The sequence below is a fragment of the Klebsiella sp. HMSC16C06 genome (assembly GCF_001808325.1).
GTDB classification, from domain to species: Bacteria; Pseudomonadota; Gammaproteobacteria; order Enterobacterales; family Enterobacteriaceae; genus Klebsiella; species Klebsiella variicola.
Genome location: NZ_KV792995.1, coordinates 1 through 55,967, shown reverse-complemented (window position 1 = coordinate 55,967; position 55,967 = coordinate 1). Strand labels below are relative to the sequence as shown.

General features: G+C 57.6%; 57 protein-coding genes, 1 pseudogene and 1 other annotated feature (1 of these 59 running past the window's edge). Of the genes and pseudogenes, 35 read left to right on the top strand and 23 right to left on the bottom strand.

Annotation, left to right across the window (positions count from 1 at the left end; all coding sequences use genetic code 11):
* From pstA to HMPREF3142_RS09675, 6 genes are all read left to right on the top strand, one after another.
* A protein-coding gene (pstA, locus tag HMPREF3142_RS09700) for a phosphate ABC transporter permease PstA (RefSeq protein ID WP_008806730.1) crosses the window boundary here: on the top strand, positions 1–406 show its end. 485 nt of this gene lie to the left of the window's left edge; only the last 406 of its 891 coding nucleotides appear in the window; its start codon lies off the left edge, out of view; it ends in the stop codon at positions 404–406.
* A gap of 47 nt (positions 407–453) precedes the next feature.
* Positions 454–1,227, top strand: a complete 774-nt coding sequence (gene pstB / locus HMPREF3142_RS09695) for a phosphate ABC transporter ATP-binding protein PstB (protein WP_004145006.1) — start codon at positions 454–456, stop codon at positions 1,225–1,227.
* 50 nt (positions 1,228–1,277) lie between these two features.
* The gene (gene phoU, locus HMPREF3142_RS09690; RefSeq protein ID WP_004145007.1) at positions 1,278–2,003 is read left to right on the top strand and encodes a phosphate signaling complex protein PhoU; all 726 of its coding nucleotides are present in this window, start codon (positions 1,278–1,280) and stop codon (positions 2,001–2,003) included.
* Positions 2,004–2,485: 482 nt separating this feature from the next.
* Entirely contained in the window at positions 2,486–4,120 is a 1,635-nt protein-coding gene (locus HMPREF3142_RS09685) for a carbohydrate porin (RefSeq protein WP_008806731.1), read from the top strand.
* 38 nt (positions 4,121–4,158) lie between these two features.
* Complete coding sequence (locus HMPREF3142_RS09680) at positions 4,159–5,325, top strand: alpha/beta hydrolase-fold protein (protein ID WP_012969244.1); 1,167 nt, start codon at positions 4,159–4,161, stop codon at positions 5,323–5,325.
* 50 nt (positions 5,326–5,375) lie between these two features.
* The gene (locus tag HMPREF3142_RS09675) at positions 5,376–6,095 is read left to right on the top strand and encodes a glucosamine-6-phosphate deaminase (protein ID WP_008806733.1); all 720 of its coding nucleotides are present in this window, start codon (positions 5,376–5,378) and stop codon (positions 6,093–6,095) included.
* Positions 6,096–6,174: 79 nt separating this feature from the next.
* On the opposite strand, the gene yieH is transcribed toward HMPREF3142_RS09675, so the two are convergent.
* Positions 6,175–6,840: a 6-phosphogluconate phosphatase gene (yieH, locus tag HMPREF3142_RS09670; RefSeq protein WP_008806734.1), complete on the bottom strand. Its 666-nt coding sequence runs from the start codon at positions 6,838–6,840 to the stop codon at positions 6,175–6,177.
* Between the two features lie 170 nt (positions 6,841–7,010).
* On the opposite strand from yieH, the gene HMPREF3142_RS09665 reads away from it, so the two are divergent.
* Positions 7,011–8,348 carry an NCS2 family permease gene (locus HMPREF3142_RS09665; RefSeq protein ID WP_008806735.1) on the top strand — a complete coding sequence of 446 codons (1,338 nt, stop codon included), beginning with the start codon at positions 7,011–7,013 and terminating at the stop codon, positions 8,346–8,348.
* Between the two features lie 45 nt (positions 8,349–8,393).
* On the opposite strand, the gene HMPREF3142_RS09660 is transcribed toward HMPREF3142_RS09665, so the two are convergent.
* The 10 genes from HMPREF3142_RS09660 to rpmH form a co-directional block, all read right to left on the bottom strand.
* A complete protein-coding gene (locus tag HMPREF3142_RS09660) occupies positions 8,394–8,960 on the bottom strand; it encodes an NADPH-dependent FMN reductase (protein WP_008806736.1) in 567 nt (188 codons plus the stop codon).
* A 36-nt stretch (positions 8,961–8,996) separates the two neighbouring features.
* Positions 8,997–9,566: a 4'-phosphopantetheinyl transferase family protein gene (locus tag HMPREF3142_RS28995; protein ID WP_162493349.1), complete on the bottom strand. Its 570-nt coding sequence runs from the start codon at positions 9,564–9,566 to the stop codon at positions 8,997–8,999.
* A 309-nt stretch (positions 9,567–9,875) separates the two neighbouring features.
* Positions 9,876–10,835, bottom strand: coding sequence for an HTH-type transcriptional regulator YidZ (gene yidZ, locus HMPREF3142_RS09650; protein WP_004151541.1), 960 nt, complete (start codon positions 10,833–10,835; stop codon positions 9,876–9,878).
* Complete coding sequence (locus HMPREF3142_RS09645) at positions 10,810–11,988, bottom strand: MFS transporter (protein ID WP_048964909.1); 1,179 nt, start codon at positions 11,986–11,988, stop codon at positions 10,810–10,812. Before HMPREF3142_RS09645 ends, yidZ begins: the two co-directional genes overlap by 26 nt.
* 99 nt (positions 11,989–12,087) lie before the next feature.
* Positions 12,088–12,507, bottom strand: coding sequence for a GNAT family N-acetyltransferase (locus HMPREF3142_RS09640; protein ID WP_008806739.1), 420 nt, complete (start codon positions 12,505–12,507; stop codon positions 12,088–12,090).
* 119 nt (positions 12,508–12,626) lie between these two features.
* Positions 12,627–13,991, bottom strand: coding sequence for a tRNA uridine-5-carboxymethylaminomethyl(34) synthesis GTPase MnmE (mnmE, locus tag HMPREF3142_RS09635; protein ID WP_008806740.1), 1,365 nt, complete (start codon positions 13,989–13,991; stop codon positions 12,627–12,629).
* 122 nt (positions 13,992–14,113) lie between these two features.
* Positions 14,114–15,760: a membrane protein insertase YidC gene (gene yidC / locus HMPREF3142_RS09630; RefSeq protein ID WP_012967005.1), complete on the bottom strand. Its 1,647-nt coding sequence runs from the start codon at positions 15,758–15,760 to the stop codon at positions 14,114–14,116.
* Positions 15,761–15,762: 2 nt separating this feature from the next.
* Positions 15,763–16,020 carry a membrane protein insertion efficiency factor YidD gene (gene yidD / locus HMPREF3142_RS27695; RefSeq protein WP_004151536.1) on the bottom strand — a complete coding sequence of 86 codons (258 nt, stop codon included), beginning with the start codon at positions 16,018–16,020 and terminating at the stop codon, positions 15,763–15,765.
* On the bottom strand, positions 15,984–16,343 hold the full coding sequence (gene rnpA, locus HMPREF3142_RS27690; RefSeq protein ID WP_004151535.1) for a ribonuclease P protein component: 360 nt from the start codon (positions 16,341–16,343) through the stop codon (positions 15,984–15,986). The genes yidD and rnpA overlap by 37 nt, the downstream gene beginning before the upstream one ends.
* Positions 16,344–16,358: 15 nt before the next feature.
* Positions 16,359–16,499, bottom strand: coding sequence for a 50S ribosomal protein L34 (gene rpmH / locus HMPREF3142_RS27685; RefSeq protein WP_000831330.1), 141 nt, complete (start codon positions 16,497–16,499; stop codon positions 16,359–16,361).
* Positions 16,500–17,120: 621 nt separating this feature from the next.
* On the opposite strand from rpmH, the gene dnaA reads away from it, so the two are divergent.
* From dnaA to HMPREF3142_RS09585, 8 genes are all read left to right on the top strand, one after another.
* Positions 17,121–18,524, top strand: a complete 1,404-nt coding sequence (gene dnaA, locus HMPREF3142_RS09620; protein ID WP_012540254.1) for a chromosomal replication initiator protein DnaA — start codon at positions 17,121–17,123, stop codon at positions 18,522–18,524.
* Between the two features lie 4 nt (positions 18,525–18,528).
* A complete protein-coding gene (gene dnaN, locus HMPREF3142_RS09615; RefSeq protein ID WP_008806743.1) occupies positions 18,529–19,629 on the top strand; it encodes a DNA polymerase III subunit beta in 1,101 nt (366 codons plus the stop codon).
* Positions 19,630–19,775: 146 nt separating this feature from the next.
* A complete protein-coding gene (gene recF / locus HMPREF3142_RS09610) occupies positions 19,776–20,849 on the top strand; it encodes a DNA replication/repair protein RecF (RefSeq protein WP_008806744.1) in 1,074 nt (357 codons plus the stop codon).
* Between the two features lie 28 nt (positions 20,850–20,877).
* Positions 20,878–23,292, top strand: a complete 2,415-nt coding sequence (gene gyrB, locus HMPREF3142_RS09605) for a DNA topoisomerase (ATP-hydrolyzing) subunit B (protein WP_070612024.1) — start codon at positions 20,878–20,880, stop codon at positions 23,290–23,292.
* Positions 23,293–23,492: 200 nt separating this feature from the next.
* A complete protein-coding gene (gene yidA, locus HMPREF3142_RS09600) occupies positions 23,493–24,305 on the top strand; it encodes a sugar-phosphatase (protein WP_008806746.1) in 813 nt (270 codons plus the stop codon).
* A 149-nt stretch (positions 24,306–24,454) separates the two neighbouring features.
* Positions 24,455–25,537 (top strand): hypothetical protein, encoded by a 1,083-nt coding sequence (locus HMPREF3142_RS09595; RefSeq protein ID WP_074158376.1) that lies wholly within the window; start codon positions 24,455–24,457, stop codon positions 25,535–25,537.
* On the top strand, positions 25,534–26,667 hold the full coding sequence (locus HMPREF3142_RS09590; RefSeq protein WP_070612022.1) for a BamA/TamA family outer membrane protein: 1,134 nt from the start codon (positions 25,534–25,536) through the stop codon (positions 26,665–26,667). Before HMPREF3142_RS09595 ends, HMPREF3142_RS09590 begins: the two co-directional genes overlap by 4 nt.
* Positions 26,668–26,744: 77 nt before the next feature.
* Complete coding sequence (locus HMPREF3142_RS09585; protein WP_008806749.1) at positions 26,745–27,971, top strand: DUF3748 domain-containing protein; 1,227 nt, start codon at positions 26,745–26,747, stop codon at positions 27,969–27,971.
* 1 nt (position 27,972) lies between these two features.
* On the opposite strand, the gene HMPREF3142_RS09580 is transcribed toward HMPREF3142_RS09585, so the two are convergent.
* Entirely contained in the window at positions 27,973–28,305 is a 333-nt protein-coding gene (locus HMPREF3142_RS09580; RefSeq protein ID WP_004151524.1) for a YceK/YidQ family lipoprotein, read from the bottom strand.
* A 244-nt stretch (positions 28,306–28,549) separates the two neighbouring features.
* Positions 28,550–28,625 (top strand) — a sequence feature (ROSE (Repression Of Heat Shock gene Expression) occurs in the 5'-region of heat shock genes and acts as an RNA thermometer to modulate expression.).
* Between HMPREF3142_RS09580 and ibpA the strand changes: the two genes are divergently transcribed.
* The 3 genes from ibpA (at position 28,619) to HMPREF3142_RS09565 (ending at position 31,384) form a co-directional block, all read left to right on the top strand.
* Positions 28,619–29,032, top strand: coding sequence for a small heat shock chaperone IbpA (ibpA, locus tag HMPREF3142_RS09575; RefSeq protein WP_004151523.1), 414 nt, complete (start codon positions 28,619–28,621; stop codon positions 29,030–29,032). (Overlaps the previous feature by 7 nt.)
* A 116-nt stretch (positions 29,033–29,148) precedes the next feature.
* The gene (gene ibpB, locus HMPREF3142_RS09570) at positions 29,149–29,577 is read left to right on the top strand and encodes a small heat shock chaperone IbpB (protein WP_008806750.1); all 429 of its coding nucleotides are present in this window, start codon (positions 29,149–29,151) and stop codon (positions 29,575–29,577) included.
* Positions 29,578–29,722: 145 nt separating this feature from the next.
* On the top strand, positions 29,723–31,384 hold the full coding sequence (locus tag HMPREF3142_RS09565) for a putative transporter (RefSeq protein WP_008806751.1): 1,662 nt from the start codon (positions 29,723–29,725) through the stop codon (positions 31,382–31,384).
* On the opposite strand, the gene HMPREF3142_RS09560 is transcribed toward HMPREF3142_RS09565, so the two are convergent.
* Positions 31,352–32,098, bottom strand: coding sequence for a GntR family transcriptional regulator (locus HMPREF3142_RS09560; protein ID WP_008806752.1), 747 nt, complete (start codon positions 32,096–32,098; stop codon positions 31,352–31,354). The two genes, HMPREF3142_RS09565 and HMPREF3142_RS09560, sit on opposite strands and share 33 nt — an antisense overlap.
* A gap of 298 nt (positions 32,099–32,396) precedes the next feature.
* Between HMPREF3142_RS09560 and HMPREF3142_RS09555 the strand changes: the two genes are divergently transcribed.
* From HMPREF3142_RS09555 to HMPREF3142_RS09535, 5 genes are all read left to right on the top strand, one after another.
* Complete coding sequence (locus HMPREF3142_RS09555; protein WP_008806753.1) at positions 32,397–34,019, top strand: alpha-glucoside-specific PTS transporter subunit IIBC; 1,623 nt, start codon at positions 32,397–32,399, stop codon at positions 34,017–34,019.
* On the top strand, positions 34,016–35,338 hold the full coding sequence (locus HMPREF3142_RS09550; protein WP_008806754.1) for a 6-phospho-alpha-glucosidase: 1,323 nt from the start codon (positions 34,016–34,018) through the stop codon (positions 35,336–35,338). Before HMPREF3142_RS09555 ends, HMPREF3142_RS09550 begins: the two co-directional genes overlap by 4 nt.
* Positions 35,339–35,438: 100 nt before the next feature.
* Positions 35,439–35,786, top strand: a complete 348-nt coding sequence (locus HMPREF3142_RS09545; RefSeq protein ID WP_002923305.1) for a YidH family protein — start codon at positions 35,439–35,441, stop codon at positions 35,784–35,786.
* Complete coding sequence (locus HMPREF3142_RS09540; protein WP_008806755.1) at positions 35,776–36,138, top strand: DUF202 domain-containing protein; 363 nt, start codon at positions 35,776–35,778, stop codon at positions 36,136–36,138. Before HMPREF3142_RS09545 ends, HMPREF3142_RS09540 begins: the two co-directional genes overlap by 11 nt.
* Positions 36,139–36,212: 74 nt before the next feature.
* Positions 36,213–36,635 carry a radical SAM protein gene (locus HMPREF3142_RS09535; RefSeq protein ID WP_032430009.1) on the top strand — a complete coding sequence of 141 codons (423 nt, stop codon included), beginning with the start codon at positions 36,213–36,215 and terminating at the stop codon, positions 36,633–36,635.
* 3 nt (positions 36,636–36,638) lie between these two features.
* On the opposite strand, the gene dsdA is transcribed toward HMPREF3142_RS09535, so the two are convergent.
* Positions 36,639–37,967, bottom strand: coding sequence for a D-serine ammonia-lyase (dsdA, locus tag HMPREF3142_RS09530; RefSeq protein WP_070612021.1), 1,329 nt, complete (start codon positions 37,965–37,967; stop codon positions 36,639–36,641).
* Positions 37,968–37,984: 17 nt separating this feature from the next.
* The gene (gene dsdX / locus HMPREF3142_RS09525) at positions 37,985–39,322 is read right to left on the bottom strand and encodes a D-serine transporter DsdX (RefSeq protein ID WP_012967014.1); all 1,338 of its coding nucleotides are present in this window, start codon (positions 39,320–39,322) and stop codon (positions 37,985–37,987) included.
* A gap of 91 nt (positions 39,323–39,413) precedes the next feature.
* Between dsdX and HMPREF3142_RS29385 the strand changes: the two are divergent.
* Both HMPREF3142_RS29385 and dsdC read left to right on the top strand, forming a co-directional pair.
* A pseudogene (locus HMPREF3142_RS29385) lies at positions 39,414–39,533 on the top strand (hypothetical protein); the annotation flags it as partial.
* A 13-nt stretch (positions 39,534–39,546) separates the two neighbouring features.
* Positions 39,547–40,470 (top strand): DNA-binding transcriptional regulator DsdC, encoded by a 924-nt coding sequence (gene dsdC / locus HMPREF3142_RS09520; RefSeq protein WP_012967015.1) that lies wholly within the window; start codon positions 39,547–39,549, stop codon positions 40,468–40,470.
* Between the two features lie 151 nt (positions 40,471–40,621).
* Here the strand turns inward: dsdC and emrD are convergent, their stop codons facing one another.
* The 5 genes from emrD to HMPREF3142_RS29380 all read right to left on the bottom strand — a co-directional run bounded on the left by emrD (position 40,622) and on the right by HMPREF3142_RS29380 (position 44,161).
* Complete coding sequence (gene emrD, locus HMPREF3142_RS09515) at positions 40,622–41,806, bottom strand: multidrug efflux MFS transporter EmrD (RefSeq protein ID WP_012540264.1); 1,185 nt, start codon at positions 41,804–41,806, stop codon at positions 40,622–40,624.
* A gap of 175 nt (positions 41,807–41,981) precedes the next feature.
* The gene (locus HMPREF3142_RS09510) at positions 41,982–42,815 is read right to left on the bottom strand and encodes a DMT family transporter (RefSeq protein ID WP_012967016.1); all 834 of its coding nucleotides are present in this window, start codon (positions 42,813–42,815) and stop codon (positions 41,982–41,984) included.
* A gap of 69 nt (positions 42,816–42,884) precedes the next feature.
* Positions 42,885–43,331 carry a GNAT family N-acetyltransferase gene (locus tag HMPREF3142_RS09505; RefSeq protein ID WP_012540266.1) on the bottom strand — a complete coding sequence of 149 codons (447 nt, stop codon included), beginning with the start codon at positions 43,329–43,331 and terminating at the stop codon, positions 42,885–42,887.
* Positions 43,332–43,421: 90 nt separating this feature from the next.
* On the bottom strand, positions 43,422–43,541 hold the full coding sequence (gene tisB / locus HMPREF3142_RS09500) for a type I toxin-antitoxin system toxin TisB (RefSeq protein WP_004145059.1): 120 nt from the start codon (positions 43,539–43,541) through the stop codon (positions 43,422–43,424).
* Positions 43,542–43,993: 452 nt separating this feature from the next.
* On the bottom strand, positions 43,994–44,161 hold the full coding sequence (locus HMPREF3142_RS29380) for a hypothetical protein (protein ID WP_162535969.1): 168 nt from the start codon (positions 44,159–44,161) through the stop codon (positions 43,994–43,996).
* Positions 44,162–44,173: 12 nt separating this feature from the next.
* Here HMPREF3142_RS29380 and ivbL point away from each other — a divergent pair, with 12 nt between their 5' ends.
* From ivbL to uhpT, 7 genes are all read left to right on the top strand, one after another.
* Positions 44,174–44,269, top strand: a complete 96-nt coding sequence (gene ivbL, locus HMPREF3142_RS27675) for an ilvB operon leader peptide IvbL (protein ID WP_002923286.1) — start codon at positions 44,174–44,176, stop codon at positions 44,267–44,269.
* Positions 44,270–44,373: 104 nt separating this feature from the next.
* Complete coding sequence (ilvB, locus tag HMPREF3142_RS09495) at positions 44,374–46,062, top strand: acetolactate synthase large subunit (protein ID WP_012540267.1); 1,689 nt, start codon at positions 44,374–44,376, stop codon at positions 46,060–46,062.
* 3 nt (positions 46,063–46,065) lie between these two features.
* The gene (gene ilvN, locus HMPREF3142_RS09490) at positions 46,066–46,353 is read left to right on the top strand and encodes an acetolactate synthase small subunit (protein ID WP_002923283.1); all 288 of its coding nucleotides are present in this window, start codon (positions 46,066–46,068) and stop codon (positions 46,351–46,353) included.
* 152 nt (positions 46,354–46,505) lie between these two features.
* On the top strand, positions 46,506–47,099 hold the full coding sequence (gene uhpA / locus HMPREF3142_RS09485; protein WP_002923282.1) for a transcriptional regulator UhpA: 594 nt from the start codon (positions 46,506–46,508) through the stop codon (positions 47,097–47,099).
* Positions 47,100–47,116: 17 nt separating this feature from the next.
* Positions 47,117–48,601 carry a signal transduction histidine-protein kinase/phosphatase UhpB gene (uhpB, locus tag HMPREF3142_RS09480; protein WP_163613483.1) on the top strand — a complete coding sequence of 495 codons (1,485 nt, stop codon included), beginning with the start codon at positions 47,117–47,119 and terminating at the stop codon, positions 48,599–48,601.
* Between the two features lie 11 nt (positions 48,602–48,612).
* Positions 48,613–49,941 carry an MFS transporter gene (locus tag HMPREF3142_RS09475; RefSeq protein ID WP_012967017.1) on the top strand — a complete coding sequence of 443 codons (1,329 nt, stop codon included), beginning with the start codon at positions 48,613–48,615 and terminating at the stop codon, positions 49,939–49,941.
* A gap of 145 nt (positions 49,942–50,086) precedes the next feature.
* Positions 50,087–51,478: a hexose-6-phosphate:phosphate antiporter gene (uhpT, locus tag HMPREF3142_RS09470; RefSeq protein ID WP_004202242.1), complete on the top strand. Its 1,392-nt coding sequence runs from the start codon at positions 50,087–50,089 to the stop codon at positions 51,476–51,478.
* A gap of 47 nt (positions 51,479–51,525) precedes the next feature.
* On the opposite strand, the gene HMPREF3142_RS09465 is transcribed toward uhpT, so the two are convergent.
* Positions 51,526–52,431: a LysR family transcriptional regulator gene (locus tag HMPREF3142_RS09465; protein WP_064142990.1), complete on the bottom strand. Its 906-nt coding sequence runs from the start codon at positions 52,429–52,431 to the stop codon at positions 51,526–51,528.
* A 105-nt stretch (positions 52,432–52,536) separates the two neighbouring features.
* Here HMPREF3142_RS09465 and HMPREF3142_RS09460 point away from each other — a divergent pair, with 105 nt between their 5' ends.
* Both HMPREF3142_RS09460 and HMPREF3142_RS09455 read left to right on the top strand, forming a co-directional pair.
* The gene (locus HMPREF3142_RS09460; protein WP_032691299.1) at positions 52,537–52,989 is read left to right on the top strand and encodes a DUF1198 domain-containing protein; all 453 of its coding nucleotides are present in this window, start codon (positions 52,537–52,539) and stop codon (positions 52,987–52,989) included.
* A gap of 102 nt (positions 52,990–53,091) precedes the next feature.
* On the top strand, positions 53,092–53,616 hold the full coding sequence (locus HMPREF3142_RS09455; RefSeq protein WP_016162009.1) for an SRPBCC family protein: 525 nt from the start codon (positions 53,092–53,094) through the stop codon (positions 53,614–53,616).
* Positions 53,617–53,714: 98 nt separating this feature from the next.
* Here HMPREF3142_RS09455 and HMPREF3142_RS09450 read toward each other — a convergent pair whose 3' ends face one another.
* Positions 53,715–54,038: a helix-turn-helix domain-containing protein gene (locus HMPREF3142_RS09450; RefSeq protein ID WP_004173862.1), complete on the bottom strand. Its 324-nt coding sequence runs from the start codon at positions 54,036–54,038 to the stop codon at positions 53,715–53,717.
* Positions 54,022–54,381, bottom strand: coding sequence for a type II toxin-antitoxin system RelE/ParE family toxin (locus HMPREF3142_RS09445; RefSeq protein WP_064171561.1), 360 nt, complete (start codon positions 54,379–54,381; stop codon positions 54,022–54,024). The genes HMPREF3142_RS09450 and HMPREF3142_RS09445 overlap by 17 nt, the downstream gene beginning before the upstream one ends.
* A 211-nt stretch (positions 54,382–54,592) precedes the next feature.
* Between HMPREF3142_RS09445 and nepI the strand changes: the two genes are divergently transcribed.
* Entirely contained in the window at positions 54,593–55,786 is a 1,194-nt protein-coding gene (gene nepI, locus HMPREF3142_RS09440; RefSeq protein ID WP_070612019.1) for a purine ribonucleoside efflux pump NepI, read from the top strand.
* Positions 55,787–55,967 lie beyond the last annotated feature (181 nt).

Sequence of the window (55,967 nt, the reverse complement as noted above, 5' to 3'; positions counted from 1 at the left end):
GCTGCAGGTGCCTATCGTTATTCGTACCACCGAAAACATGCTGAAGCTGGTGCCGGATAGCCTGCGTGAAGCGGCCTATGCGCTGGGGACGCCGAAGTGGAAGATGATCTCGGCGATCACCCTGAAAGCGTCCGTCTCAGGGATTATGACCGGGATCCTGCTGGCTATCGCCCGTATCGCCGGGGAAACGGCACCGCTGCTGTTCACTGCGCTGTCCAACCAGTTCTGGAGCACCGACATGATGCAGCCGATTGCTAACCTGCCGGTGACCATTTTCAAATTTGCCATGAGTCCGTTTGCGGAGTGGCAGCAACTGGCATGGGCCGGGGTATTGATTATCACCCTGTGCGTCTTGCTGCTGAACATCCTGGCGCGCGTTATCTTCGCCAAGAAGAAACACGGTTAATTTTTTGCGGCGCAGCGACTGCTGCGCTGAATGAGGAAGAGATAGAGATGAGTATGGTGAATACAGCTCCGGGTAAGATTTCAGTTCGTAACCTGAACTTCTACTACGGCAAATTCCATGCCCTGAAGAACATCAACCTGGATATCACCAAAAACCAGGTGACGGCGTTTATCGGTCCGTCAGGCTGTGGTAAATCCACCCTGCTGCGCACGTTCAACAAAATGTTCGAACTGTATCCGGAGCAGCGTGCGGAAGGCGAGATCCTGCTGGATGGCGACAACATTCTGACCAACACCCAGGATATCGCCCTGCTGCGCGCTAAGGTTGGCATGGTGTTCCAGAAACCAACGCCGTTCCCGATGTCCATTTATGACAATATCGCCTTCGGCGTGCGCCTGTTTGAAAAGCTGTCCCGTGCCGATATGGACGAGCGCGTGCAGTGGGCGCTGACCAAAGCCGCATTATGGAACGAAACCAAAGATAAACTGCACCAGAGCGGGTATTCTCTCTCCGGGGGTCAGCAGCAGCGTCTGTGTATTGCCCGCGGTATCGCGATCCGCCCGGAAGTGCTGCTGCTTGATGAGCCGTGCTCCGCGCTGGACCCGATCTCCACCGGGCGTATCGAAGAGCTGATCACCGAGCTGAAACAGGACTACACCGTCGTTATCGTGACTCACAACATGCAGCAGGCTGCGCGTTGCTCCGACCATACGGCATTTATGTATCTTGGCGAGCTGATTGAGTTCAGCAACACGGACGACCTGTTCACCAAGCCCGCGAAGAAACAAACTGAAGATTATATTACTGGCCGCTACGGTTGATTTGCCCTTGTGCTTTCAGGCTCTCACCAGTTGGGCAATCAGGAGACACCATGGACAACCTAAATCTTAACAAACATATTTCCGGCCAGTTCAACGCTGAACTGGAGTATATCCGCACCCAGGTGATGACCATGGGTGGGCTGGTGGAGCAACAGCTTTCTGATGCGATCACCGCCATGCATAACCAGGACAGCGATCTGGCGAAACGCGTCATCGACGGCGACAAGCAGGTCAACATGATGGAAGTGGCGATCGACGAGGCCTGCGTGCGCATCATCGCCAAGCGCCAGCCGACCGCCAGCGACCTGCGCCTGGTGATGGCGATCATCAAGACTATCGCTGAGCTGGAACGCATCGGCGACGTGGCGGATAAAATCTGCCGCACCGCGCTGGAGAAGTTTTCCCAGCAGCACCAGCCGCTGCTGGTGAGCCTCGAATCGCTGGGCCGTCACACGGTGCAGATGCTGCATGACGTACTGGATGCGTTTGCGCGTATGGATCTCGACGAAGCGGTACGTATCTATCGCGAAGATAAAAAAGTCGACCAGGAGTATGAAGGCATTGTGCGCCAGCTGATGACCTACATGATGGAAGACTCGCGCACTATCCCCAGCGTCCTGACCGCGCTGTTCTGCGCGCGCTCCATCGAGCGTATTGGCGACCGCTGCCAGAATATCTGCGAATATATTTTCTACTTCGTCAAAGGTCAGGATTTCCGTCACGTTGGCGGCGATGAGCTGGATAAACTGCTCGCCGGCAAAGATCCGAAAGAGTAATAATCATTCTGTCTAATTCTGGTAAATGGCTTTATCAGAATTAGATATGATTTATCTCGTGGCAGCGAGATTGCTGAGATTATCGTCACAATTAACAATCTGCCCGTTTGAGTTATTCATTTTATCGCGTAACAATCAACGCCCACTCCTGAGCTTAAACGCTCAGGGTGGTTTAAACGGATTGTGACTGCGACAGCAGGCAAAACCTGATATTGCCCCTACGGCGGCGGTATCAGGTTTTTTTGTTTTATGCGGGCCGATAATGGCTGAATGAGGGTTGCTACCGCGATGTGCGGGCAAAACCTGAAGAGGATTATCTGTTAAGGCAGATGGTCTTCTTCAGGTTTTTTTTTGCTTTTGTCTAACTGCAAAAATAACAGCCGCCGCGACCTCAAACGGTATGGATAGGGCTATTAGAACCTGCGCGGGATGGTTGTTGCTGTCGTGTTTTATTTACGCCAATGCTTATATAAAGGAATATTATGATGAGAAAAAACAGGATCGCTTCGGCGATAGTCTTGCTGGCGCCTCTTTGTTATTCCACCACTCTGATAGCAAGCCCGTTGACGGTGGAGCAACGACTTGAGCTGCTGGAGAAAGCGCTCAAAGACACGCAAAAAGAGCTCAAAAAATATCAGGACCAGGAGAGAAAAAGAGACCAGATTTGGGCCTCATGGTCTCCTCCTGCGGAAGGTCAGAAGCGTAAGACAGGGGTGGCGGCCGCCGGTCCGAAAACGGCGGTTAAACCGGATGCGGTGCTGGTTAAAAATCAACAACCTGCCACGGATGGCGCGCCAGCCTACAGCGCGATGACGCTGAAAGATTTTAGCACGTTCGTGAAAGATGAAATTGGCTTCAGCTATAACGGCTACTTCCGTTCCGGCTGGGGCACCGCCTCGCACGGCTCGCCAAAATCGTGGGCGATCGGTTCGCTTGGCCGCCTGGGCAATGAATATTCCGGCTGGTTCGATCTGCAGCTGAAGCAGCGGGTGTTTCAGGAAGGTGATAAACGCGTTGATGCCATCGTGATGCTCGACGGGAACGTCGGCCAGCAGTACTCCTCAGGCTGGTTTGGTGACAATGCCGGCGGCGAAAACTACATCCAGTTCTCGGATATGTACGTTAACACCAAAGGGTTCCTGCCGTTTGCCCCGGAAGCCGATTTCTGGGTCGGCAAACACGGGGCGCCAAAAATCGAAATCCAGATGCTGGACTGGAAAACGCAGAGAACCGATGCGGCGGCCGGCGTGGGGCTGGAAAACTGGCAGGTGGGCGCCGGGAAATTCGATATCGCATTGGTCCGCGAAGATGTCGATGATTACGATCGTTCTTTGAGCAATAAGCAGCAAATTAACACCAATACTCTGGACGTTCGCTACAAAGAGATTCCGCTGTGGGATAAAGCCAGCCTGATGGTCAGCGGACGCTATGTCGCCGCGAATCAAAGTTCCTCAGAGAAATATAAAGAGGGCAATGAAGGTTATTATCCGTGGAAAGATACCTGGATGGCAGGCACTTCGTTAACACAGAAATGGGCAAACGGCGGCTTTAATGAATTCTCTTTCTTACTGGCGAATAATTCTATTGCCAGCAGCTTCTCGCGCTATGCCGGATCCAGCCCCTATACCACCTTTAACGGCCGCTATTATGGCGATCATACCAATGGCACCGCCGTGCGCTTAACCTCGCAGGGGGAAACCTATTTACGCGATGACGTTATTATGGCGAATGCCATCGTCTACTCCTTTGGTAACGATGTCTATAGCTACGAAACCGGGGCCCACTCCGATTTTGAATCCATTCGCACGGTCCTGCGACCGGCTTATATCTGGGATAAATATAACCAGACCGGCGTTGAGCTGGGATACTTCAAACAGCAAAACAAAGATGTTACCGGCAAGAAATATAACGAGTCCGGCTACAAGACCACGCTGTTCCATACCTTCAAAGTCAATACCAGTATGCTGACCTCGCGCCCGGAAATTCGCTTCTATGCCACCTATATTAAAGCGAAGGATATCGACCTGGATAAGGCAGCGAATAATACCACCAGCATTTTTGAAGACGGTAAAAACGATCAGTTTGCCGTGGGGGCGCAGGCGGAAATCTGGTGGTAAGACGATAACAGAACGGACACAACGGAAGAGGACTAACGATGAAACGACATGCAATGTATTTCGCACTGGCGCTGGCGGGCGCGGCATTTACCCTCCAGGCGGCGCCATTACCCGCGATGCCGGATCCCACCCTGCCGGTGAGCCACTTTATTACCCAGGTTAACGCGGATAAGAGTATCACTTATCGCCTGTTTGCTCCTGATGCCCGGCGGGTGTCGGTAGTGACCGGCGCCACGCCGGACTCCTTTGTCTCACACGACATGACCAAAGAGGCTCAGGGGGTGTGGACATGGAAAAGTGAGCCGATGAAACCCAATCTCTATGAATACTATTTCGATGTGGATGGCTTCCGCTCGGTGGATACCGGCAGCCGCTATCAGAAGCCGCAGCGCCAGGTGAATACCAGTTTGATTCTGGTACCTGGTAGTATTCTCGACGATCGGGCGGTCGCGCATGGCGATCTGCGCACCCTCACCTATCACTCGAAGGCACTGAACGCCGAACGTCGTCTCTATGTCTGGACGCCGCCGGGCTATAGCGGAACCGGCGATCCGCTGCCGGTGCTCTATTTCTATCATGGCTTTGGCGACAGCGGTCTGTCGGCCATCGATCAGGGGCGTATCCCGCAGATCATGGATAACCTGCTGGCGGAGGGCAAAATCAAGCCGATGCTGGTGGTGGTCCCGGATACCGAAACCGATACCCCGGAAGCGATAGCGGAAAACTTTCCGCCGCAGGAGCGGCGCAAAAACTTCTATCCGCTCAATGCGCAGGCGGCGGATAACGAGTTGATGCAGGATATCATTCCGCTGATCGATACCCGGTTTAACGTGCGTAAAGATGCCGACGGCCGGGCGCTGGCTGGCCTGTCACAGGGCGGTTATCAGGCGCTGGTTTCCGGAATGAACCATCTGGATAGCTTTGGCTGGCTCGCCACCTTTAGCGGCGTCACGACCACGACAGTGCCGAATGCCGGCGTGGAAGCGCAGCTGAAGCAGCCTGACGCGATCAATAAGCAGCTGCGCAACTTTACCGTGGTCGTCGGGGAAAAAGATTCCGTCACCGGCAACGATATCGCGGGTCTGAAACGCGAGCTGGAAAAACAGAAGATCAACTTCGACTATCACTCGTATCCTGGCCTGAACCATGAAATGGACGTCTGGCGCCCGGCCTACGCCGAGTTTGTGCAGAAACTGTTTAAATAACCGTTAGGGGGGCCTTCAGCCCCCGTTTTGTGCTTGTGAAGGACGACAAGATGAAAATGATTGTGACCGAAGATTATGAAGAGATGAGCCTGGTCGCCAGCCATCATGTTCTGGGCTATATCACGGCACCGCGGCGGGTGAATCTCGCCGTGACGGCCGGCAGCACGCCAAAGCGGATGTATGAGCATCTAACCGCCGCCGTGAAAGGCAAAGCATTCTATGATCGGGTGCACTATTACAACTTCGATGAGATCCCCTTTCGCGGCCAGTCGCGAGAAGGCGTCACGATATCTAATCTGCGCCAGCTGTTTTTTACCCCGGCGCAGATCAAAGAAGAGAACATTCACAAGCTGACGCTGGACAACGCCGCTCAGCACGATCGCCAGCTGGAAGAGGCTGGCGGCCTTGATCTGATGGTGCTGGGGCTGGGGGCTGACGGCCATTTTTGCGGCAACCTGCCGAATACCACCCGCTTTCATGATCAGACGGTCGAAGTGCCGATTCATGGGGAAATGATTGGTATTGTCGCTAACGGCGAGATGGGCGGGGATTTTTCCGTCGTGCCCGATAGCTATGTCACCATGGGGCCGAGAAGCGTGATGGCGGCAAAAAATCTGCTGTTGATCGTGAGCGGCGCGGCGAAGGCGCAAGCCCTTAAGCAGGTGGTTGAAGGCCCGGTCAGCGAGCAGGTGCCGGCGTCGGTGCTCAAATTACACCCTTCACTGGTGATTATTGCCGATAAAGCGGCAGTCACTGAATTGCAGCCATAACCAGTCGCTGATTCTATTCCCCGCTTGCACAGACGCTTAGCGGGGCTACATCGATGCCAACGTGCCGCTCACCAGGCCCTTAACGCGTGATATCCCAGCCGCGCGCTTGCCACAATGCCGGCAGCTCTGCCAGATCGGTAAAGGTCGTCACTTTGGGATGATCGATCGGCTGGTTATGCGGATCGGCGCAGAAATAAAACACCTCCATGCCGGCGGCAATCCCCGACTGAGCACCGGCGCTGGAGTCATCCACCAGGATACAGTTTTCGGCTTTTACCTGCATGGCCTCTGCCGCATGAAACATCAGCGCCGGGTCAGGCTTCCAGCGCTGAATATCATAGCCGCTGTACAAGCGGTCAGCGAAATGGTGCAGCAGGCCGGTGCGGCCAAGAGAGTGCTGCATTTTACTGACCGGGCCATTGGAAACCACGCACATCGGGACGCTTACCGCATCCAGCAGCGCCTGGGCTCCGGCAATCACCTCCAGTTCGCTATCAAACAGGCGAGCGACCTCCGCACGGTAAATTGGCTCCAGCGTCGCTTTTTGCAGGTTAACGCCATGCTCAGCGTTGATGGTGTCGATAATTTCGTACAGCTTCACCCCTTTGAAGCGCTTAAAAATCTCGGCAAGGTCCAGCGTAATGCCGAATTCCTGGAACATGTGAACGTAGGCGCGGGAGCAAATCACCTCACTGTCGACCAGTGTGCCGTCACAGTCAAAAAATACTGCTTCTGGTTGAGTCATAGTCTTTCCGTATTAACAAGTTTAACGTTTTCGTCATGCCCAATGCCGCGACGCAATCGTTGCCGTATAAGCAAAATAAATGAAAAAAATTACCATACAACTGCGCCGGGTGCCCTGTTTTGGTATAGGATAGCCTCGAATTTTCCCTCCTTTACGTTCGGAAACCGATAATGAGTCAACAACAAACCAGCCAGTCTTCTGGCCAGGGTCTGCTGGAGCGCGTATTTAAACTGCGCGAGCACGGCACCACAGTGCGCACGGAAGCGATCGCCGGTTTCACCACGTTCCTGACGATGGTGTATATCGTTTTTGTTAACCCACAAATTCTTGGCGTAGCGGGCATGGATACCAGCGCCGTGTTTGTGACCACCTGTCTGATTGCTGCGTTCGGCAGTATCCTGATGGGTCTGTTCGCGAACCTGCCGGTGGCTCTTGCGCCGGCGATGGGTCTGAACGCCTTCTTCGCCTTCGTGGTGGTGCAGGCGATGGGCCTGCCGTGGCAGGTAGGCATGGGCGCGATTTTCTGGGGCGCCGTCGGTCTGCTGCTGCTGACGATTTTCCGTGTACGCTACTGGATGATCGCCAATATTCCGGTGAGCCTGCGCGTCGGTATCACCAGCGGTATCGGCCTGTTTATCGGCATGATGGGTCTGAAAAATGCCGGGGTTATCGTCGCTAACCCGGAAACGCTGGTCAGCATTGGTCATCTGACCTCCCACAGTGTGCTGCTGGGCATTCTGGGCTTCTTTATCATCGCGATTCTGGCATCACGTAACATTCATGCCGCGGTCCTGGTGTCTATTGTGGTCACCACCCTGCTGGGCTGGATGCTGGGCGATGTGCACTACACCGGCATCGTCTCCGCGCCGCCGAGCGTGACGTCGGTGATTGGTCATGTCGATCTGGCGGGCTCCCTGAACCTGGGCCTGGCCGGTGTGATCTTCTCGTTTATGCTGGTCAACCTGTTTGACTCCTCCGGGACGCTGATTGGCGTCACCGATAAAGCGGGTCTGGCTGATGCACAGGGTAAATTCCCGCGCATGAAGCAAGCGCTGTTTGTCGACAGCGTCTCGTCGGTGGCGGGTTCCTTCATCGGTACTTCGTCGGTGACGGCCTATATCGAATCCTCCTCCGGCGTTTCCGTGGGCGGGCGCACCGGCCTGACCGCCGTTGTCGTTGGGATCCTGTTCCTGCTGGTTATCTTCCTGTCTCCGTTGGCAGGGATGGTTCCGGCCTATGCGGCCGCCGGCGCGCTGATTTACGTTGGCGTGCTGATGACCTCCAGCCTCGCGCGCGTGAAGTGGGATGACCTGACGGAAGCGGTACCGGCGTTTATCACCGCGGTGATGATGCCGTTTAGCTTCTCAATCACCGAAGGTATCGCCTTAGGCTTTATCTCTTACTGCGTGATGAAGATCGGTACCGGCCGTCTGCGCGAGCTCAGCCCGTGCGTGATTATCGTCTCGCTGCTGTTCGTGCTGAAAATTGTCTTTATCGATGCACATTAATCCGCACGCATGATGAAAAAGCCCGGCATCGCTGCCGGGCTTTTTTTATGCTTTAACCCGCCGAATATAGTCGCCAAAGGCGGTCAGCTGGCCACGCAGATGGTCGAGGGTGCTCTGATCGACTACTTCACCCGACTGCGGATCCACTTTGTTCTGGATGACGCCGCCCATAAATTCCGGTTTATTCATTACCATCGCATCAAGGAAGACCAGAATCTGGCGCAAATGATACTGGCAGCGCGCACCGCCGATGGCGCCCATTGAGCTGGTCTGAATCAGTACCGGTTTGCCGGACAGCGGCTGCTCGGGCAGGCGTGACAGCCAGTCGATGGCGTTTTTCAGGCCGCCAGGCACGGAATAGTTATACTCGGGAGTGACGATCACCACGCCATCCGCTTCGCGGATCTGTTGCGCAATATCCTGCACGCGCTGTGGGAACCCCTCTTCCTCCTGCATATCAGCATCGTACAGCGGGATATCACCGATCGACGGCAGCGCGGAGATATCCATGCCCGCTGGCGCGATGCCGGGCAGGGTGCGCGCGACCATTCCATTAAACGACCCTTTGCGCAGGCTGCCGAGTAACGTAACCACTTTTAAGGTATCTGACATGATTGCTCCTTTGTATCATGATGCCGGCAAAACCGGTCAATTGAGGGATAAGGTTTTTTCCATCGGTAAGCTGGTAAAACGCATCAGACGGGCCGACGGTTCGCGTGCGCGCTGCTGAGCATCCGGCAGGCTGCGCCATTCGCCCCCCTTAGCATCATATTCCCAGACCTTCAGCGAGCCGATATTTGGGCTGGCGGCAATCGACCACACCAGCAGCGATTCGGCATCACAGACGGCTTCGATCGGCTGGCTACCGGCGGTGCGCAGGCGGCCAGAACCCGGCAGCAGCTGCGTTGATGCTTCGCCGGTCAGTTTCAACACGCTTCGCCGCAGGGCCACCAGCTGGCTACGCGCTTCATCCGGGTCATGCTGAATGTTAATCCACAGATTTTCATTGTTACTGAAATTGTGCCGGTCGGCGTCGTGACCACGCACCGTGCGCTGCAGTTCCATGTCGAGGCCACAATCCCCCTCGGTGGTCAGCGCGACGCCAACAATATTGCCAGTATAAGAGATAGAGAAGCGAGGAAGATGACGATCGCTAAAAACCGGTCGGCCATTGGCTTCATTGATGATTTCAGGCAGCTCGCTGATACCGTAAAGCATAAACAGCAGTTCGGCGAGTAGCGAACGCGAAGCGCGAAAGCGAGCCTGGCGGTATTCAGGGAGTAGGCGTGCGGATTGATGACAGGCCGCTGACAAACGTGTCGATAGCGGCTCCCCGGTACTAAGTATCCCTCTTGCAAAATGCGTTGCCATACGTCGCTCCGTGAGTAATGGTCTGGATAAAATTGCGGGCGCTATTATCGCCTGGTATTAACAGGTTTTAATGCCGAAATCCCCCCTTGAAAAGGGAATTTGTTTGAATTTTACAAATTCTTGCGCAAATAAGGGGCGATAGACACGAAACAAGGCTTACAGCGTACCGGAATAGAGTGCTTTCAGCGTATCTCTAAGCCAGACGAGCTTCGGGTTGTAGCTGTTGCGCTTATGCCATAGCAGGGTGAAGGGAACGCGCAGCTTTTCCAGATGCTGCGCCTCCAGCGGTAGCGGCCGGGAGACTAGCGGCAGCTGGTGCTGCTGATTATAGTGCTGGCAGTAGCGCGGCGCGGTAGCCAGCATGGTGTGTTGCGGTTGAGCGGCCATAAAAAGCGATTGTTCAAACCCTGGCACGGTCAGCGCCACGTTACGCTTATACCCCAGCTCCTGCAGCACATCGTCCAGCGCCCAGGTATCGCGTTGTTCCCAGCAGATAGTGATATGCGGATAGCGTAAGAATGCCGCCAGATCCCACTCTTCCCTGAGCGCTGGATGATCGGCGCGCAGCCAGACCTGCGGCAGGTCGGTGAACAGTACCTCAAAATCGATATACCACGGCAGCAGGCTCAGCAGCTCCCGCGACTGTGGATGGCTTTCACGCCCGCAGAAGCCGATATCCACCTCGCCGCGAATGATGGCGTCCAGCGAGTCGTAGTCCCAGTTGCGCAAACGAATCAATGCCTGCGGATAGCGCTGATAGATGCGCTGGGAGAGGGTATTAAACAGGATCATCAGCAGCGGCGTTTCCGCCGCCAGCTCGAATTTGAGGCCGCTGGGCATGGTGTGGTGTGGTTTATCGAGGATCTGGTTGCCCATCTGCATCCAGTCCGCCAGATCCTGCTCCATGCTGCTGACCAGCGGCGTAGGCGCCAGACCCAGCGGGGTTTTCACAAACAGCGGGTCGTCAAACCAGGCGCGCAGTTTGGCCAGCGACTTGCTCACCGCTGACGGCGAAACGTTCATCCGCTTCGCCGTACGGGTAACGCTGAGCTCCTGGGTCAGGAGCTGCAGGCAGAGGAGTAAATTAAGATCAAGACTCGACAGCGGCTTCTTCATCGTATTGCGCAACCCGCGGCGGGGTGACGACCAGTAATAAAACAAGGCTCACTATGCTACAGGCAATGAGTATCCCGATCAGCATATTCATTGCGCTGAGTCCGATGATGGCGGCGAGCCAAATCCACAGCGATGAACCGCACACCTGCGCGATGCCGAGGACCGAACTGGCGACGCCCGCGCGCAGCGTGAACGGCCCCAGCGCCTGGCTCATTGCGACGCCGAATCCAACGGAGAAGCCGGCGCAAATCATGCCCAACCCGATCAGGGTGAGGGTCTGGCGGGTGGCGAGGCTCAGCGCCAGGCCTGCCGCCAGGAACAGTACCTGCGAAGTCAGCATTAAGGTGCGGGGGGTAAACAGCGACAGGGCGAACGGCGTCGAGAAGGAGACCGCCATGCTGATCATCGCCATCAGGGCCATCGCCATTGAGTAAGTTCCCCGGTCGAACCCCATCTCTTCCATCATCAGAACCGGAGAGACGTTCACGTAGGTCAGGATCGCCGTCACGCTGAGGGTGGTAATGAGAATGCGGCTGAGAAAAAAGCGGTTCAGCAGCGACTCACTGCCGCCATGCTGCGGTGTCGCAGTCTGCGGGTGTGCCGTCGGGCGCGTCTCGCGCAGGATAAAGACCGACAGCAAACCGACCATGACGCCCATGCCGGTCATGGTGTAGAACAGGCTCTGCCACGGATATTTCAGCATAATCAGGTGGCCAAGCACCGGCGCCAGGACGGGGATAATGCAGGTAATGCCGTTGAGCAACGACAGCACCTTGGCGCGGCGGCGATCGTCCAGCGTATCGCGCAGGATAGCGAAAGCCACCACGTAGCAGCTGCCGGCGCCGATCCCCTGGATAAAGCGTCCGGCGAGGAAGTGGCTGCTGGCGTGCGCCTGGGCGCAGAGCAGGGAGGCGACAACAAAGATCACCGCGCCCACAATGGCGACAGGCTTACGTCCTGACCGGTCGGCGATGCGACCAGCAAACAGCATCGCGGAGGCCATACCGGCCAGATAGACTGAAAAGGCGATATGTAATTGCGCCTCGCTGGCCCCCAGGTCCTGAGCAATACGCGGCAGGCCGACCAGATACATATCGATGCCGGAGGGATAGAGCAGAACCAGGGCGAAACTGCAGAGAAGAAAGCGTGTCATGGGATCCTCGCGATGTGAATGGCGTTCAGCATAGTGAGGAACGCGGCACAAGACGAGTTGCCATTTGGACAACGCTCTTTTCCTGGCAGGAAACGCGAGTTAACGACTCCGGGTACGCCAGACGCGGGCCATCCCTTCGCTTTCCGGCCGAACGCTTTCAAAGCCGAACTTCGCATACAGCTCCGGCACATCCGCCACCAGCGTAACGTAGGCCCCGTCAAAGGCGTTAGCGTCCAGCCAGGCGATCAGCTTCTCCATCACCAGCCGGCCAAGGCCTTTTCCCTGGTGAGCCGGATCGACGGCGACGTCGACAATATCGAAATTAATCGCGCCGTCGCCGACGATACGTCCCATCGCGATCGGCGTCTCCTGCCAGAGGATATGTACGCCGTAACAGCTACGCGGCAGTCCGGCTCTGGCGCCTTCCAGGGGGCGCGGCGACATGCCTGCCGCCACCCGCAGGTGGCAAAACGCTTCGGCGGAGGGCACCTTCTCGATCACGGTATATTCAACGGTCATGCTTTAGTCTCGTGGTAAAAGGGGAGATAAAAGTAGAGAACGTTGCGCCGCAAAGGGCAAGAAAAAACCCGCATTAACGCGGCGTTAATGCGGGTGAGTGAACGTTTACGGACTAAACGTTATTTGCCGATACAGAAGCTGGAGAAGATGCGGCCCAGCAGGTCGTCGGAGGTGAACTCCCCGGTGATCTCGCTCAGCGCCTGCTGCGCGAGGCGCAGCTCTTCCGCCAGCAGCTCCCCGGCCCAGGCGCCCAGCAGCTGGGCTTTGCCCTGCTGCAGATGGTTCGCCGCCTCTTCCAGCGCCTGCAGGTGACGGCGGCGGGCGAGGAAGCCGCCTTCCATGCTGGTATCGAAGCCCATGCTCTGCTTAAGGTGGTTCCGCAGCACCTCCACGCCTTCGCCGGTTCGCGCCGACAGGCGGATCAGTGAGTGGCCATTGACTTCGCTGAGACCCAGCGCTTCGCCAGTGACGTCGGCTTTATTGCGCACCACGGTAATCGGCAGTTTAGCGGGCAGGCGCTCGATAAAGTCTGGCCAGATCTCCGCCGGATCAACGGCGCTGGTGGTGGTGCCGTCGACCATAAACAGCACCCGATCCGCCTGCTCAATCTCCTGCCAGGCGCGCTCGATGCCGATACGCTCCACTTCGTCACTGGCGTCGCGCAGGCCCGCGGTATCGATGATATGCAGCGGCATGCCGTCGATATGGATATGCTCGCGCAGCACGTCGCGGGTGGTGCCCGCAATGTCGGTGACGATCGCCGCTTCGCGGCCCGCCAGGGCGTTGAGCAGGCTCGATTTACCGGCATTAGGTCGCCCGGCGATCACCACTTTCATCCCTTCGCGCAGCAGACTGCCCTGGCGAGCTTCCGCGCGGACGGCGTCGAGGTCGGCCATCACGCCGTTCAGCTGGGCTTCAATTTTGCCGTCGGAGAGGAAATCAATTTCTTCATCCGGGAAATCGATCGCCGCTTCCACGTAGATGCGCAGGTGAGTGAGCGCTTCCACGAGGTGGTTAACCCGCGCGGAGAAGGCCCCTTGCAAGGAGTTCAACGCCGAGCGCGCCGCCTGTTCTGAACTGGCGTCGATGAGGTCGGCGATGGCTTCTGCCTGCGCCAGGTCGAGCTTGTCGTTGAGGAACGCGCGCTCGGAAAACTCGCCCGGCCTGGCGATGCGTACGCCGGGCAACGTCAGAATACGTTTGAGCAGCAGATCGAGAATGACCGGGCCGCCGTGGCCCTGCAGCTCAAGCACATCTTCGCCGGTAAAGGAGTTCGGCCCGGGGAACCACAGCGCAATCCCCTGATCCAGCGGCGTACCGTCAACGTCGTTGAACGGCAGATAGTCGGCATAGCGCGGCTTCGGCAGCTTGCCGAGTACCGCCTGCGCGACATCGCGCGCCTTAAGGCCGGAGATACGCAGGATGCCCACCCCACCGCGTCCCGGAGGGGTTGCCTGGGCGACGATAGTGTCGTTATGGCTCATGGTGACTCTCTATGTAGATGTAAAAAAGGCGGTCCATTGACCGCCTTCTCTGGCATTAACGTTACCGTAACTACTCTAAATTATCCAAGTCGCAGATGCGTTGGCTTGAAGAATGAAGAGTATCAGGATTTCTTCTTCTCGCGGCTATGCAGGCCACGCTTCTCCAGACCACGGTAAATCAGCTGCTGCTGAATAATGGTCACCAGGTTGCTGACGATGTAGTACACCACCAGGCCAGACGGGAACCACAGGAAGAACACCGTGAAGATGACCGGCATAAAGGTCATGATCTTCTGCTGCATCGGGTCGGTCACGGTGGTTGGCGACATCTTCTGGATGAAGAACATGGTCGCGCCCATGATGATCGGCAGGATGTAGTACGGGTCTTGTGCAGACAGGTCGTGGATCCACAGGATAAACGGCGCATGACGCAGTTCAACCGAGGCGCTCAGCATGTAGTACAGCGCAAGGAAGATCGGCATCTGAATAATCAGCGGGAAGCAGCCACCCAGTGGGTTCACTTTTTCCGCTTTATACAGCGCCATCATCTCCTGGCTTTGACGTTGTTTATCGTCGCCCAGACGCTCACGCATGGCCTGAATCTTCGGCTGCAGCATACGCATCTTCGCCATGGAGGTGTACTGCGCTTTGGTCAGCGGGTACATGATGCCACGAACGATAAAGGTGATAACGATGATCGAGAAGCCCCAGTTGCCGAGGAAGCTGTGGATGAATTTCAGCAGCTTAAACAGCGGTTGGGAGATGAACCACAGCCAGCCGTAGTCGACGGTCAGATCCAGGTGCGGCGCAACGGCAGCCATTTTGTCCTGAATAGCCGGGCCGACCCACAGCACGCTCTGCAGTTTGTCGGTTTGACCTGGCTGCACCAGTACCGGCTGCGATTTGTAGCCAATAGCCACAATGCCGTTGCCGAGGTTAGCGGTGTAGAAGTTATTCGTTCCATTATTCTGCGGCACCCACGCGGTGGTGAAGTACTGCTGCAGCATGGCAACCCAACCGTTCTTGGTGCTGACGTTCAGGTTTTCGTTGTCCAGAATGGTATCGAATTTATATTTTTCGTATTTCGTATCTGAAGTCGAGAACGCTGCGCCACGGAAAGTATGCATCGTGGACAGGCCGCCGGTCTGCGTATCGCGACTGGTCGGCAGCGCCGCGGTCTGCTTCAACTGACCGAAGGTCGAGACTTCCAGAGGCTTCTCGCTGGCGTTCTGCACGCTATAACCCACGTTCACCGCATAGCCGCCACGTTTCAGGGTGAAGGTTTTGGTGAAGACGTTGCCGGCTTTGTCGGTGTAGGTCAGCGGAATGACGATTTCATCCTGGCCATCTGCCAGCACAAACGCCTCTTTATCGACGTTGTACAGCGGACGCGGGCCATTCGCCGGGTTATCCGGACCATCACGACCGGTTAAGCCGCTCTGCGCCTGGTAGACAAACTGCGGCGTGGTTTCCAGTAACTGGAACGGTTCGGTCGACTTCAGCGTTTTTGGATACGCCAGAAGCAGCGCCTGCTCAATATCGCCACCGTTGGTGTTGATAGTCAGTTCAAGCACGTCGGTTTTAACCGTAATCAGTTTCCCCTGGCCACTGGCCGGTACGCCCTGGTCGGCGGCGCTACCCGCTGCTGTGGTCGTAGTCTGCGTGGTCTGCTGCTGGGGCTGCGGATTTTTGTCCTGCTCCCAGGCTTGCCAGATCATGAAAGACACGAACAACAAAGCGATGATAAGAAGATTGCGTTGCGAATCCATCGTTAGTGTTCTCTGGTATCAAATGGTCCAGGCGGGACGGGATCGTCACCACCAGGGTGTAAAGGGTGGCATTTTAATACGCGTTTCATTGTCAACCAACTGCCTTTTATCACACCAAACCTGCGTAAGGCCTCAATTCCGTATTGAGAACAGGTTGGGGTGAAACGACAATGCGGCCCGAGTAGCGGACTAATCAGGCGCTGATAAACTCTAATCAGGCCGATCAGGACCCGCGAGCCAGGCGACAATGGCGGCGCCATAATTTTTCCAACGCTTCCGAGAGAGCACGGTTATCGAGGTCGGCAACCCCTCTTTTCGCCACCACCACGAAATCCATTGGCGGGAGTTCATGTTGACGCAAACGAAAACTTTCACGCGTCAGACGTTTAATCCGATTGCGTTCATGTGCGCGTTTCACGTTTTTCTTGGCGACGGTGAGACCGATGCGGGGATGCCCCAGCGAATTCAGGCGGCCGAGGATGGTGATTTGCGGCGTGCCAGCCCGTTGTGGCTGCTGGAAGACGAAAGTGAAATGACTGGGAGTTAACAAGCGTAACTCCCTGGGAAATGCGAGCTTAACCACGCAGGGTTAGCTTTATTACTTGGAAACGGTCAGACGAGCGCGGCCTTTAGCACGACGACGTGCCAGAACCTGACGACCATTTTTAGTAGCCATACGAGCACGGAAGCCGTGAGAACGGTTGCGCTTCAGTACAGACGGTTGAAAAGTGCGTTTCATGGCGATTTCTACCTAAACTTGAATAAATTCACTGACTTTTGCGTAGACCCGAACGAACTTCGAACGACTTACGCCTCAGCGTGTGTGATTAAAGAGGCCGGATTGTAATAATTGTACACTCCGGAGTCAATTCTCTTTCCTTATTTCTCGCACCTTGTCGCACAAAAAATAAGCTGAGACGCGTGACGAAAACGGGCATTACGCGCCGGGTGGGGGATTATACGGCCTGGCCAGTAAAGCGCAAGGATCCTGAAGGATCTTTGTTAGATCGTTTCCGCCCAAAACCAGCATAGCTCATTAATTTTTCCAATATGCGGCGGAAATCGTGCTTCACTCTCCCCAGGATCGATTACACTTACCCGGTTTCGATCCTTCCTGTGGATAAATCGGGAAGAATCTGTTGAGAAACACAAGATCTCTTTCTCAGTTTAGGCTATGATCCCCGGTCCCGATCGCGATCCCCGGATCCGCAACGGGTAATAACCGCAGATAGCGGTTCGCACGTCACCCCTTTTGTGCAGGGGCTTTTCGGCTAATGCAGGGTCTTGTCGACGTGTGCCAACAATCATGATTGTTTCTGTTTTTCTTTGATATCGATTTTATGTTCGAGTGGAGTCCGCCGTGTCACTTTCGCTTTGGCAGCAGTGTCTTGCCCGATTGCAGGATGAGTTACCAGCCACAGAATTCAGCATGTGGATCCGCCCATTGCAGGCGGAACTGAGCGATAACACGCTGGCACTGTATGCGCCAAACCGTTTTGTGCTCGACTGGGTAAGGGACAAATACCTCAATAATATCAATGGACTCCTCAATGACTTTTGCGGTGCTGATGCCCCGCAGCTGCGTTTTGAGGTGGGTGCTAAGCCAGCCAGCTCGCTGCAGAAAGGAGCGGTAAGCCCGGCTGCGGCGGCCATTCCGGCGGCGCAGGTGCAGACCGCGCGCGTGGCGCCGACGATCGTGCGCCCAGGCTGGGATAATGTCCCGGCGCCAGCGGAGCCGACCTACCGCTCTAACGTTAACGTGAAACACACGTTTGATAACTTCGTCGAAGGTAAATCTAACCAGCTGGCCCGCGCGGCGGCGCGTCAGGTGGCGGATAACCCGGGCGGGGCCTACAACCCACTGTTCCTTTATGGCGGCACCGGTCTGGGGAAAACCCACCTGTTGCACGCGGTGGGTAACGGCATTGTGGCGCGTAAGCCGAACGCCAAAGTGGTCTATATGCACTCCGAGCGTTTCGTCCAGGACATGGTCAAAGCGCTGCAAAACAACGCCATCGAAGAGTTTAAACGCTACTACCGATCCGTTGACGCCCTGCTGATCGATGACATTCAGTTCTTTGCTAATAAAGAGCGATCCCAGGAAGAGTTTTTCCACACCTTCAATGCCCTGCTGGAAGGTAATCAGCAGATCATCCTGACGTCGGATCGTTATCCAAAAGAGATCAACGGCGTAGAAGATCGTCTGAAATCCCGCTTCGGCTGGGGTCTGACGGTGGCGATCGAGCCGCCGGAGCTGGAAACCCGCGTCGCGATCCTGATGAAAAAAGCCGATGAAAACGACATTCGCCTGCCGGGCGAAGTGGCGTTCTTTATTGCCAAGCGACTGCGCTCAAACGTGCGTGAGCTGGAGGGGGCGCTGAACCGCGTTATCGCCAACGCCAACTTCACCGGCCGGGCGATCACCATCGATTTCGTGCGCGAAGCGCTGCGCGATCTGTTGGCGCTGCAGGAAAAACTGGTCACCATCGACAATATTCAAAAGACGGTGGCGGAGTACTACAAGATTAAGGTAGCGGATCTGCTGTCCAAGCGCCGCTCCCGTTCGGTGGCGCGTCCTCGCCAGATGGCGATGGCGCTGGCCAAAGAGCTGACCAACCACAGCCTGCCGGAAATCGGCGATGCGTTTGGCGGCCGCGACCATACCACCGTGCTGCACGCCTGCCGTAAGATTGAGCAGTTGCGTGAAGAAAGCCACGACATTAAAGAAGATTTTTCCAATTTAATCAGAACATTATCCTCGTGACGCTATGAAATTTACCGTAGAACGTGAACATTTATTAAAACCGCTGCAACAGGTGAGCGGTCCGTTAGGTGGTCGTCCGACGCTGCCCATTCTCGGTAACCTGCTGCTTCAGGTCGCGGACGGCGCACTGTCGCTGACCGGTACCGATCTTGAAATGGAGATGGTGGCGCGCGTGGCGCTGGTTCAGCCGCACGAAGCGGGCGCAACGACCGTTCCGGCGCGTAAATTCTTTGATATCTGCCGCGGCCTGCCGGAAGGCGCGGAGATCGCGGTTCAGCTGGAAGGCGATCGGATGCTGGTGCGTTCCGGCCGCAGCCGCTTCTCGCTGTCGACGCTGCCTGCTGCCGATTTCCCGAATCTGGATGACTGGCAGAGCGAAGTGGAATTTACCCTGCCGCAGGCGACCATGAAGCGTCTGATCGAAGCCACTCAGTTCTCGATGGCGCACCAGGATGTGCGTTACTACTTAAACGGCATGCTGTTTGAAACCGAAGGCAGCGAACTGCGCACGGTGGCCACCGATGGTCACCGCCTGGCGGTCTGTTCGATGCCGCTGGAAGCGTCGCTGCCGAACCATTCGGTGATCGTGCCGCGTAAAGGGGTGATTGAGTTGATGCGGATGCTCGACGGCGGCGATACCCCGCTGCGCGTGCAGATTGGCAGCAACAATATCCGCGCTCATGTGGGCGATTTTATCTTTACGTCGAAGCTGGTTGATGGCCGTTTCCCGGATTATCGCCGCGTATTGCCGAAAAATCCGGATAAACATCTCGATGCTGGCTGTGACATTCTCAAGCAGGCCTTCGCCCGCGCGGCAATCCTCTCGAACGAGAAATTCCGCGGCGTGCGGCTGTACGTCAGCGAAAATCAGCTGAAAATCACCGCTAACAACCCGGAGCAGGAAGAGGCGGAAGAGATCCTTGACGTGACCTACGCCGGAACGGAGATGGAGATTGGCTTCAACGTTAGCTACGTGCTGGATGTGCTCAATGCGCTGAAATGCGAGAATGTGCGCATTCTGCTGACGGATTCGGTGTCGAGCGTGCAGATTGAGGATGCGGCTTCACAATCCGCCGCCTATGTCGTCATGCCTATGAGATTGTAGTGGAAAATATCAGGCTATCTTACTTGCCATTTTCAACCTGGGCTGTGCTCGCCCCTGTCACGTACTTCGTGTACGCTCCAGGGTCTGCGCGCAGTCCGCGTTGAAACTGGCTGCGCCGATAACGCCCTGGCCCAAAGAACGCTGATATGTCACTGACGCGCTTGCTCATCAAAGACTTCCGCAATATTGAAAGCGCGGATCTCGCTTTATCTCCCGGCTTTAACTTCCTGGTTGGCGCGAACGGCAGCGGCAAAACCAGCGTGCTGGAAGCTATCTATACGCTCGGTCATGGCCGGGCGTTTCGTAGTTTGCAAATTGGCCGGGTGATCCGCCACGAGCAGGAGGCTTTTGTCCTGCACGGCCGCCTGCAGGGCGAAGAGCGGGAAACCGCCATCGGCCTGACCAAAGACAAACAGGGTGACAGCAAGGTGCGTATCGACGGCACTGACGGCCACAAAGTGGCGGAGCTGGCGCACCTGATGCCGATGCAGCTGATCACGCCGGAGGGGTTTACTTTACTCAATGGCGGCCCCAAATACAGAAGAGCATTCCTCGATTGGGGATGTTTTCATAACGAAGCCGGATTCTTCACCGCCTGGAGCAACCTGAAGCGCCTGGTCAAGCAGCGCAACGCCGCGCTGCGTCAGGTCAGCCGCTATGCCCAGCTGCGACCGTGGGATCTGGAACTCATTCCGCTGGCGGAACAAATCAGCCGCTGGCGTGCCGAATACAGCGCCGCTATCGTCGAAGACATGGCGGATACTTGTCAGCAATTTTTACCGGAATTCACGCTCACCTTCTCTTTCCAGCGCGGTTGGGAAAAAGAGACCGACTACGCGGAGGTGCTGGAGCGGAATTTCGAGCGCGACAGAATGTTAACCTACACCGCCCACGGCCCGCATAAAGCGGATTTCCGTATTCGCGCCGACGGGGCGCCGGTGGAAGATACCTTGTCGCGCGGGCAGCTTAAGCTGCTGATGTGCGCCCTGCGTCTGGCGCAAGGTGAGTTCCTCACCCGCGTCAGCGGGCGGCGCTGCCTGTACCTGATAGATGATTTTGCCTCGGAACTTGATGATGCCCGCCGCGGTCTGTTATCCAGCCGCCTGAAAGCGACGCAGTCGCAGGTTTTCGTCAGCGCGATCAGCGCTGAACACGTTATGGACATGTCGGACAAAAATTCGAAGATGTTCCGCGTGGAAAAAGGTAAAATAACGGATTAACCCAAGATTAAATGAGCGAGAAACGTTGATGTCGAATTCTTATGACTCCTCCAGTATCAAAGTCCTGAAAGGGCTGGATGCGGTGCGTAAGCGCCCGGGTATGTATATCGGCGACACGGATGACGGCACCGGTCTGCACCACATGGTATTCGAGGTTGTGGATAACGCTATCGACGAAGCGCTCGCGGGTTACTGCAAAGATATCGTTGTCACCATCCACAGCGATAACTCCGTCTCCGTACAGGATGACGGTCGCGGCATCCCAACCGGCATTCACCCGGAAGAGGGCGTCTCCGCAGCGGAAGTTATCATGACCGTCCTGCACGCCGGCGGTAAATTTGATGATAACTCCTATAAAGTGTCCGGCGGTCTGCACGGCGTAGGCGTCTCGGTGGTTAACGCCCTGTCGCAGAAGCTGGAGCTGGTTATCCAGCGCGATAACAAAGTTCACAAGCAGATGTACGAACACGGTGTGCCGCAGGCACCGCTGGCCGTGACTGGCGAAACCGACAAAACCGGCACCATGGTGCGTTTCTGGCCAAGCCTGGAAACCTTCACCAACGTTACTGAATTCGAATATGACATCCTGGCGAAACGTCTGCGCGAGCTGTCGTTCCTGAACTCAGGGGTCTCTATCCGCCTGCGCGATAAGCGCGACGGCAAAGAAGATCATTTCCACTACGAAGGCGGCATCAAGGCGTTCGTTGAGTATCTCAACAAGAACAAAACGCCGATCCACCCGAATATTTTCTATTTCTCCACCGAAAAAGACGGTATCGGCGTTGAAGTGGCCCTGCAGTGGAACGACGGCTTCCAGGAAAACATCTACTGCTTTACCAACAACATTCCGCAGCGTGACGGCGGTACTCACCTCGCCGGCTTCCGCGCGGCGATGACCCGTACTCTTAACGCCTATATGGACAAAGAGGGCTACAGCAAAAAAGCGAAAGTCAGCGCCACCGGCGACGATGCGCGTGAAGGCCTGATTGCCGTGGTATCCGTGAAGGTGCCGGATCCGAAATTCTCCTCACAGACCAAAGACAAGCTGGTCTCCTCTGAGGTGAAGTCTGCGGTAGAACAGCAGATGAACGAACTGCTGAGCGAATACCTGCTGGAAAACCCATCCGATGCCAAAATCGTGGTCGGCAAAATTATTGACGCCGCGCGCGCCCGTGAGGCCGCACGTCGCGCCCGTGAAATGACCCGCCGTAAAGGCGCGCTGGATCTAGCAGGCCTGCCGGGCAAACTGGCGGATTGCCAGGAACGCGACCCGGCGCTGTCTGAACTGTACCTCGTGGAAGGGGACTCCGCGGGCGGCTCTGCTAAACAGGGTCGTAACCGTAAGAACCAGGCGATCCTGCCGCTGAAGGGTAAAATCCTCAACGTTGAGAAAGCCCGCTTCGATAAAATGCTCTCTTCCCAGGAAGTGGCGACGCTGATCACCGCCCTTGGCTGCGGCATCGGCCGCGATGAGTACAACCCGGATAAACTGCGCTATCACAGCATCATCATCATGACCGATGCGGACGTCGACGGCTCGCACATTCGTACCCTGCTGTTGACCTTCTTCTACCGTCAGATGCCGGAAATCGTCGAACGCGGCCATGTCTACATTGCCCAGCCGCCGCTGTACAAAGTGAAGAAAGGCAAGCAGGAACAGTACATTAAAGACGACGAAGCGATGGATCAGTATCAGATCGCTATCGCTCTTGACGGTGCGACCCTGCATACCAACGCCAATGCGCCGGCGCTGGCGGGCGAACCGCTGGAAAAACTGGTTGCCGAGTTCAACGCCACCCAGAAAATGATTGGCCGCATGGAGCGCCGCTTCCCGAAAGCGATGCTGAAAGAGCTTATCTATCAGCCGACCCTGACCGAGGCCGATCTGGCTGACGAGCAGAAGGTAACCCGCTGGGTGAACACCCTGATTTCCGAGCTGAATGAGAAAGAGCAGCACGGCAGCCAGTGGAAATTTGATGTCCGCGAGAACAGTGAATTGCAGCAGTTTGAGCCGATTATCCGCGTCCGTACCCACGGGGTGGATACCGACTATCCGCTGGATAACGAGTTCATCATGGGGCCGGAATATCGCCGTATCTGCACCCTGGGCGAGAAACTGCGCGGCCTGATGGAAGAAGATGCCTACATCGAGCGCGGCGAACGCCGTCAGCCGGTAGCCAGCTTCGAGCAGGCCCTCGACTGGCTGGTGAAGGAGTCCCGTCGCGGTCTCTCCATCCAGCGCTATAAAGGTCTGGGCGAGATGAACCCGGATCAGCTGTGGGAAACCACCATGGATCCGGACAGCCGCCGCATGCTGCGCGTAACCGTTAAGGATGCGATCGCTGCCGACCAGCTGTTCACCACCCTGATGGGCGATGCCGTTGAGCCGCGTCGCGCCTTTATCGAAGAGAACGCCCTGAAAGCGGCGAATATCGATATTTAAGCCGCGTATTTCCCGGTAACGCGTTTTACCGGGGCAACAGGATGTGTAAGCCCGGTCGCATTGCGTGACCGGGCTTTTTTTTGCTGCTAAAAGGGGATTCTTCGCTCCCGCTTCCATCCCCCTTTCTGCCCGACACTTTTACTGTTTTTTGAGCGGAATCGCGTTAGCATGAGGGAAGACTCATCTTACCCGGGGATCCTATGGCTATTAAACTGATTGCAATCGATATGGACGGCACGCTGCTGCTGCCAGACCATACCATCTCTCCTGCGGTGAAAGCCGCCATCGCTGCGGCGCGCGAGCGGGGTGTCAACGTGGTGCTGACCACTGGTCGCCCTTACGCTGGCGTCCACAGCTATCTGAAAGAGCTGCATATGGAGCAGCCGGGTGATTACTGCATTACCTACAATGGCGCGCTGGTGCAGAAGGCCGGTGACGGCAGTACCGTTGCGCAAACCGCGCTAAGCTATGACGACTATCGTTTCCTCGAGCAGCTCTCCCGCGAGGTTGGCTCTCACTTCCACGCGCTCGATCGCAACACGCTCTACACCGCGAACCGCGATATCAGCTACTACACCGTCCACGAATCCTACGTGGCGACCATCCCACTGGTGTTCTGTGAAGCGGAAAAAATGGACCCTGAGATCCAGCTGCTGAAGGTGATGATGATCGATGAGCCGGCGATCCTGGATAAGGCCATCGCCCGTATCCCGGCGGAAGTGAAAGAGAAGTACACCGTGCTGAAAAGTGCGCCGTACTTCCTCGAAATTCTGGATAAACGCGTCAATAAAGGCACTGGCGTGAAGTCCCTGGCCGATGCGCTGGGTATCAAACCGGAAGAGATTATGGCGATTGGCGATCAGGAAAATGATATCGCGATGATTGAGTTTGCCGGCGTCGGCGTGGCGATGGATAACGCCATTCCCGCGGTCAAAGAAGCGGCGAACTTCATCACAAAATCTAACCTCGAAGATGGCGTCGCCTTCGCCATTGAAAAATACGTTTTAGCGTAAGCGTTCTTCAGGCCCGGCGTTGTCCGGGCCGATCTTCTCTTTTTTCATGAACAGATGTTAATCCGCATTTAAATCCCTTATTCCGTACAGGGGATTCTATAAGCTACCCGCCCTCTTTTTCGCCATGCTTCACTAACATCATAATTTTCATGAATATATACCACCGTTTGATGTTGGTTGCGCTGCCATTCGCCTCTGTACAGATTTGCGTGGCCGCGGAATCAACGGCGCCGCTTGAGCCGGTATACGCCTATCACGGCGCAGAACCGGCGGATCTGCCTGCGCCGGTCAAAACCGAGACCGCAGTAGCGGAACCAACCGCGATATTGCCTTTTTTAGGCGATGAGGCCAGAAAGCGCGGCTACGTCCTGCCGCTGCCGTTTGGCGTCAGCATGAACTATATGGATATGCGGCAGAATATTAATGTCGACAGCATTAACTTCACCGGGCTGTCGCTGGATGGCCGTAACATCGATTGCGGTAAGGATCCTGTCTGCAAACACGCCGTGAATAACATTTTCGCTAATGGGCCGGTCTCGCTGGATAACGCCTTCCAGATTGGCGTCGGTAATACGCGGGAAAGCAGCAAAACCGAGACGCTTAAGCTGGATGCCTGGCTGCTGCCATTTATGAACGTTTATGGCCTCGTCGGACACACCGAAGGGCATTCGATTTCGCAGATTGCCGTTGGTCTGAAGGGGCCAAACGGTAAAGTAGTGCCCCTGCCGGGGATGCAGGATCTCGACTTTCGTCTCGATTTTAAAGGCACCACCTACGGGATGGGCACCACCCTGGTGGGCGGCGTCGGCAACTGGTTTACCGTGCTGGACGCCAACTACACGCAAACGCGCTTTGATATCCTCGACGGCAGTATCGACGCGTTTACCTTTTCGCCGCGCGTAGGCTATCGTTTTAATACGCCATCGGTCGATACGCTGCATCTCCCCGCCGGAAAGCTGAACCTGTGGGTCGGCAGCATGTATCAGGACGTACAGCAGGAGTTTAAGGGCAGTCTCAACGATCTCTCAATGCCGTCGCCGATGCTGCAAAATATGGTCAATCTGGCCAATCAGGACAATAACGGCCGCTTCGATGTGAAACAGCATTTACAGTCGCCGTGGAACGTACTGGTGGGCGCGCAGTACGAGCTGACGCAGCATTTCAATATTACTACCGAGTTTGGCTTTGCCGAACGTAACAGTTTTTTTATCGCCGGTGAGTATCGCTTTTGAGCCGACCGTTTATCCTTTTTCTGCTGCTGATGGCCTACCCGACAGGCAGCCAGGCCGAGACGCTCAGCCGCGAGAAAATCGACGGCTGGCTGCAGCATCTCGGCGCCAGCGATAAGTTCGACGCCAGCAAAGGCATCGACTGGGGCGTGATGCCCGGTCCGTTCTATACGCCGGAGCTGGGGCTGGGCATCGGCACCGCGGTCGTCGGCATGTATCGCCCCGATCCGCAGGATACCACCAGCCAGAATTCCACCCTGACGCTCAGCGGCTACGCCAGCTCCACCGGCGCGTTTGGCCTCAGCGTGAAAAACTACGCCTTTTTCGATAACGATCTGTGGCGCGTATTTGTTGAAGGGTCGATGGCCAATACCCCGTCTTACTACTGGGGGCAGGGTTTTCACGCCGGAGATAAAGACAACGAGAAGGAAAAATATACCGCCCAGGTGCTGACCCTGCGCCCGACAATCTACCGGCAACTGATCGACAATGTTTATCTGGGCACGGGGTGGTCGCTGGCGGCGCAGAATGCCGATGAGATGGACCACGACGATTTACCGAAAATAGAAAGTACCCCACAGGGACCGTCGGTATTCAGCTCTGGCGCCAGCATCGATATCAACTGGGACGATCGCGACTTTGTCCCCAACCCGCGCCGGGGCCAGTATGCCAACTTCCGCTACACCCATTACGCGCCCGGGTTAGGCAGCGATACCCGTTTTGATGAATTTCAGCTGCACTATAGCCATTATCATGCCCTGAGCGAGAAAAGCGTGCTCGCCTGGGAGGCCGATGGCGCCTTCACCCAAGGGGATGTACCGTGGAGCATGATGCCTCTGCTGGGCAGCGATGAGCGGATGCGCGGCTACTATCAGGGGCGCTACCGGGATAAAAACGTCGTTAGCAGCCAACTGGAATACCGTCGGCAGCTCACCTGGCGGCACGGGATTGTGGCCTGGGTCGGGGCGGGAACCATGGGGCCGTCGCTGTCATCGCTGAACAATGGCCGCTGGCTGCCTACCGGCGGCGTTGGCTATCGTTTCGAGTTCAAGCCGCGGGTCAATATCCGTCTTGATTACGGCATCGGCAAAGGCAGCAGCGGGTTCTATTTCCAGGTTGGAGAAGCGTTTTAAGCACATTGTCGGGCATTCAACCCCGCGCGGATTGCGGTATGCTAAAGCCACTCTTATATCGGCCCGGTCAGCACGCCATGAAACAAGTTACCTTTGCCCCTCGCAACCACCAGCTCACTAACACCCGCACCTGGACCCCCGACAGCCAGTGGCTGGTGTTCGACGTCCGCCCGTCCGGCGCGTCGTTTACCGGCGAAACCATTGAGCGAGTGAACGTAAACAGCGGTACTGTGGAGACCGTCTATCATGCCACGCAAGGCGCGCGCGTTGGCGTGGTGACCGTGCATCCAACCCAGGAGCGCTATGTGTTTATTCATGGCCCCGAGCAGCCGGATGCGCAGTGGCAGTATGATTTTCATCATCGCCGCGGGGTGGTGGCCTTTCAGGGGGCCGTCGAGAATCTGGACGCCATGGACATTACCGCCCCTTACACGCCCGGCGCGCTGCGCGGCGGCAGCCACGTCCATGTCTATAGCCCCAACGGTCAGTTCGTCAGCTTTACCTATAACGACCACGTGCTGCACGAGCGCGACCCGGCGCTGGACTTGCGCAACGTCGGTGTGGCGGCGCCATATGGGCCGGTGACGCCGCAGGGAAAGCATCCGCGCGAATATAGCGGCAGCCACTGGTGCGTGCTGGTAAGCCGCACGACACCGACTCCCGTGCCGGGCAGCGATGAGATTAATCGGGCCTATGAAGAGGGGTGGGTCGGGAACCATGCGCTGGCGTTTATTGGCGATACCCTGGCGGAAAATGGCGATAAAGTGCCTGAGCTGTTTATTGTCGATCTGCCGCAGGATGAAGCCGGCTGGAAGCAGCCTGGCGGGGCGCCGCTGGCCGGTACCGCAACCACAATGCCGGCGCCGCCGGCGGGCGTCAGTCAGCGTCGTTTGACCTTCACCCACCATCGCCGCTACCCGGGACTGGTGAACGTCCCGCGCCACTGGGTGCGCGCCAATCCCCAGGCGACGGCGATAGCCTTTCTGATGCGCGATGACGCCGGCGTGGTGCAGCTGTGGCTTATTTCACCGCAGGGGGGCGAGCCGCGTCAGTTGACGTATCATGCGTCGGGTATCCAGTCGGCGTTTAACTGGCATCCATCAGGAGAGTGGCTGGGCTTTGTGCTGGAGGATCGGATTGCCTGCTGCCATGCCGGCACAGGCGATATCACCTTTTTAACCAAGGTGCATGCGCATGCGCCCTCGGCTGATGCGATCGTCTTTTCGCCAGACGGTAAACAGATTGCCTGGATGGAGGAGGTGGACGGTTATCGCCAGCTGTGGGTCACACAGACCGGACGATAACTTACTGGGCAGGCATCGGCGCTGGCGGTATCACCGAGTTGGTCGCCAGCGTGGCCTTCTCGCTTTTTTCGACCCGTGATTTGATTGAGCTGTCGGTGCGGAACATATCCCACGGCAGCAGCAGGGTATCCATGACGGCGGTGAACGGCATGTCCAGCGCCACCAGTGATTTCACACCCCAGTTGGTATCGCTGTCTCCCAGCGTTTGCGCACTGGATCGCGTGCCCGGATAGGTTCCCTCTTTGCCACCGGTATGTGACATTACGCTGGAGCAACCGCTCAGGCTTATTATCCCGCTGAACAGGACCAGCTTTAACAGTCGTCTGCTTTTCATTGTTCTTCCATCGTCGTTTCGGGCGTTGAGATAACCTTCAGCGGTTATATCGGGCCAACCCGTGAATGCATAGCGTTATTGCGCCGCACTGTGGCGGGCATCGCACTTTGCTTTTTGTGCTCCTCCCCCCAGTCTAAGCAATCATCGGCAAACTGCAAAAAAATTCGCCCTCAATCCCTTGAAAAGCACGGGGAGAAACCCATTTTATAGGTGTAACCCACTGAGAATACGCCTGAGGGGTATTCCGGATTACCGCGGCCTGTCCACGATGGAAGGTCATTTGATTCTCGCTGATTTTCAGGAGCTATTTACTATGCGTAACTTCGATCTCTCCCCGCTATATCGTTCAGCCATTGGTTTCGACCGCCTGTTCAACCTGCTGGAAAACAATCAAAGCCAGAGCAACGGCGGCTACCCTCCGTATAACGTCGAGCTGGTAGACGAAAACCACTATCGCATCGCTATCGCGGTGGCTGGCTTTGCTGAAAGCGAGCTGGAGATCACGGCCCAGGACAATCTGCTGATCGTCAAAGGCGCCCACGCCGCCGAGCAGAAAGAGCGGACCTACCTGTATCAGGGGATCGCCGAGCGTAACTTCGAGCGCAAATTCCAGCTGGCGGAAAATATTCACGTCCGCGGCGCCAACCTGGTGAACGGCCTGCTGTATATCGATCTGGAACGCGTGATCCCGGAAGCGAACAAGCCGCGCCGCATCGAAATCAACTAATTGTCCGTTTCAGGCCGCGTGGCGGCCTGATGTCACAACCTGCTCGCCGTCAGGGAGCAGATGCGAATTTACAGAATTCGCAGGTATTCACTCGCTTCTTAGAAGGAGAAAACACTATGCGTAACTACGATTTATCCCCCCTGCTGCGTCAATGGATCGGTTTTGACAAACTGGCCAACGCCCTGCAAACCGCCGGTGAAAGCCAGAGCTTCCCGCCCTATAACATCGAAAAAAGCGACGATAACCACTATCGCATTACCCTTGCGCTGGCCGGTTTCCGTCAGGAAGATTTGGATATTCAACTGGAAGGCACCCGTCTGGTGGTGAAAGGCACGCCGCAGCAGCCGGAAAAAGAGACCACATGGCTGCACCAGGGGCTGGTGAGCCAGGCCTTCAGCCTGAGCTTCACCCTCGCCGACAACATGGAGGTCTCTGGCGCGACCTTCACCAATGGCCTGCTGCATATCGATCTGACCCGCAATGAGCCTGAGCAGATTGCCCCGCAGCGTATCGCCATCAGCGAACGACCGGCGCTAAATAGCTAATAAAGTAACCTACTGATAAGGCCCCGTTTTTCGGGGCTTTTTTGTGCCGGTCTGTTTGCTGGTATTGTGCGCCAGGCGGCATACAACCCGTCTGGCAGCGGTCATAATCCCTGTAGTTAATGGTGTTATTCACAGGGACGATACCATGAGTGAGATAGCATTGACGGTCAGCGTGCTGGCGCTGGTGGCGGTAGTGGGGTTGTGGATCGGCAATGTCAAAATCCGCGGCGTCGGCTTTGGCATTGGCGGTGTCCTGTTTGGCGGGATTATTGTCGGCCACTTTGTCGATCAGGCGGGTGTCGCCCTCAGCAGCCCAATGCTGCATTTTATTCAGGAATTCGGCTTGATCCTGTTCGTCTACACCATCGGTATTCAGGTGGGGCCGGGCTTTTTCGCCTCGCTGCGGGTCTCAGGCCTGCGGCTCAATCTGTTCGCTATCCTTATCGTTATCCTCGGCGGCCTGGTGACCGCGGTGCTGCATAAACTGTTCAATATTCCTCTCCCGGTGGTGCTCGGTATCTTCTCCGGTGCGGTGACCAACACGCCAGCGCTGGGGGCCGGGCAGCAAATTCTCCGCGATCTCGGCGTACCGTTCGAGGTGGTCGATCAGATGGGGATGAGTTACGCGATGGCGTATCCGTTCGGCATCTGCGGCATTCTGCTGACCATGTGGCTGGTGCGCCTGTTCTTCCGCATCAATGTGGAGAAAGAGGCCCAGCGGTTTGAGGAGAGCAGCGGCAACGGCCACGCGAATTTGCACACCATTAACGTGCGGGTGGAGAACCCCAACCTCAACCAGATGGCGATTCAGGATGTGCCGATGCTCAATAGCGACAACATCGTCTGTTCGCGGCTGAAGCGCGGTGAGCTGTTGATGGTACCTGCGCCGGGCACCCTTATTCAGGCGGGCGACCTGTTGCACCTGGTGGGGCGACCTGAGGATCTGCACAATGCGCAGCTGGTGATTGGCCAGGAGGTGGCCACCTCGCTGTCGACGCGCGGCACCGATCTGAAAGTCGAGCGGGTGGTGGTCACTAACGAAAAAGTGCTGGGGAAGAAAATACGCGATCTGCACGTCAAACAGCGCTATGACGTGGTGATCTCCCGGCTGAATCGCGCTGGCGTCGAGCTGGTGGCCAGCAGCAGCGCCAGCCTGCAGTTTGGTGACATCCTCAACCTGGTCGGTCGTCAGGAGGCGATTGACGCCGTGGCCGCCGAACTGGGTAACGCTCAGCAGAAGCTGCAGCAGGTCCAGATGCTGCCGGTGTTTATCGGCATCGGACTCGGGGTACTGCTGGGGTCTATCCCGTTGTTTATTCCCGGCTTTCCTGCCGCACTGAAGCTGGGGCTGGCCGGTGGGCCGCTGATTATGGCGCTGATCCTCGGGCGTATCGGCAGCATCGGCAAGCTGTACTGGTTTATGCCGCCGAGCGCCAACCTGGCGCTGCGCGAGCTGGGGATCGTGCTGTTTCTGGCGGTGGTCGGGCTAAAATCGGGGGGCGACTTTGTCGCCACTCTGACCCAGGGCGAGGGCCTGAGCTGGATCGCCTACGGCATTTTCATCACCGCCATTCCGCTGCTAACGGTAGGCATTCTCGCGCGCATGCTGGCGAAAATGAACTATCTGACGCTGTGCGGCATGCTGGCCGGCTCCATGACTGACCCACCGGCGCTGGCCTTCGCCAACAATCTGCACGCCACCAGCGGCGCGGCGGCGCTCTCTTACGCCACCGTCTATCCGCTGGTGATGTTCCTGCGGATTATCACCCCGCAGCTACTCGCCGTGCTGTTCTGGGGGCTGAGCTAGCGGGCTTTGCGCCTGGACGCGGCGCAGGTGGTAATCCACCTGATACTCGCTGGCGTTGCGGAACATGACGGAATAGTTAAGAAACTCGCCGCTGTCGCTGTAGGAAAGGGAGGTAATACGCAGCAGCGGCGTCTGCTCAGGGACATTCATTGAGCGCGCCAGCTGCTTGTCCGCCAGCACTGGCGTCAGCGTTTCATAATTCCCGCTGATGATGATCCCGCACTCCTTCTCAATATAATCAAATTTCGAACCCTCCAGATGGCTCAGCGACAGGTTGCGGAACAGCTTCACTGGCATATAGCTATCCTCCAGCATCAGCGGCTTGCCATCGACGTAGCGCACCCGCCGTGAGAAGTAGATCCGTTCATCAATTTTAATCCGCAGCAGGCTGGCGATGGCCGGCGGAGCAGGCATCACCTCGAAGGCCAGCACCTGACTCACCACCTCTTTACCCTGCTTGCGCAGCACTTCCGCCAGGCCAGTGAGATTGCTGGTTTCATGATGGACGTCCTTACGCGCCACGAACGTCCCCGAGCCGTGGCGACGCACAACCAATCCCCAGTCCACCAGCAGGTCGATGGCTTTGCGGATAGTCATGCGCGCCACCCCGAACTCCTCGGCCAGTTTTTTCTCTCCCGGTAGCGGGCTACCGATGGCGAAGTCGGCGGAATTCAGCCGCAGCCGCAGGCGGTCAGCAATGGATTTGTAGATCACCAGTAGTCCTCTTGTGCAGGAAAGTGGAATGTCGCTGTCTTCTCTTTTCGTTAAAAAAATAGATTTATTACAAGTAATTAATACTCATTCATTTCGTTAATTCCACTGTTTGACTTATCGATGTCTAACTTTGGTTATTGAAGTAGACAACTTTGGCCAAATTAAAACCATGAATGGGATCACGAATCGCAACGGCGCGACATGTTGTCGGACGGGCAAATTTCTATTCTCGAGTCAGGCCGGTAATCAAGAAAAAGAAGGCCACTCACCCTACGAGTTGTTACATGAGGATTTTCAAATGCTCAGTCAAATACAACGCTTTGGCGGCGCCATGTTTACTCCGGTTTTGTTGTTTCCTTTTGCCGGAATCGTGGTCGGTATCGCCATCATGCTGCGCAACCCGATGTTCGTCGGCGAAGCGCTGACCGCACCCGACAGCCTGTTTGCCCAGATCGTTCACATCATTGAAGAGGGCGGCTGGACCGTCTTTCGTAATATGCCGCTGATTTTCGCCGTCGGTCTGCCGATCGGCCTGGCGAAACAGGCCCAGGGCCGGGCCTGTCTGGCGGTGCTGGTGAGTTTTCTCACCTGGAACTACTTTATCAACGCCATGGGGATGACCTGGGGCCACTTCTTCGGCGTCGACTTTTCCGTTGAACCCACTGCAGGCAGCGGCCTGACGATGATTGCCGGGATCAAAACCCTCGACACCAGCATTATCGGCGCCATCGTCATCTCCGGTCTGGTGACGGCCCTGCACAATCGCTATTTCGATAAACCCCTGCCGGTGTTCCTCGGCATCTTTCAGGGATCATCGTTTGTGGTCATTGTCGCTTTCCTCGCGATGATCCCCTGTGCCTGGTTGACCCTGCTCGGCTGGCCAAAGGTTCAGCTGGGCATTGAATCGCTGCAGGCCTTCCTGCGCTCAGCCGGGGCGCTTGGGGTGTGGGTCTACATCTTCCTTGAGCGCATTCTGATCCCCACCGGCCTGCACCACTTCGTCTATGGCCCGTTCATCTTTGGCCCGGCGGTGGTGGAGGGCGGTCTGCAGGTCTACTGGGCGGAGCATCTGCAGGCGTTCAGTCAGAGTACGGAACCGCTGAAGACGTTGTTCCCGGAGGGCGGCTTTGCTCTGCACGGTAACTCGAAAGTGTTTGGTTCGGTGGGGATTGCGCTGGCGCTCTACTTCACTGCCGCGCCGGAAAATCGCGTCAAGGTCGCCGGCCTGCTGATCCCCGCCACCCTGACCGCGATGCTGGTCGGGATCACCGAACCGCTGGAGTTCACCTTCCTGTTCATCTCGCCGCTGCTGTTCGCCGTTCACGCGGTGCTGGCGGCGACCATGGCGACGGTGATGTACATCTGCGGCGTGGTAGGCAATTTCGGCGGCGGTCTGCTCGATCAATTCTTGCCGCAAAACTGGATCCCGATGTTCCATCACCACGCCTCGATGATGTTCATTCAGATAGGCATCGGCCTCTGTTTCACCGCCCTCTACTTCGTGGTCTTCCGCACCCTGATCCTGCGTCTGAACCTGAAGACGCCTGGCCGGGAAGAGAGCGAAATCAAGCTCTACAGCAAGGCCGATTACCAGGCGGCACGAGGTAAAACCACGGCCGCCGCCGCGCCAGAGACCCGGCTGGGTCAGGCCGCTGGCTTCCTGCAGGCCCTCGGCGGCGCCGACAACATTGAAAGCATCAACAACTGCGCCACCCGACTGCGCATCGCGCTGGTCGATATGGCGAAAACGCAAAGTGACGACGTCTTTAAAGCGCTGGGCGCCCACGGGGTAGTACGCCGCGGCAACGGGATTCAGGTCATCGTCGGCCTGCACGTTCCCCAGGTGCGCGACCAGCTGGAAAACCTGATGAAAGATTCTCTTTCGACCGAACATACCACCATGACGGAGGCAGTATCATGAAAAAATTCTCAGTTGTTATCGCAGGCGGCGGCAGCACCTTCACCCCGGGCATTGTTCTGATGCTGCTGGCAAACCAGGATCGTTTTCCGTTGCGGTCGCTGAAATTTTACGACAACGACGGCGCGCGTCAGGAGACCATCGCCGAGGCGTGCAAAGTGATCCTCAAAGAGCAGGCGCCGGAGATTGAATTCAGCTATACCACCGATCCGCAGGCGGCGTTTACCGATGTTGATTTCGTCATGGCACATATCCGCGTCGGTAAATATCCGATGCGTGAACAGGATGAGAAAATCCCGCTGCGCCACGGCGTGCTGGGCCAGGAGACCTGCGGTCCGGGGGGGATCGCCTACGGTATGCGCTCTATCGGCGGCGTGCTGGAGCTGGTGGATTATATGGAAAAATATTCGCCGAACGCCTGGATGCTTAACTACTCCAACCCGGCGGCGATTGTGGCGGAAGCCACCCGACGTCTGCGGCCGAACGCCAAAATCCTCAATATCTGCGATATGCCGATCGGCATTGAAGGGCGGATGGCACAGATTGTCGGCCTCAAAGATCGCAAACAGATGCGCGTGCGCTACTACGGCCTCAACCACTTCGGCTGGTGGACATCGATTGAGGACCTCGACGGCAACGATTTGATGCCGAAACTGCGTGAATATGTGGCGAAATATGGCTATGTGCCGCCCTCTAACGATCCGCACACCGAGGCCAGCTGGAACGATACCTTTGCTAAAGCGAAAGACGTGCAGGCGCTGGATCCGCAGACCATGCCGAACACCTACCTGAAATATTACCTGTTCCCGGACTACGTGGTGGCTCACTCCAACCCGGAGCGTACTCGCGCCAATGAGGTGATGGATCATCGGGAGAAAAACGTCTTCAGCGCCTGCCGGGCGATTATTGCCGCCGGGAAATCCACCGCTGGCGATCTGGAGATTGACGAGCATGCGTCGTATATCGTCGATCTGGCGACGGCCATCGCCTTTAACACGCAGGAAAGGATGCTGCTGATTGTGCCAAACAACGGCGCGATCCATAACTTTGACGCTGACGCGATGGTGGAGATCCCTTGTCTGGTGGGTCACAACGGACCGGAACCGCTGACGGTTGGCGACATCCCGCACTTCCAGAAAGGGATGATGAGCCAGCAGGTAGCAGTGGAAAAACTGGTGGTCGATGCCTGGGAACAGCGCTCTTACCACAAGCTGTGGCAGGCGATTACCCTGTCGAAAACCGTACCGAGCGCCTCGGTGGCGAAAGCGATCCTCGACGACCTGATTGCGGCCAACAAAGATTACTGGCCTGAGCTGCATTAATCCCCGCTGTTTGACCGGCGCCCGCGGGGCGCCGGTTCTTCTCCCCGGTTCCTGATTTACGCTATGCTGAAGCCTGCAGCGCGATGAACAAGGAACTGTAATGAAAATCTCCCGCCTCGGCGAAGCGCCGGATTACCGCTTTTCGCTGGCTAACGAACGCACCTTTCTGGCGTGGATCCGCACGGCGCTCGGTTTTCTCGCCGCCGGCGTCGGCCTTGACCAGTTAGCGCCGGACTTTGCCACGCCGCTGATCCGTGAAATTCTTGCCCTGCTGCTGTGTCTCTTTGCCGGCGGCATGGCCATCTATGGCTATCTGCGCTGGCTGAATAACGAGAAAGCGATGCGTCTGAAACAGGACCTTCCCTATACCCGCACGCTGCTGGTGATTAGCATCCTGCTGTTGGCGGTGGTGGCCGCGGTGATGCTGCTGGTAGTGTATGGCGGATAAACGCCGGGCGCGGCGGGAAGGCGATCCGGGACTACAGCCAGAGCGCACCTCGCTGGCCTGGTTTCGCACTCTGTTGGGCTATGGCGCGCTGATGGCGCTGGCGATTAAACACAGCTGGCACCGCGCCGGCCTGCCGTTCTGGCTGTCGATCGGCGTGTTGGCGATAGTGGCGGTGATCCTCTGGGGCTATACCCGCCGTCGTCATCTGATGGACGTCGACGATAGCGATTTTTTACAGCCGCGGGCGGTTCGTGACAAATTTTTGATCGCACTCGCAGTACTTTCTCTGGCATTCCTGTTTGCTGTTACTCACCTTCAACCGATCGTTTTATTCATTAGGGATATGTCATGACAGGATGTCCGGCGAATTTGCCTCTCACTCATGCCCCCGGCCAGCAACATGACACACCCTTTCAGGCTGTCGTGGTGGAGGCGCATCATTGCCATCAGCCGCAGGCGTTCTATGCACAACTACGTCAACAGGGGCTCACCGCTATCCATTTTATTCCGCAGCTGGCGGCCGGCGACGCCGCGCTCTGGGGGGAGTTTCTCTGTGCTGTCTTTCACCGCTGGGTGCGGGAAGATATTGGGCGCATCAATATTTTGCTGTTTAGTGAGACGCTGAGCGCCTGGTGCGGCGAGACGCTGACCCAGCCAGGCGCGCCAGCGGCCAACAGCACCTGCTACGGCTGCCCGTGGCTGCGCCTGTGCCGCTGCGGCGAACAGGAAGACCCGCTGTGCGCGGGTTACCGGCAGTTCTACGATCTTAGCGGGCCCTATATGCGAGTGATGCGTGACCTGCGCCGACAGCAGCGGCCGCCAGAGGCGCTGATGCCGCTGCTGCGCTGAAGATTAGCGCCCCTTCGCCAGATACTGCGCCATCTCCTCTTCCGGCACCATACCGCCGCCGGTGGCCCACACCAGGTGGGTGGCCTGCTCCAGCTGTTGCTCACTCAGCCCCTGCAGCTGATGGTACGCCTGGCTGACGCAGACCCGCTGCGGCCCGGCCATTCCGGCCAGCGCGGACGGTTCAAGGCGAATGTTTTCCGCTTTCGCCAGCCAGCCCAGCATGTCGTACATCGTCTGATCATCAAGGGTATACAGCCCGTCGAGCAGGCGCTCCATCGCCCGGCCAACGAACCCGGACGCCCGGCCGACTGCCAGACCGTCGGCGGCGGTCAGGTTATCAATGCCTAAATCCTGCACCGCTATCTGGCCGTGGAGCCCGGTATAGACGCCGAGCAGCATGCAGGGCGAGTGGGTCGGTTCGGCGAACAGGCAGTGAACGTGGTCGCCGAAGGCCAGCTTCAGGCCGAATGCCACGCCGCCGGGGCCGCCGCCAACGCCGCACGGCAGGTAGACGAACAGCGGGTGATCGGCATCGACCACGCGCCCTGCTTTGGCAAACTGCGCCTTCAGGCGCTCGCCGGCTACGGCATAGCCGAGGAACAGCGTGCGCGAGTTTTCATCATCAATGAAAAAGCAGTTCGGGTCGGATTCCGCTGCCTTGCGCCCCTGTTCGACGGCGACGCCGTAGTCCTCTTCGTACTCAACGACCGTCACGCCGTGGCTGCGCAGTTTGGCTTTTTTCCACGCCCGGGCATCCGCCGACATATGTACCGTAACCTTAAAGCCGATGCGCGCGCTCATGATGCCGATCGACATCCCGAGGTTGCCGGTGGAGCCGACAGCGATGCTGTACTGGCTGAAGAACTGTTTAAATTCCGGTGTCAGCAATTTGCGATAATCATCTGCGGTGGTGAGCAGTCCGGCCTCCAGCGCCAGCTTTTCCGCATGGGTCAGCACTTCATAAATCCCGCCACGCGCCTTAATGGAACCCGAAATCGGCAGGTGGCTGTCTTTTTTCAGCAGCAGATCGCCGCTAATCGGCTGGCCGAACTTTTGCTCAAGGCTGCGTTTCATTGCCGGAATGGCAACCACTTCCGATTCGATAATCCCGCCGCTGGCGGCCGTTTCCGGGAAAGCTTCCGCCAGATAGGGCGCGAAGCGCTGAAGGCGGGCATGGGCGTCTTGCACATCGTCGGCGGTCAGACCGACGTAAGGTAACCCTTGCGCCAGGGTGGTGGTGGCCGGGTTAAACCAGGTGGTTTCTTTCAGGGCGATCAGATCCTGCACAAGCGGGAAGGTCGCGGTTAAGGTGGTCAGGTCAGCGTGTTTCATCATACGTCTCTTTGCGCTCAGATAATGAAAGAAAGCAGGAAGGTGGCGGCCAGTGCAAGTAGTGACGCGATAAATGTCGCTGTCGTGTAGTACTTGAACGTTTCGCTGAGGCTGGCGCCGCAGTACTGTTTTACCAGCCAGAACAGGGAATCGGTGACGATCGTGCAGCCAATGGCGCCGGAACCGATGGCAATGGCGATGATCTCCGGGCTTACGCCAGGATAAAGCGGCAGCATCGGCGCAACGATGGCGGTAGCGCCCATCATCGCCACGGTAGCGGAGCCGACGGCGGCGTGCAGGATAAGCGCCACCAGCCAGGCCAGCAGAATCGGATGCATATGCAGATTCGAGAGGATCACCGCCAGGCTATCGGCCAGGCCGCTGGATTTCAAAATCGCGTTGAACGCGCCGCCAGCGCCAATAATCAGCAGGATGTTGGCGATCGATCCGAAGCCGTTTTCAGTATGAGTCAACAGGACGCCCATCCCCATCTGCCGACGAATGCCGAGAATGTAATAGGCGACAAAAACGGCAATAAACATCGCGGTGATGGGGTTGCCGATAAATTCCAGCACTGTATACAGCGTGCCGCCTTGCGCCATATTCAGTTCAGCGACGGTTTTCACCAGCATCAGCCCAATCGGTAACAACACGGTAAATAGCGTAGCGCCGAGCGAGGGCAGCGTCGATTCTTCGCGAACGTCGAGGTTGGAAAACTCGGCTGGCACCGATTTAAACGGCAGGCGGTTGCCGAGCAGCCTGAGGAACAGCGGGCCGCCGACCAGCGAGGCGATCAGACCGACCAGCAGGCCATAGACGATAACCGTCCCGATATCGGCGCCCAGTTTATTCGCCACGAACAGCGCAGCCGGATGCGGCGGCACCACGCAATGCACCGCCATCAGGGCCGTACACAGCGGAATAGCCAGCTTCAGCAGCGAGGTATTGGTTTTTTTAGCGATGGAGAACGCCAGCGGGATCAGCAGCACCACGCCGACTTCGACAAACAGGGTAATACCGCAGATCAGGCCGACCAGCACCATAATCACGTCCGCCGACAGCCAGCGGCAGCGCTGCAGCGTCAGGCCGATGCGCTCCGCCGCGCCGGAGACTTCCATCATCTTGCCGAGGATGGTACCGAGACCGATCACCGCCGCCAGGAAGCCCAGCGTGCCGCCGATCCCACTCTCAATGGCGTTGACCATCTCCAGCGGGCCCATCCCCATCATCGCCCCGACGAAAAAGCTCGCCAGCAGCAGCGCCAGAAACGGATGAAACTTCAGTTTGACGATCGTTAAGACGATTAACACGATGCTAATCAGCAGCGTGCTCACAACCCAGATTTGCGATTCCATACCCCACCTCGCCGTAAGTAACGTGTGGTTATTGAACAGAAACTCGGCATGGGCTGACAAACGATATAAATGGCCTTTCAGGTGAGTCAAATTGAATCAAAAAGGTGATTTAGCTCTAAAATCGACCTATGAATATGCTATGGGTCAAATTAATTCATCCTTGAGCGGAAGTTCTGGCGTTATTTTTTTATCATCCAGATCCCCTTTTTTGCCAGGAGCGCATAATGGATGTACTCAAAACCTTAGGTACCCGGTTGCTCAACGGCTGGCAACTCTCCAGGCTGTCGACGTTTGAGGTGGCGGCGCGGCACGAGTCGTTCGCCCTGGCCGCAGACGAGCTTGCGCTCACCCCAAGCGCCGTCAGTCACCGGATTAATCAGCTGGAAGAGGAGCTGGGGATCCAGCTCTTTGTCCGCTCGCACCGCAAAGTGGAGCTGACGCGAGAAGGGAAGCGCGTTTACTGGGCGCTGAAGTCGTCGCTGGATGGCCTCAATCAGGAGATTCTGGACATCAAAAACCAGGAGCTCTCTGGCAGCCTGACGGTCTATTCGCGCCCGTCGATAGCCCAATGCTGGCTGGTGCCGGCGCTGGGGGATTTCACTCACCGCTACCCGGCCATCTCGCTGACTGTGCTGACCGGCAACGATAACGTCAACCTGCAGCGGGCGGGTATCGATCTGGCAATCTATTTTGATGATGCGCCGTCGTCGCAGCTGAGCCATCATTTTCTGATGGATGAGGCGATCGTGCCGGTATGTACGCCGAATTACGCCCGCCAGCTGCAGTTAACGTCAAATCCTGCCAGTCTGCGCCACTGTACGCTGCTCCACGATCGCCAGGCATGGAGCAACGACTCGGGGACCGATGAGTGGTATAGCTGGGCGCAGAAATTTGCGGTGGAACTGCCGCCATCGTCGGGCATCGGCTTCGATCGATCCGATTTAGCGGTTATTGCGGCGATGAACCATGTAGGGGTGGCGATGGGACGTAAACGGCTGGTGCAGAAGCGGCTGGAGAGCGGCGAGCTGATTGCGCCTTTTGGCGACATGACGCTGAAATGCCATCAGCATTATTACGTGACGACCCTGCCGGGCCGTCAGTGGCCGAAAATCGACGCTTTTATCGAGTGGCTGCATAGCCTGACCTGAAAATGAGCCGGGCTACCCCTCTGTGTTGTTGGCCAGGGCGGGTAAGGCGTGAGCCGCCACCCGGCAAAATGGCGGCGCTGCGCTTGCGCGGGCCTACAGTCCGGTAGCCCGGATAAGGCGTCAGCCGCCATCCGGGGAACGACCGCCGCGCTTATACTGGCTGCTGATGGTGGGTGAAGCGCGAGGCCAGCGGCAGCCAGCACAGCAGAATCAACAGGCCCATCAGCATCATCAGCAGGCCGAGGCTGCCCTGACCAGTTTGCGGCATCATCGCCGACAGCCAGGCCAGCACGCCGGAGCCGATATTCTGCAAGCCGCCCACCAGGGCCCCGGCGGTACCGGCGAGAAACGGGAACGGCTCCATCGCGCCGCTGGTGGCCAGCGGGAATAACATCCCGGCGCCGAAGAAGAACAGCGCCGCCGGCACCAGCAGGGTCCAGACGGTCATGATGCCCAGCAGTCCAGGGATCCACATCATCAAACCTGCCAGCAGGCAGCAGATCACCGACTGCCACATCAGCGTCGGGAAACGTTTGTTCGGCCGGCCGGCAAACCACGCGCCGAAGAACGCCGCCGGGATCGGCAGAATAAACAGAATACTCACCGCCATGCTGCTCAGGCCGAGCACCGCGCCCATCAGCACCCCGGAACAGGCTTCGAACACCGCAATCCCGGCCAGGCCGCCGATCAGCATCAGCAGATAGCAGTTAAACGCCCCGGTACCGAACAGCGTTTTGTAGCTGGTCAGGAGTTTGGTGCGTGGCGCCCCTTCCGGGCGCGTTTCCGGCATCCACTTCGCCATGCTGAAGGTCACGCCCGCGCACAGCACCAGCAAGAAGGCGTAGCAGGCGCGCCAGCTCCACAGGGTGTCGAGGATGCCGCCGAGCAGCGGCGCAATTAGCGGGCTGACCAGAATACCCATATTTAACAGGCTATTGGCATGACGCAGCTGCGCGCCTTCGTACAGGTCGCGGGGCAGGGTGCGCGCCATTACGCCGCCGACCCCGGTGCCCATCCCCTGCATGGCGCTGGCGGCGATCAGCACCGGCAGGCTATGGGTGGTAATAGCTACCAGCGTCGCCAGCATAAAAATCGACATCCCGACGAGGATCACCGGACGGCGGCCCACACGGTCGGAGAGCGGGCCGTAGAACAGCTGTGAAATACCGTAGGTCAGCAGATAGGCCGCCATCACGCTTTGTACCGCCCCTTCGCGGACGTTCAGCGCGACCGCCATGTCGGCAATAGCCGGAATATAAATGGTCTGCGCCATCTGGCCGACGGCCACCAGCAGTACCAGCATCAACAACAAATTGAAGTTCTTATGCCGTTTCATGTCGATGAATACTTTGCGAGTAAAGAGAAATGAAGAATATGTGACTGGCACATACCGTAAACGATGGAGGAATCTACCATATTAAAATGACAGGACAACTGCAAAGCGCCGATTGTTGAGGGAATTCCAGGCAGATTATGTAAACAGGAACGGCAACTAATGTTGCCATTTCAGGCTACGCCAGGCGCAGGAGGATCGCCCCGGCGGCAATCCCGCAGGCGGCCACGATGCGCAGCGGCATCAGTTGTTCTTTCAGAACGATAAAGGCGATCAGCGCGCCGAACAGAATGGAGGTTTCACGTAGCGCGGCGACCACCGCCAGCGGGGCCTGGGTCATCGCCCATAGTGCCAGGCCGTAGGAGCCCATGGTGCCGACACCGCCGAGGATGCCCTTTTTCCAGTGCTGACGTAAATAACGACTGGCCTCTCGCCGTCGCGCCACCATGGCCCAGCACAGCAGGCAGAAACCGTTCATAAAAAAGGTCCACAGGGTGTAGCCTAGCGCCGAGCCCGCCAGCCGGACGCCGGTGCCGTCCACCAGTGTATATCCCGCGATAAAGCAGGCGTTGATGAGCGCCAGCACGATGCCTTTGCGGGAGCTAACGCTGCCGTGAAAGGCCATCGCCAGAATCGCCAGGCAGATAACGCCGATGCCCAGCCAGGCCAGCGGCGACAGACGATCGCCTAGGAACAGCACGCTTATCGCCGCGACCAGCAGCGGCGCGGTGCCGCGCATCAGCGGGTAGGTCTGGCTCATATCCGACACCTGATAGGTCTTCGCCACCAGCACCGTATACACCACCTGTAACGCGCACGACGCCAGCAGATAGGGGGCGCTGGCAAGCGCGGGCTGCGGGGCAAAGGGCAGCATCACCAGGGCGATCAGCGCGGCCGAGCCGCTGACGCCGATCGCCGCGTACATTTTATCGCCGCTGGCTTTGACGATAGCGTTCCAGCTGGCGTGCAGCAGGGCGGCGAACAGCAAAATGCAGAATACGGTGAGGGTCATCGCAGACAGGTTCAACAGTGAAGGTCACCGGAATGTAACACGCGCCCGCGCTGCCTGCCAGCGGGGGGGTTAAAGCGAACAAAACAGGCGATGTGTCACCCGCGGTTCATCGTACACCGGGCGAAAACCAAGCCTTTCATAAAAGGGCCAGGCCTGCGCCGGGGCATGGGTGTTAAGAAAATCGAACCAGGCGCTGGAGTGGGTAATGACCGAGACCAGCAGCTGCTGGCCGATGCCCCGGCGACGGTAACGTTCGCTAATGTAGAGATGGCGAATGCGCCCAACCCGCGGCTGCGGACTGAAGGGATCGCTATTGATGCCGCATACCCCTACCAGCTGGTGGTTGACGAAGGCGCCCAGCAGCGTTTCGCCCGGCGCGTTAAAGCGGTTTTTGCCGCTCTGCCAGTTTTCCGCCAGGCGGCGCAGCATGTTGAAATGCTGTTCAAGGCTTTCAGTGCGCAGCGCAACGAACCCCGGATCGTCCGGCGTTGTGGCGGCAATTAACAGGGGTGGCATAGTTTCCTCCATCAAGTCATCCCGGGACGCCCGGCGGGCGCCTGCAGGGGGGCGGTTTCCCGCCCCCCTCAGGTGCGACTTGAACCTGAATCAGCGGAACTGTTTCAGGACTGCATCAAGTAGTTGCAACACAGCAACCATGAGTTTCAGGATTAAAATAATAATATCCATTCCGCCCATACGCGCGTCTCCTGTGGTTAAGGAGCACAATAAGCTGACGTACCTTTCCGCTGCCCGTTGCCAGCTTATCCCTGCCTGTCGCCGGCGGCGTCTGCCCTGGCCGATAGTTCATCCTTTCCATGAACGGCTTCCCGGCCCGCCGCCTGCAACGACAGGGGTGCGCAGCGCTGAGCCACGCGTTGCCGCGCGGGCCAGTGACTGCACGTTGTTGACGTAACACAGTGTGCTCTCTCGGGGTTAAGGCACTGACGGCACCACCCGTTTCAGCCAGGACTTCGTTGCGCCGGTCAAACTTGCGGCCCCCGAATGGCACAAAGTGAACACACCCAGTATAGATAAATACTGTATGGATGAACAGTATTTTTTGGACAAATACGCCCCTCTCATCCATACTCTATGACAGAGAAAAACCGACCTTAAATTGCGCGAACTGCAGCGATCGCGTATACTTTTGGCGTTGACGTAATACAGTGTGCTTGCGGCTACCACCTGTAACCATGCTGATAAAAACCTCGCTCCGGCGGGGTTTTTTGTTTTCTGCCCTTTTGCGCCGAATTGTGATCTTTCACGCAAATTATCGTGGATGAAAATAAATCCATTGTGAAATCGTAAAACCTGTGTTTGTATAAATTCAGCTTATTTTTCGACACAACAGGTCCCTAATGAACGCAACCCTGATCGCTTCGACCCTACTAAAAACCGCGCCAGCCGCGGTGGTCGTCGTGTCTGTGGTGGTCGTCGTCGGCAACGCGCCGTAGGGTCCGGAACAACACGAATTCCAAACCCCGCCGGCGCAAACCGAGCGGGGTTTTTTGTTGGCGAGCCCCCCGGTAAAGTCGGCCCAGAATAAAAGGACTGGAGCATGGCAAGTTCGGGCACCACATCAAACACAATGCGCTTTACCGGCGCGCAGCTGGTTGTTCATTTACTGGAACGCCAGGGCATCACTATGGTCAGCGGCATCCCGGGCGGTTCTATCCTGCCCATCTACGATGCCTTAAGCCAAAGCACGCAGATCCGCCACATCCTGGCGCGCCACGAGCAGGGCGCGGGTTTTATCGCTCAGGGGATGGCGCGAACCGAAGGCAAACCCGCAGTCTGTATGGCCTGTAGCGGCCCTGGCGCCACCAACCTGATTACGGCGATCGCCGATGCCCGCCTCGATTCAATCCCGCTGGTCTGCATCACCGGCCAGGTGCCGGCCTCCATGATCGGCACCGACGCTTTCCAGGAAGTGGACACCTACGGCATCTCTATCCCCATCACCAAGCATAACTACCTGGTGCGCGACATCGCCGAGCTGCCGCAGGTGATCAGCGACGCCTTCCGTATTGCCCAGTCCGGGCGTCCCGGGCCGGTGTGGATAGACATTCCTAAGGACGTACAGGCGGCGACCATTGAGCTGGAAACGTTGCCAGAGCCGGGCGAGCGCGCCCCGGCACCGGCCTTCACGCCTGAAAGCGTGCGTGAGGCGGCGGCAATGATTAACGCGGCGAAACGGCCGGTGCTCTATCTGGGCGGCGGGGTGATTAACGCGCCGCAGCCGATTCGGGACCTGGCGGAAAAAGCCAACCTGCCGACCACCATGACCTTGATGGCGCTGGGGATGCTGCCGAAGGCGCATCCGTTGTCGCTGGGGATGCTGGGCATGCACGGCGCGCGCAGCACCAACTTCATTTTGCAGGAAGCGGATTTACTGATTGTTTTAGGCGCCCGTTTTGATGACCGGGCGATTGGCAAGACCGAGCAGTTCTGCCCGAACGCGAAGATTATTCACGTCGATATCGACCGCTCTGAGCTTGGCAAAATTAAGCAACCGCACGTCGCGATTCAGGGCGATGTGGCGGAAGTCTTAGCCCAGCTGATCCCGCAGATTGAGGCGCAGCCGCGCGATGAGTGGCGCCAGCTGGTGGCCGATTTGCAGCGTGAATTCCCTTGCGCCATCCCGCAGGAAAGCGACCCGCTCTCCCATTACGGCCTGATTAACGCCGTGGCCGCCTGCGTTGACGATGAGGCGATCATCACCACCGATGTGGGTCAGCATCAGATGTGGACAGCGCAGGCCTACCCGCTCAACCGTCCGCGCCAGTGGCTGACTTCCGGCGGCCTCGGCACCATGGGCTTCGGCCTGCCGGCGGCCATCGGCGCGGCGCTGGCCAATCCGCAGCGCAAGGTTATCTGCTTCTCCGGCGACGGCAGCCTGATGATGAATATTCAGGAGATGGCCACCGCCGCCGAAAATCAGCTGGATGTCAAAATTATCCTGCTGAACAACGAAGCGCTGGGGCTGGTGCACCAGCAGCAGAGCCTGTTCTATCAGCAGGGCGTGTTCGCCGCCACCTATCCGGGGATGATTAACTTTATGCAGATTGCCGCCGGTTTTGGCCTGCAAACCTGTGATTTAAATAACGAAGCCGATCCGCAGGCGGCGCTGCAGGCGATTATCGACCGTCCGGGGCCGGCGTTGATCCACGTGCGTATCGACGCGCAGCAGAAAGTGTATCCGATGGTACCGCCGGGTGCGGCCAATACTGAAATGGTGGGGGAATAAGCCATGCAAAAACAATGTGATAACGTCATTCTGGAACTCACCGTCCGCAACCATCCCGGCGTCATGACCCACGTTTGCGGGCTATTTGCCCGTCGGGCGTTTAACGTCGAAGGCATTCTCTGTCTGCCAATTCAGGGCAGCGAACACAGCCGTATCTGGCTGCTGGTGAATGATGACCAGCGATTGGGGCAGATGATTAGCCAGATTGAAAAGCTGGAAGATGTCACCAAAGTGGCGCGCAACCAATCCGATCCCACCATGTTTAACAAAATTGCGGTGTTCTTCGAGTAAATCGCGCAAGGCTTGAACGGTAAGGTGCTTATGGTTAAGGTAAGCGCCTTTGCCGGATGGCGCTGCGCTTATCCGGCCTACAGGGAGTGGATCCGTAGGCCGGATAAGGCGTTTACGCCGCCATCCGGCGCTTTCAGGCACCAGGAAACACCATGACTACCATCGCCCTTATTGACGATCATTTGATTGTCCGCTCCGGCTTTGCTCAGCTGCTGGGGCTGGAAGCTGATTTTCAGGTTGTCGCTGAATTTGGTAGCGGCCGCGAGGCGCTGACGGGGCTACCGGGGCGCGGCGTACAGGTCTGTATCTGCGATATCTCCATGCCGGATATTTCCGGGCTGGAGCTGCTCAGCCAGCTGCCGAAGGGGATGGCGACCATCATGCTGTCGGTACACGACAGCCCGGCGCTGATCGAGCAGGCGCTGAACGCCGGCGCGCGCGGCTTCCTGTCGAAACGCTGCAGCCCGGATGAACTGATTGCCGCGGTCCGCACGGTGGCGGCGGGTGGTTGCTATCTCACGCCGGATATCGCCATGAAGCTGGCCGCCGGGCGCCAGGATCCGCTCACCAAACGCGAACGCCAGGTGGCGGAAAAGCTGGCGCAGGGCATGGCGGTGAAAGAGATTGCCGCCGAGCTCGGCCTGTCGCCGAAAACCGTTCACGTTCACCGCGCCAACCTGCTGGAAAAACTGGGCGTCAGCAACGACGTTGAGCTGGCGCGCCGCATGTTCGATAGCTGGCAATGAAGGCTGTCGTCTCACGATTGCTGTCGGTCATCGGCTGCGCCTTTATCTTCGCGGCCGCCTGGTTCTGCCTGTGGAGCATCAGTCTGCATCTGGTGGAACGCGCGGATTTAGCGGTGTTGCTGTTTCCCTTTGGCCTGCGTTTAGGGCTGATGCTGCAATGCCCGCGTGGCTACTGGCCGGTGCTGCTGGGCGCCGAGTGGCTGCTTATCTTCTGGCTGGCGCAGGAGGTGGCGCTGGCGCACCCGATAATTTTGATGACCGGAAGTCTGCTGACTCTGCTGCCGGTGGCATTGATTTCACGCTATCGCCAGCAGCGAGACTGGCTGACATTGTTGCGCCAGGGCGGGGCGCTGATCGCCGCCTCGCTGCTGCAATCGCTGCCGTGGCTGGCGCAAGAAGGCAGTGAGGGACTGACCGCGCTGTTGTTGACGTTGACCGGCGGTCTGACGCTGGCGCCGACCTGCCTGGTTATCTGGCACTATCTTACCAGTACCGTCTGGAGGCCACTGGGGCCCGCGCTGGTCTCGCAGCCGATTAACTGGCGCGGTCGGCATCTGATCTGGTACCTGCTGTTATTCACCATTAGCCTGTGGCTGCAGCTTGGGCTGCCCGCCGAGCTCTCCCGCTTTACCCCATTTTGCCTCGCGCTGCCGATTATTGCCCTCGCCTGGCACTACGGCTGGCAGGGGGCGCTGATCGCCACCCTGATGAACGCGATTGCGCTGATTGCCAGCCAGACCTGGCACGATCACCCGGTCGATCTATTGCTTTCGCTGCTGGCGCAGAGCCTCACCGGGCTGCTGCTGGGGGCGGGGATCCAGCGATTACGCGAGCTTAACCTGTCGCTACAGAACGAGCTGGCGCGAAATCGGCGGCTGGCGGAACGTCTGCTGGAGACCGAAGAGAGCGTGCGGCGCGACGTGGCGCGCGAGCTCCATGATGATATTGGCCAGACTATCACGGCAATTCGCACCCAGGCGGGGATCGTGCAACGGCTGGCGCCGAATAACGCCAGCGTGCGCCAGAGCGGCCAGCTGATAGAACAGCTGTCGCTGGGAGTTTACGACTCGGTGCGTAGACTGCTAGGCCGTCTGCGTCCGCGTCAGCTCGACGACCTGCCGCTGGAGCAGGCAGTACGTTCGTTGATGCGCGAGATGGAGCTGGAGGACCGCGGCATTGTCAGCCATCTCGACTGGCGGATTAACGAGGCGGGACTGAGCGAGAACCAGCGTGTGACGCTGTTTCGCGTTTGCCAGGAGGGGCTGAATAATATCGTCAAGCACGCCAGCGCCAGCGCTGTTACCCTGCAGGGCTGGCAGCAGGATGAGCGACTAATGCTGGTGCTGGAAGATGACGGTTGCGGCCTGCCGCCGGGGTCGAATCTGCAGGGGTTCGGCCTGACCGGCATGCGCGAACGTGTGACCGCGCTGGGCGGTACGTTAACTATCTCCTGCACACACGGTACCCGCGTGTGCGTCAATCTACCGCTGCGTTACGCCTGAGAGGAGCGCCGATGTTTGCCTTTTTAAAAGCGCCGCCGGACGCCGCGCCAGTTAGCGATAAACGCGAGCTGGACGAGCGTTATCGTTACTGGCGTCGACATATTCTGCTCACTATCTGGCTTGGCTACGCGCTGTTTTATTTCACCCGCAAAAGCTTTAATGCCGCGGTGCCTGAAATTCTTGCCAGCAATGTGCTGACTCGTAGCGATATTGGCCTGCTGGCCACGCTGTTCTATATCACGTACGGGCTGTCGAAATTTTTCTCCGGTATCGTTAGCGACCGCTCCGACGCCCGCTATTTTATGGGCCTGGGGCTTATCGCTACCGGGGTGGTGAATATTCTGTTCGGTTTTTCCACCTCGCTGTGGGCTTTTGCGCTGCTGTGGGCGTTGAATGCCTTCTTCCAGGGCTGGGGCTCTCCGGTCTGCGCCCGGCTGCTGACGGCCTGGTATTCGCGGACCGAACGCGGCGGCTGGTGGGCGCTATGGAATACCGCGCATAACGTCGGCGGCGCGCTGATCCCGATGGTGGTGGGGGCGGCGGCGCTGCACTACGGCTGGCGTGCAGGGATGACGATTGCCGGCTGTCTGGCGATCCTCGCCGGGCTGTATCTGTGCTGGCGGCTGCGCGATCGCCCGCAGGCGGTGGGGTTACCCGCCGTGGGCGACTGGCGTCACGATGCGCTGGAAATCGCCCAGCAGCAGGAAGGGGCCGGGCTGACGCGCAAAGCGATCCTGACCCGCTACGTGCTGGCCAATCCCTATATCTGGCTGCTGTCGCTGTGCTATGTGCTGGTGTACGTGGTGCGGGCGGCGATTAACGACTGGGGTAATCTGTATATGTCGGAGACGCTCGGCGTCGATCTGGTGACCGCTAACTCGGCGGTGACCATGTTTGAGCTGGGCGGTTTTATCGGCGCGCTGGTGGCGGGCTGGGGCTCGGATAAGCTGTTTAACGGCAACCGTGGGCCGATGAATCTGATTTTCGCCGCCGGAATTTTGTTGTCGGTTGGCGGGCTGTGGCTGATGCCGTTTGCCAGCTACGTCATGCAGGCGGCTTGCTTCTTCACCACCGGGTTCTTCGTCTTCGGCCCGCAGATGCTGATCGGCATGGCGGCGGCGGAATGTTCGCATAAAGAAGCCGCCGGGGCGGCAACCGGGTTTGTCGGCCTGTTCGCTTATCTTGGCGCCTCGCTTTCCGGCTGGCCGCTGGCGCAGGTGATGGATATCTGGCACTGGACCGGATTCTTCGTGGTGATTGCGATTGCCGCCGGCATTTCCGCGCTGCTGCTGCTGCCGTTTTTAAACGCGCAGGCGCCGCGTACCGCCAGCGAAGCGTGATGTAGCTCACCCTTTGGCCGCGAACGGAGCAAAACTAAGAAATTTTCCCGGTTTCACCTGGACGCCGTCTCAGGCCAGACGGCGCGCTGGTTTTTACAATGCCTGGTTATTACGCAGGCATAAAAAATCAGCTCAGGAGATACCCATGCTGGCCTTTCTGAATCAGGTGCGCAAGCCGACCCTGGATCTGCCGCTCGATGTGCGGCGCAAAATGTGGTTCAAACCTTTCATGCAGTCCTATCTGGTGGTCTTCATTGGCTACCTGACCATGTACCTGATCCGCAAGAACTTTAACATCGCGCAGAATGACATGATCTCCACCTATGGGTTGAGCATGACGCAGCTGGGGATGATTGGCCTGGGCTTCTCCATCACCTACGGCGTGGGCAAGACGCTCGTGTCTTATTATGCCGACGGTAAAAACACCAAGCAGTTCCTGCCGTTTATGCTGATCCTCTCCGCCATCTGTATGCTGGGCTTTAGCGCCAGCATGGGCGCGGGCTCCACCAGCTTGTTCCTGATGATCGCCTTCTATGCGCTGAGCGGCTTCTTCCAGAGCACCGGCGGCTCGTGCAGCTATTCCACCATCACCAAGTGGACGCCCAGACGCAAACGCGGCACCTTCCTCGGCTTCTGGAATATCTCCCACAACCTCGGCGGCGCGGGCGCGGCGGGCGTGGCGTTGTTTGGCGCCAACTATCTGTTCGACGGCCATGTGATCGGCATGTTTATCTTCCCGTCGATTATTGCGCTGATCGTTGGCTTTATCGGCCTGCGCTACGGTAGCGACTCGCCGGAATCCTATGGCCTCGGCACGGCGGAAGAGCTGTTTGGTGAAGCGATCAGCGAAGAGGACAAAGAGACCGAAGAAAATGCGATGACCAAGTGGCAGATCTTTGTTGAGTACGTGCTGAAAAACAAAGTGATCTGGCTGCTGTGCTTCTCCAACATCTTCCTCTACGTGGTGCGTATCGGTATCGATCAGTGGTCCACCGTGTACGCTTTCCAGGAGCTGAAGCTGTCTAAAGAGGTGGCGATTCAGGGCTTTACCCTGTTTGAGGTCGGCGCGCTGGTCGGCACGCTGCTGTGGGGCTGGTTGTCGGATCTGGCCAACGGCCGCCGCGCGCTGGTGGCTTGCATCGCGCTGGCGCTGATTATCGCCACCCTCGGGGTTTACCAACACGCCAGCAACCAGTACGTCTATCTGGCCTCGCTGTTTGCGCTGGGCTTCCTGGTGTTTGGTCCGCAGTTGTTGATTGGCGTCGCCGCCGTCGGCTTTGTGCCGAAAAAAGCGATCGGCGCCGCCGATGGGATCAAGGGCACTTTCGCCTATCTGATTGGCGATAGCTTCGCCAAGCTGGGTCTCGGGATGATCGCCGACGGCACGCCGGTCTTCGGCCTGACCGGCTGGGCCGGCACCTTTGCGGCGCTGGACGCCGCCGCCATCGGCTGTATCTGCCTGATGGCCATCGTGGCTATCTTCGAAGAGCGTAAAATTCGCCGCGAGAAAAAGAACCGTATTTTGCAGACTGCCTGATTCAACAGGTATTTGGTAACCTTGCCCGGCCATTGCGCCGGGCTTTTTTATTGTTCTTGCTGGCTGGATTGCAGGAGTAGCTCCCGCAGCCACTGCTGCGCCGGGTCATGATGGTTACGCTCGTGCCAGGCCATGCTTTTGGTGAAACCCGGGATCGTCAGCGGCGGTGGGGCGATTTTCATGCCGCTGGCTCTTTTCGCCAGCCGGCGCGGTACCACGGCGATCATGTCGCTCACCGCTAGTATTTCCGGCAACACCAGGAAACTGCTCACCGACAATCCCACCCGCCGGGTTCGACCAAGCGCCGCCAGCGCGTCGTCGGTTACGCCGCGAAAGCTATCGCCCTGCCATGAAACCAGCACATGTTCCAGCGCACAGAAGCGGTCGAGCGTCAGCGGCTGGCTGGCCTGCGGATGGTCTTCGCGCATCAGACAGACATAGTCTTCCTGATACAGCGCCCGGCTGTGCAGCGCCGGCGGCGTATCGTGGGGCGTCAATAGCGCAATATCCACTTCACCACGTTCGGACTGTGCCAGCAGCGTGGTCGGTGATTCGGGAATGATGCGCACGCGGATACCCGGCGCCAGTGGCTTCAGTGCGGCGATAAATGGCACGATCACTGCTTTCAACGCATAATCCGTCGCGGCGATGGTCCAGGTAAAATTGGCTTCCAGCGGCTCGAAGATGGCGGGTTGCAGCAGGGTTTCAGCATCGATCAGCAGCTGCTTTACCGGAGCCGCCAGCGCCTGAGCGCGCAGCGTCGGCACCATACCGTGCGGGGCGCGGATAAATAGCGGGTCATTAAAGGCGTCGCGCAGGCGGGTGAGCATGCCGCTGACCGCCGGCTGGGTGAGCGCCAGCCGCGCTGCCGCCCGGGTGACGCTGCGCTCATCGAGCAGCGCATCCAGGGCTTTCAGCAGGTTGAGATCGAGGTTTCTGATATCAGATTTCATGATAGCCATCCGCAAACGCGATAAGTCACATTATGGTATGCCCGGTAGTCGACAGCAGGCAAATTCCCATTATGATAGTGAGGCTGCGATTGGATGAGAGGATGCATGATCTGGATAGGACTGGCCACCCTGGTAGTGGTATTTGTTGTGGGATTTCGGGTGCTTACCTCTGATTCACGCCGCGCGATTCGTCGCCTGAGCGAACGCCTTGGCATAACGCCTGTTCCGCTGGAATCGATGATCGATCAGTTGGGAAAAACCGCCGGTAATGAGTATTTGCGCTACCTGGAGCGGCCGAATGAAGCGCATCTGCAGAACGCCGCACAGGTACTGCTGATCTGGCAGACCGCTATCGTCGATGCCAGCGAAAAAAACCTGCATTACTGGTATCGCCTGATGCAAAAAGCGCGTTTAGCGGCGCCGATTACCGACGCGCAAATTCGTCTTGCGCAAGGGTTTCTGCGCGAGCTGGATCCGGATGCAAGCGATTTGCATAACCTACAGCAGCGTTATAACGCGCTGTTTCTGCCGGAAGACGGCGTGCACTGGCTGCACTGATATCATAATTGCTTATGTGTATTATCAAGGATGGTGATTCGATTTATATCACTCACCGACGCATGATTAACCTTGTTAAAACAATCGTTCACGAGGTTAATCATGAAACAGCCCCTGCTGCAAAGCGCCATCGTCTGGCCGGAAGAGTATCTGCCAGGCACGACCGACAATTTTGCCTCTAATGAAATTATCGTCAGCGGCCTGACGGCAGCTCAGATATGGGCGCAGCTCGATGACACCACGCTGTGGCCGGGCTATTACAGCAACGTTGCCGATATCCATTTCCATGACGGCAGCGGCCCGACCCTCAGCGCCAACGCCCGTTTCCGCTTCAGCACCTTCGGCTTCCCGATTGAGGCGCAGATTACAGAGTATGTACCTCCCGCTGCCGGGCAGGCGGCGCGCGTAGCCTGGCACGGCTGGGCGGAAGGGGATGCAACGACGCGTCTTGATGTGATCCACGCGTGGCTATTTGAAGATTTGCCCGGCGGGCGCGTACGTATCCTCACCCAGGAGTCGCAAAAAGGCGTTCCGGCGCAGGAGTTGGCGCGTACCTTGCCCAATCCGATGATTAACGGTCACCAGGAGTGGATCTGCGGGCTGGTGAAATCGGCTCGCGGTGAGTAAATCCGAGTGCCGGATGGCGGCTGCGCCTTATCCGGCCTACGGTTTCCGCACTCGTCACTTGTAGGCCGGATAAGCGTAAGCGCCATCCGGCAGAATAACTACAGTAGGATTTTCAGGCCGTGTTTTTGTACGACGCTAAGCAATTTTAATGACATTCCGCTCGGTCGTTTAGCGCCAGTCTCCCATTTTTGCACGGTAGACACACTGGTATTCAGATAACGAGCGAACACGGGTTGGCTAACATTGAGTTGTTCACGTAGCGCTTTAATTTCAATGGGTTGAAGTGCGGCTACGCTACCGAGACATGATTCATCAAAATGGCGCATTGTTTCCTGTGGGATTGCGCCAACGCTGAATAGCCCCGACGCAGCGCTATGGATCGCTTCGAAAGCCGGGCTTTTGTATTTATTTTTTGCTGTCATCGCAAATCTCCACCAATTCTTTACTTTTAACTAAGGCCGTCGTTTTCTCTTCAGAGAGATTGGCATAGTGTTTTGCAAGCTCACGAAACCCCATTAATTCGCGATGGCTGATATTGGCCATATCCTGTTTGGCGTACAGAAAGACATAAAACCAATGCCCTGCGCTTTTGGTAAGGATGATTGCGCGATCGCGATTCTTGTTGAGTCGCTTTTTATAAACCCCTCCTCCTAAATCAACCACCTTGCCCTGAAGCGCAGATTGAATTGCCTGATAGAGCTCGTTGTCGGAAATGCCATGAGAGCTAGCCTCTCTGGCGAACCATTTGGTTTTAAAGATACGCATTGCTGACATCCTGTCGTTAAAAGTATAGCACATAGTGCTATATTAAATTCTCCTGAGATTTGTAAAAGCGATAGCAAGCATCGTTTTTTTAAACATGCGAACAGCTACGCATCCTCTTATGAAAAGCGAGAAGAGTTGCGAAAACGTTAAATTCGTCACAAACAAAATGTTACACTGCGCGGCTTTCAGCCACTTTCTTCGCAGGTCACTCATGAGTCATTCAAATGAAGCCAAATCCCATGCACGCGAGCTGGCGCGACCAAACTGGTCGGCGGTTTTCGCGGTTGCTTTCTGCGTTGCCTGCCTGATTACCGTCGAGTTTCTGCCGGTCAGCCTGCTGACGCCGATGGCGCTGGATTTAGGCATCTCCGAAGGGATGGCCGGGCAGTCGGTGACGACGACGGCATTCGTAGCGATGTTCTCCAGCCTGTTTATCACCTCCATCATTGGCAAAACCGATCGCCGCTACGTGGTGATCCTGTTTTCGCTGCTGCTGACCCTTTCCTGCCTGCTGGTATCGTTTGCCGATAGCTTCACCCTGCTGCTGCTGGGACGAGCCTGTCTGGGCCTGGCGCTCGGCGGTTTCTGGGCGATGTCGGCCTCGCTGACCATGCGGCTGGTGCCGATGCGCGTGGTGCCGAAAGCGCTGTCGATTATCTTCGGCGCGGTATCAATCGCGCTGGTGATCGCCGCCCCATTGGGCAGTTTCCTTGGCGGGCTTATCGGCTGGCGCAACGTCTTTAACGGCGCGGCGGTGATGGGCGTGCTGTGTACGCTCTGGGTGCTGAAAGCGCTGCCGTCGCTGCCCGGTGAATCGGCTTCTCAGCAGCAAAATATGTTTGGTCTGCTGAAGCGTCCGGGGGTGATGGCCGGGATGTGCGCCATTTTCATGGCCTTTGCCGGGCAGTTCGCCTTCTTTACCTATATTCGCCCGGTTTACATGACCCTCGCCGGTTTTGACGTCGACGGCCTGACGCTGGTGCTGCTGAGCTTTGGTATCGCCAGCTTTATCGGCACCTCGCTCTCCTCGGTGGTGCTGAAGCGCTCGGTCAAAGCGGCGCTGGCGATTTCGCCGCTGGTGCTGACAGCCTGCGCGGCGGCGCTGGTACTGTGGGGAGAAAGCAAAATCGTCGCCTCGACGGTGGCGATTATCTGGGGCTTCGCGTTTGCGCTGATCCCGGTGGGGTGGTCAACGTGGATCACCCGTTCGCTCTCCGATCAGGCGGAAAAAGCCGGGTCGATTCAGGTGGCGGTGATCCAGCTTGCCAACACCTGCGGCGCCGCGGTCGGCGGTGTGGCGCTCGACCACTTAGGGCTGCTGTCGCCGCTGGTGTTGTCAGGAATATTAATGCTGTTTACCGGGTTGCTGGTGGCAACCAAAGTGAAGGTGAATCCACCCGCTTAAGGCCGCTCGCCTTTTGCCAGCCGGCACTACCGCGGGTACGGCGCCTGACCGCCCGGCGGCGCTGCGCTTGCCGGTCCTGGGGGGAAGGCGATTTTCTGTAGGCCGGATAAGGCATGTATGCCGCCATCCGGCATAAATGGAGCGCACCAGTCGTAGCCCGGCTAAGCGTAGCGCCAGCCGG

Coding starts and splice junctions, on each gene's coding strand:
- dsdX (WP_012967014.1), bottom strand. CDS start 39,322: ATGGAATCGCAAATCTGGGTTGTGAGCACGCTGCTGATTAGCATCGTG.
- HMPREF3142_RS28995 (WP_162493349.1), bottom strand. CDS start 9,566: ATGCTTTACGGTATCAGCGAGCTGCCTGAAATCATCAATGAAGCCAAT.
- ibpA (WP_004151523.1), top strand. CDS start 28,619: ATGCGTAACTTCGATCTCTCCCCGCTATATCGTTCAGCCATTGGTTTC.
- ivbL (WP_002923286.1), top strand. CDS start 44,174: ATGAACGCAACCCTGATCGCTTCGACCCTACTAAAAACCGCGCCAGCC.
- yidD (WP_004151536.1), bottom strand. CDS start 16,020: ATGGCGCCGCCATTGTCGCCTGGCTCGCGGGTCCTGATCGGCCTGATT.
- HMPREF3142_RS09545 (WP_002923305.1), top strand. CDS start 35,439: ATGAAAATCTCCCGCCTCGGCGAAGCGCCGGATTACCGCTTTTCGCTG.
- dsdC (WP_012967015.1), top strand. CDS start 39,547: ATGGATGTACTCAAAACCTTAGGTACCCGGTTGCTCAACGGCTGGCAA.
- mnmE (WP_008806740.1), bottom strand. CDS start 13,991: ATGAGCCATAACGACACTATCGTCGCCCAGGCAACCCCTCCGGGACGC.
- yidA (WP_008806746.1), top strand. CDS start 23,493: ATGGCTATTAAACTGATTGCAATCGATATGGACGGCACGCTGCTGCTG.
- dnaN (WP_008806743.1), top strand. CDS start 18,529: ATGAAATTTACCGTAGAACGTGAACATTTATTAAAACCGCTGCAACAG.
- HMPREF3142_RS09510 (WP_012967016.1), bottom strand. CDS start 42,815: ATGACCCTCACCGTATTCTGCATTTTGCTGTTCGCCGCCCTGCTGCAC.
- HMPREF3142_RS09460 (WP_032691299.1), top strand. CDS start 52,537: ATGATCTGGATAGGACTGGCCACCCTGGTAGTGGTATTTGTTGTGGGA.
- yidC (WP_012967005.1), bottom strand. CDS start 15,760: ATGGATTCGCAACGCAATCTTCTTATCATCGCTTTGTTGTTCGTGTCT.
- gyrB (WP_070612024.1), top strand. CDS start 20,878: ATGTCGAATTCTTATGACTCCTCCAGTATCAAAGTCCTGAAAGGGCTG.
- ilvB (WP_012540267.1), top strand. CDS start 44,374: ATGGCAAGTTCGGGCACCACATCAAACACAATGCGCTTTACCGGCGCG.
- yidZ (WP_004151541.1), bottom strand. CDS start 10,835: ATGAAGAAGCCGCTGTCGAGTCTTGATCTTAATTTACTCCTCTGCCTG.
- uhpT (WP_004202242.1), top strand. CDS start 50,087: ATGCTGGCCTTTCTGAATCAGGTGCGCAAGCCGACCCTGGATCTGCCG.
- ibpB (WP_008806750.1), top strand. CDS start 29,149: ATGCGTAACTACGATTTATCCCCCCTGCTGCGTCAATGGATCGGTTTT.
- yieH (WP_008806734.1), bottom strand. CDS start 6,840: ATGACTCAACCAGAAGCAGTATTTTTTGACTGTGACGGCACACTGGTC.
- HMPREF3142_RS09540 (WP_008806755.1), top strand. CDS start 35,776: ATGGCGGATAAACGCCGGGCGCGGCGGGAAGGCGATCCGGGACTACAG.
- HMPREF3142_RS09450 (WP_004173862.1), bottom strand. CDS start 54,038: ATGACAGCAAAAAATAAATACAAAAGCCCGGCTTTCGAAGCGATCCAT.
- HMPREF3142_RS09445 (WP_064171561.1), bottom strand. CDS start 54,381: ATGCGTATCTTTAAAACCAAATGGTTCGCCAGAGAGGCTAGCTCTCAT.
- HMPREF3142_RS09685 (WP_008806731.1), top strand. CDS start 2,486: ATGATGAGAAAAAACAGGATCGCTTCGGCGATAGTCTTGCTGGCGCCT.
- HMPREF3142_RS09550 (WP_008806754.1), top strand. CDS start 34,016: ATGAAAAAATTCTCAGTTGTTATCGCAGGCGGCGGCAGCACCTTCACC.
- emrD (WP_012540264.1), bottom strand. CDS start 41,806: ATGAAACGGCATAAGAACTTCAATTTGTTGTTGATGCTGGTACTGCTG.
- recF (WP_008806744.1), top strand. CDS start 19,776: ATGTCACTGACGCGCTTGCTCATCAAAGACTTCCGCAATATTGAAAGC.
- HMPREF3142_RS09595 (WP_074158376.1), top strand. CDS start 24,455: ATGAATATATACCACCGTTTGATGTTGGTTGCGCTGCCATTCGCCTCT.
- uhpA (WP_002923282.1), top strand. CDS start 46,506: ATGACTACCATCGCCCTTATTGACGATCATTTGATTGTCCGCTCCGGC.
- HMPREF3142_RS09580 (WP_004151524.1), bottom strand. CDS start 28,305: ATGAAAAGCAGACGACTGTTAAAGCTGGTCCTGTTCAGCGGGATAATA.
- HMPREF3142_RS09675 (WP_008806733.1), top strand. CDS start 5,376: ATGAAAATGATTGTGACCGAAGATTATGAAGAGATGAGCCTGGTCGCC.
- HMPREF3142_RS09680 (WP_012969244.1), top strand. CDS start 4,159: ATGAAACGACATGCAATGTATTTCGCACTGGCGCTGGCGGGCGCGGCA.
- HMPREF3142_RS09585 (WP_008806749.1), top strand. CDS start 26,745: ATGAAACAAGTTACCTTTGCCCCTCGCAACCACCAGCTCACTAACACC.
- ilvN (WP_002923283.1), top strand. CDS start 46,066: ATGCAAAAACAATGTGATAACGTCATTCTGGAACTCACCGTCCGCAAC.
- HMPREF3142_RS09465 (WP_064142990.1), bottom strand. CDS start 52,431: ATGAAATCTGATATCAGAAACCTCGATCTCAACCTGCTGAAAGCCCTG.
- dsdA (WP_070612021.1), bottom strand. CDS start 37,967: ATGAAACACGCTGACCTGACCACCTTAACCGCGACCTTCCCGCTTGTG.
- HMPREF3142_RS09665 (WP_008806735.1), top strand. CDS start 7,011: ATGAGTCAACAACAAACCAGCCAGTCTTCTGGCCAGGGTCTGCTGGAG.
- phoU (WP_004145007.1), top strand. CDS start 1,278: ATGGACAACCTAAATCTTAACAAACATATTTCCGGCCAGTTCAACGCT.
- HMPREF3142_RS09640 (WP_008806739.1), bottom strand. CDS start 12,507: ATGACCGTTGAATATACCGTGATCGAGAAGGTGCCCTCCGCCGAAGCG.
- nepI (WP_070612019.1), top strand. CDS start 54,593: ATGAGTCATTCAAATGAAGCCAAATCCCATGCACGCGAGCTGGCGCGA.
- HMPREF3142_RS09475 (WP_012967017.1), top strand. CDS start 48,613: ATGTTTGCCTTTTTAAAAGCGCCGCCGGACGCCGCGCCAGTTAGCGAT.
- HMPREF3142_RS09455 (WP_016162009.1), top strand. CDS start 53,092: ATGAAACAGCCCCTGCTGCAAAGCGCCATCGTCTGGCCGGAAGAGTAT.
- HMPREF3142_RS09505 (WP_012540266.1), bottom strand. CDS start 43,331: ATGCCACCCCTGTTAATTGCCGCCACAACGCCGGACGATCCGGGGTTC.
- HMPREF3142_RS09555 (WP_008806753.1), top strand. CDS start 32,397: ATGCTCAGTCAAATACAACGCTTTGGCGGCGCCATGTTTACTCCGGTT.
- HMPREF3142_RS09645 (WP_048964909.1), bottom strand. CDS start 11,988: ATGACACGCTTTCTTCTCTGCAGTTTCGCCCTGGTTCTGCTCTATCCC.
- HMPREF3142_RS09660 (WP_008806736.1), bottom strand. CDS start 8,960: ATGTCAGATACCTTAAAAGTGGTTACGTTACTCGGCAGCCTGCGCAAA.
- HMPREF3142_RS09565 (WP_008806751.1), top strand. CDS start 29,723: ATGAGTGAGATAGCATTGACGGTCAGCGTGCTGGCGCTGGTGGCGGTA.
- rpmH (WP_000831330.1), bottom strand. CDS start 16,499: ATGAAACGCACTTTTCAACCGTCTGTACTGAAGCGCAACCGTTCTCAC.
- pstB (WP_004145006.1), top strand. CDS start 454: ATGAGTATGGTGAATACAGCTCCGGGTAAGATTTCAGTTCGTAACCTG.